At 39.9% G+C, this 55,810-nt stretch carries 50 protein-coding genes and 1 pseudogene; 38 read left to right on the top strand and 13 right to left on the bottom strand.

Annotated features, from left to right (window positions below; genetic code table 11):
- Window positions 1-33 precede the first annotated feature (33 nt).
- Window positions 34-768 (top strand): annotated as a pseudogene (locus tag DO88_RS14190) (transposase); the annotation flags it as partial.
- A 260-nt stretch (window positions 769-1,028) separates the two neighbouring features.
- On the opposite strand, the gene DO88_RS14195 reads toward DO88_RS14190, so the two are convergent.
- The 3 genes from DO88_RS14195 to DO88_RS14205 form a co-directional block, all read right to left on the bottom strand.
- Window positions 1,029-2,189 carry a tryptophan 7-halogenase gene (locus DO88_RS14195; protein ID WP_008138739.1) on the bottom strand — a complete coding sequence of 387 codons (1,161 nt, stop codon included), beginning with the start codon at window positions 2,187-2,189 and terminating at the stop codon, window positions 1,029-1,031.
- Window positions 2,190-2,196: 7 nt separating this feature from the next.
- Window positions 2,197-5,199, bottom strand: a complete 3,003-nt coding sequence (locus DO88_RS14200; protein ID WP_033031780.1) for a LodA/GoxA family CTQ-dependent oxidase — start codon at window positions 5,197-5,199, stop codon at window positions 2,197-2,199.
- A gap of 570 nt (window positions 5,200-5,769) precedes the next feature.
- Complete coding sequence (locus DO88_RS14205; RefSeq protein WP_033038291.1) at window positions 5,770-7,812, bottom strand: glycoside hydrolase family 97 protein; 2,043 nt, start codon at window positions 7,810-7,812, stop codon at window positions 5,770-5,772.
- 161 nt (window positions 7,813-7,973) lie between these two features.
- Between DO88_RS14205 and DO88_RS14210 the strand changes: the two genes are divergently transcribed.
- The 3 genes from DO88_RS14210 to DO88_RS14220 all read left to right on the top strand — a co-directional run bounded on the left by DO88_RS14210 (window position 7,974) and on the right by DO88_RS14220 (window position 11,485).
- Window positions 7,974-8,600 (top strand): methylamine utilization protein, encoded by a 627-nt coding sequence (locus DO88_RS14210; RefSeq protein ID WP_008138744.1) that lies wholly within the window; start codon window positions 7,974-7,976, stop codon window positions 8,598-8,600.
- Window positions 8,590-9,822: a hypothetical protein gene (locus DO88_RS14215; protein WP_033038290.1), complete on the top strand. Its 1,233-nt coding sequence runs from the start codon at window positions 8,590-8,592 to the stop codon at window positions 9,820-9,822. The genes DO88_RS14210 and DO88_RS14215 overlap by 11 nt, the downstream gene beginning before the upstream one ends.
- Before the next feature lie 64 nt (window positions 9,823-9,886).
- Complete coding sequence (locus tag DO88_RS14220; protein ID WP_033038289.1) at window positions 9,887-11,485, top strand: methyl-accepting chemotaxis protein; 1,599 nt, start codon at window positions 9,887-9,889, stop codon at window positions 11,483-11,485.
- A gap of 74 nt (window positions 11,486-11,559) precedes the next feature.
- On the opposite strand, the gene speE is transcribed toward DO88_RS14220, so the two are convergent.
- The gene (speE, locus tag DO88_RS14225) at window positions 11,560-12,423 is read right to left on the bottom strand and encodes a polyamine aminopropyltransferase (protein WP_024608074.1); all 864 of its coding nucleotides are present in this window, start codon (window positions 12,421-12,423) and stop codon (window positions 11,560-11,562) included.
- A gap of 198 nt (window positions 12,424-12,621) precedes the next feature.
- Here speE and speA point away from each other — a divergent pair, with 198 nt between their 5' ends.
- The 4 genes from speA (at window position 12,622) to DO88_RS14245 (ending at window position 17,643) form a co-directional block, all read left to right on the top strand.
- Window positions 12,622-14,502 (top strand): biosynthetic arginine decarboxylase, encoded by a 1,881-nt coding sequence (gene speA, locus DO88_RS14230; protein WP_033031794.1) that lies wholly within the window; start codon window positions 12,622-12,624, stop codon window positions 14,500-14,502.
- Between the two features lie 61 nt (window positions 14,503-14,563).
- Complete coding sequence (locus DO88_RS14235; RefSeq protein ID WP_007376435.1) at window positions 14,564-15,436, top strand: acyltransferase; 873 nt, start codon at window positions 14,564-14,566, stop codon at window positions 15,434-15,436.
- 30 nt (window positions 15,437-15,466) lie between these two features.
- Window positions 15,467-16,387: an acetyltransferase gene (locus DO88_RS14240; RefSeq protein ID WP_007376436.1), complete on the top strand. Its 921-nt coding sequence runs from the start codon at window positions 15,467-15,469 to the stop codon at window positions 16,385-16,387.
- Window positions 16,384-17,643, top strand: a complete 1,260-nt coding sequence (locus DO88_RS14245) for a mechanosensitive ion channel family protein (protein WP_007376437.1) — start codon at window positions 16,384-16,386, stop codon at window positions 17,641-17,643. Before DO88_RS14240 ends, DO88_RS14245 begins: the two co-directional genes overlap by 4 nt.
- Here the strand turns inward: DO88_RS14245 and chrA are convergent.
- Window positions 17,600-18,754 (bottom strand): chromate efflux transporter, encoded by a 1,155-nt coding sequence (gene chrA / locus DO88_RS14250; protein ID WP_033038292.1) that lies wholly within the window; start codon window positions 18,752-18,754, stop codon window positions 17,600-17,602. The genes DO88_RS14245 and chrA overlap by 44 nt on opposite strands.
- Window positions 18,755-18,943: 189 nt before the next feature.
- Between chrA and DO88_RS14255 the strand changes: the two genes are divergently transcribed.
- Window positions 18,944-19,576 (top strand): OmpA family protein, encoded by a 633-nt coding sequence (locus DO88_RS14255; protein WP_033038287.1) that lies wholly within the window; start codon window positions 18,944-18,946, stop codon window positions 19,574-19,576.
- A 134-nt stretch (window positions 19,577-19,710) separates the two neighbouring features.
- Here the strand turns inward: DO88_RS14255 and DO88_RS14260 are convergent, their stop codons facing one another.
- Both DO88_RS14260 and DO88_RS14265 read right to left on the bottom strand, forming a co-directional pair.
- Window positions 19,711-21,663: a discoidin domain-containing protein gene (locus DO88_RS14260; RefSeq protein ID WP_033038285.1), complete on the bottom strand. Its 1,953-nt coding sequence runs from the start codon at window positions 21,661-21,663 to the stop codon at window positions 19,711-19,713.
- A gap of 171 nt (window positions 21,664-21,834) precedes the next feature.
- Window positions 21,835-23,613, bottom strand: coding sequence for an ABC transporter transmembrane domain-containing protein (locus DO88_RS14265; protein ID WP_033038283.1), 1,779 nt, complete (start codon window positions 23,611-23,613; stop codon window positions 21,835-21,837).
- A gap of 88 nt (window positions 23,614-23,701) precedes the next feature.
- On the opposite strand from DO88_RS14265, the gene DO88_RS14270 reads away from it, so the two are divergent.
- The 4 genes from DO88_RS14270 (at window position 23,702) to DO88_RS14285 (ending at window position 32,366) form a co-directional block, all read left to right on the top strand.
- Complete coding sequence (locus DO88_RS14270) at window positions 23,702-24,109, top strand: DUF3224 domain-containing protein (protein ID WP_033038281.1); 408 nt, start codon at window positions 23,702-23,704, stop codon at window positions 24,107-24,109.
- 262 nt (window positions 24,110-24,371) lie between these two features.
- Window positions 24,372-24,989, top strand: a complete 618-nt coding sequence (locus DO88_RS14275) for a LysE family translocator (protein ID WP_033038279.1) — start codon at window positions 24,372-24,374, stop codon at window positions 24,987-24,989.
- Between the two features lie 171 nt (window positions 24,990-25,160).
- Window positions 25,161-28,037 (top strand): TonB-dependent receptor, encoded by a 2,877-nt coding sequence (locus DO88_RS14280; RefSeq protein ID WP_033038276.1) that lies wholly within the window; start codon window positions 25,161-25,163, stop codon window positions 28,035-28,037.
- Window positions 28,038-28,061: 24 nt separating this feature from the next.
- Complete coding sequence (locus DO88_RS14285; protein WP_033038274.1) at window positions 28,062-32,366, top strand: alpha-1,6-glucosidase domain-containing protein; 4,305 nt, start codon at window positions 28,062-28,064, stop codon at window positions 32,364-32,366.
- Window positions 32,367-32,413: 47 nt separating this feature from the next.
- On the opposite strand, the gene DO88_RS14290 is transcribed toward DO88_RS14285, so the two are convergent.
- Window positions 32,414-33,169 (bottom strand): MipA/OmpV family protein, encoded by a 756-nt coding sequence (locus DO88_RS14290; protein ID WP_007376447.1) that lies wholly within the window; start codon window positions 33,167-33,169, stop codon window positions 32,414-32,416.
- A gap of 288 nt (window positions 33,170-33,457) precedes the next feature.
- On the opposite strand from DO88_RS14290, the gene DO88_RS14295 reads away from it, so the two are divergent.
- Window positions 33,458-34,003 (top strand): PH domain-containing protein, encoded by a 546-nt coding sequence (locus DO88_RS14295; protein ID WP_033016345.1) that lies wholly within the window; start codon window positions 33,458-33,460, stop codon window positions 34,001-34,003.
- A gap of 42 nt (window positions 34,004-34,045) precedes the next feature.
- Window positions 34,046-34,441, top strand: a complete 396-nt coding sequence (locus DO88_RS14300; protein WP_033038273.1) for a DUF1801 domain-containing protein — start codon at window positions 34,046-34,048, stop codon at window positions 34,439-34,441.
- Window positions 34,442-34,462: 21 nt separating this feature from the next.
- Here the strand turns inward: DO88_RS14300 and DO88_RS14305 are convergent, their stop codons facing one another.
- Window positions 34,463-34,807: a rhodanese-like domain-containing protein gene (locus DO88_RS14305; protein ID WP_007376450.1), complete on the bottom strand. Its 345-nt coding sequence runs from the start codon at window positions 34,805-34,807 to the stop codon at window positions 34,463-34,465.
- Entirely contained in the window at window positions 34,807-34,995 is a 189-nt protein-coding gene (locus DO88_RS14310; RefSeq protein ID WP_033023357.1) for a YgaP family membrane protein, read from the bottom strand. Before DO88_RS14310 ends, DO88_RS14305 begins: the two co-directional genes overlap by 1 nt.
- 104 nt (window positions 34,996-35,099) lie before the next feature.
- Here DO88_RS14310 and DO88_RS14315 point away from each other — a divergent pair, with 104 nt between their 5' ends.
- Entirely contained in the window at window positions 35,100-35,408 is a 309-nt protein-coding gene (locus DO88_RS14315; RefSeq protein WP_033038271.1) for an ArsR/SmtB family transcription factor, read from the top strand.
- On the opposite strand, the gene DO88_RS14320 is transcribed toward DO88_RS14315, so the two are convergent.
- On the bottom strand, window positions 35,401-36,078 hold the full coding sequence (locus tag DO88_RS14320) for a nitroreductase family protein (RefSeq protein WP_033030949.1): 678 nt from the start codon (window positions 36,076-36,078) through the stop codon (window positions 35,401-35,403). The genes DO88_RS14315 and DO88_RS14320 overlap by 8 nt on opposite strands.
- Before the next feature lie 187 nt (window positions 36,079-36,265).
- On the opposite strand from DO88_RS14320, the gene DO88_RS14325 reads away from it, so the two are divergent.
- From DO88_RS14325 to DO88_RS14340, 4 genes are all read left to right on the top strand, one after another.
- Window positions 36,266-37,144, top strand: a complete 879-nt coding sequence (locus DO88_RS14325) for an ABC transporter ATP-binding protein (protein WP_033038269.1) — start codon at window positions 36,266-36,268, stop codon at window positions 37,142-37,144.
- An 11-nt stretch (window positions 37,145-37,155) separates the two neighbouring features.
- Complete coding sequence (locus DO88_RS14330; RefSeq protein ID WP_033038267.1) at window positions 37,156-40,731, top strand: ABC transporter permease/M1 family aminopeptidase; 3,576 nt, start codon at window positions 37,156-37,158, stop codon at window positions 40,729-40,731.
- A 261-nt stretch (window positions 40,732-40,992) separates the two neighbouring features.
- On the top strand, window positions 40,993-41,304 hold the full coding sequence (locus tag DO88_RS14335; protein WP_008138786.1) for a Bor family protein: 312 nt from the start codon (window positions 40,993-40,995) through the stop codon (window positions 41,302-41,304).
- Entirely contained in the window at window positions 41,301-41,624 is a 324-nt protein-coding gene (locus DO88_RS14340; protein WP_008138787.1) for a Bor/Iss family lipoprotein, read from the top strand. Before DO88_RS14335 ends, DO88_RS14340 begins: the two co-directional genes overlap by 4 nt.
- Window positions 41,625-41,685: 61 nt before the next feature.
- On the opposite strand, the gene DO88_RS14345 is transcribed toward DO88_RS14340, so the two are convergent.
- Entirely contained in the window at window positions 41,686-42,372 is a 687-nt protein-coding gene (locus DO88_RS14345) for a TorF family putative porin (RefSeq protein WP_033023360.1), read from the bottom strand.
- Window positions 42,373-42,650: 278 nt separating this feature from the next.
- On the bottom strand, window positions 42,651-43,814 hold the full coding sequence (locus DO88_RS14350) for a hypothetical protein (RefSeq protein WP_033023362.1): 1,164 nt from the start codon (window positions 43,812-43,814) through the stop codon (window positions 42,651-42,653).
- A gap of 433 nt (window positions 43,815-44,247) precedes the next feature.
- On the opposite strand from DO88_RS14350, the gene DO88_RS14355 reads away from it, so the two are divergent.
- The 18 genes from DO88_RS14355 (at window position 44,248) to rplQ (ending at window position 54,967) form a co-directional block, all read left to right on the top strand.
- The gene (locus tag DO88_RS14355) at window positions 44,248-46,218 is read left to right on the top strand and encodes an AsmA family protein (protein WP_033038265.1); all 1,971 of its coding nucleotides are present in this window, start codon (window positions 44,248-44,250) and stop codon (window positions 46,216-46,218) included.
- 272 nt (window positions 46,219-46,490) lie between these two features.
- A complete protein-coding gene (gene rplN / locus DO88_RS14360; protein WP_002959498.1) occupies window positions 46,491-46,859 on the top strand; it encodes a 50S ribosomal protein L14 in 369 nt (122 codons plus the stop codon).
- Between the two features lie 10 nt (window positions 46,860-46,869).
- Window positions 46,870-47,184 (top strand): 50S ribosomal protein L24, encoded by a 315-nt coding sequence (rplX, locus tag DO88_RS14365; protein WP_002959496.1) that lies wholly within the window; start codon window positions 46,870-46,872, stop codon window positions 47,182-47,184.
- Between the two features lie 16 nt (window positions 47,185-47,200).
- A complete protein-coding gene (rplE, locus tag DO88_RS14370; RefSeq protein ID WP_024610257.1) occupies window positions 47,201-47,740 on the top strand; it encodes a 50S ribosomal protein L5 in 540 nt (179 codons plus the stop codon).
- A gap of 10 nt (window positions 47,741-47,750) precedes the next feature.
- On the top strand, window positions 47,751-48,056 hold the full coding sequence (rpsN, locus tag DO88_RS14375) for a 30S ribosomal protein S14 (protein ID WP_033016334.1): 306 nt from the start codon (window positions 47,751-47,753) through the stop codon (window positions 48,054-48,056).
- Window positions 48,057-48,077: 21 nt separating this feature from the next.
- Window positions 48,078-48,470, top strand: a complete 393-nt coding sequence (gene rpsH / locus DO88_RS14380; RefSeq protein ID WP_007376462.1) for a 30S ribosomal protein S8 — start codon at window positions 48,078-48,080, stop codon at window positions 48,468-48,470.
- Between the two features lie 13 nt (window positions 48,471-48,483).
- Window positions 48,484-49,017 carry a 50S ribosomal protein L6 gene (rplF, locus tag DO88_RS14385; RefSeq protein ID WP_007376463.1) on the top strand — a complete coding sequence of 178 codons (534 nt, stop codon included), beginning with the start codon at window positions 48,484-48,486 and terminating at the stop codon, window positions 49,015-49,017.
- Between the two features lie 9 nt (window positions 49,018-49,026).
- Entirely contained in the window at window positions 49,027-49,377 is a 351-nt protein-coding gene (rplR, locus tag DO88_RS14390) for a 50S ribosomal protein L18 (RefSeq protein WP_002959486.1), read from the top strand.
- Window positions 49,378-49,386: 9 nt separating this feature from the next.
- Entirely contained in the window at window positions 49,387-49,893 is a 507-nt protein-coding gene (gene rpsE, locus DO88_RS14395; protein ID WP_002959485.1) for a 30S ribosomal protein S5, read from the top strand.
- A gap of 2 nt (window positions 49,894-49,895) precedes the next feature.
- Window positions 49,896-50,078 (top strand): 50S ribosomal protein L30, encoded by a 183-nt coding sequence (gene rpmD / locus DO88_RS14400; protein WP_002959482.1) that lies wholly within the window; start codon window positions 49,896-49,898, stop codon window positions 50,076-50,078.
- A gap of 4 nt (window positions 50,079-50,082) precedes the next feature.
- Entirely contained in the window at window positions 50,083-50,517 is a 435-nt protein-coding gene (gene rplO / locus DO88_RS14405; protein WP_002959480.1) for a 50S ribosomal protein L15, read from the top strand.
- Window positions 50,518-50,527: 10 nt separating this feature from the next.
- On the top strand, window positions 50,528-51,856 hold the full coding sequence (gene secY / locus DO88_RS14410; RefSeq protein ID WP_007376464.1) for a preprotein translocase subunit SecY: 1,329 nt from the start codon (window positions 50,528-50,530) through the stop codon (window positions 51,854-51,856).
- 22 nt (window positions 51,857-51,878) lie between these two features.
- A complete protein-coding gene (rpmJ, locus tag DO88_RS14415; RefSeq protein WP_002959476.1) occupies window positions 51,879-51,992 on the top strand; it encodes a 50S ribosomal protein L36 in 114 nt (37 codons plus the stop codon).
- A gap of 125 nt (window positions 51,993-52,117) precedes the next feature.
- Window positions 52,118-52,474: a 30S ribosomal protein S13 gene (rpsM, locus tag DO88_RS14420; RefSeq protein ID WP_002959473.1), complete on the top strand. Its 357-nt coding sequence runs from the start codon at window positions 52,118-52,120 to the stop codon at window positions 52,472-52,474.
- 12 nt (window positions 52,475-52,486) lie between these two features.
- A complete protein-coding gene (gene rpsK / locus DO88_RS14425; RefSeq protein ID WP_002959471.1) occupies window positions 52,487-52,873 on the top strand; it encodes a 30S ribosomal protein S11 in 387 nt (128 codons plus the stop codon).
- Between the two features lie 21 nt (window positions 52,874-52,894).
- Window positions 52,895-53,515 (top strand): 30S ribosomal protein S4, encoded by a 621-nt coding sequence (rpsD, locus tag DO88_RS14430; protein WP_002959461.1) that lies wholly within the window; start codon window positions 52,895-52,897, stop codon window positions 53,513-53,515.
- Between the two features lie 24 nt (window positions 53,516-53,539).
- Window positions 53,540-54,526, top strand: coding sequence for a DNA-directed RNA polymerase subunit alpha (locus DO88_RS14435; RefSeq protein WP_002959452.1), 987 nt, complete (start codon window positions 53,540-53,542; stop codon window positions 54,524-54,526).
- Between the two features lie 39 nt (window positions 54,527-54,565).
- A complete protein-coding gene (gene rplQ, locus DO88_RS14440; protein WP_033038263.1) occupies window positions 54,566-54,967 on the top strand; it encodes a 50S ribosomal protein L17 in 402 nt (133 codons plus the stop codon).
- The last annotated feature ends 843 nt before the right edge of the window (window positions 54,968-55,810 follow it).

The following is a 55,810-nucleotide window of genomic DNA, read 5'->3' as shown; positions in this document are numbered from 1 at the left end:
ATGGTCAGTGGTGCACTTGCATAATGAATTCGGGAAAAAGCGAATAGGTTAAATGATAAAGCGATTATTATTCGCTGGCATAAACTCTGTAAAGGCACATTGCTAACGCAAAAATATGTACAAGGTGAAAAGCTAAGTAAAGTTGAACTCATCTTTTTCAATCAAACGGTTAAACAATACCGAGAGCGCTTATCAAGTATCAGTTGGTTTATGCGGTTATTAAATGAAGACATTGCGCGCAGAGCAAATAAAGAAGATAACTGCACAGGCCGCTTTTGGGAGGGGCGCTTTACGTCTCAAGCATTATTAGATGAAGCAGCACTTGCGGCCTGCATGGCCTATGTAGATTTAAACCCAATTAGAGCGAAAATGGCTAACACCCTAGAGGAATCAGACCATACCAGTGTCCAACAACGTCTAACATATGCAAAAGAAGGCAAACAACCAAAACAGCTCCTTCGCTTTGCAGGCATGCCAAGTCAAACAATGCCAAAAGGGCTCCCGTTTGAGCTTAAATCGTACCTAGAACTTGTTGAGCTAACAGGGCGAATAATGCGAGAAGACAAACGCGGGCATATTGATAATATGAACCTTCCCTTGCTCGAAAGAGTGAATATATCCCCCGAAAACTGGTTAAAACTCACCACGCAATTTACGCGCGTATTTCGTGGTGCAGTAGGCAGGCCAAGTTCACAAGCAAATTACTGTAAAAACTTAAACAGAAAGCGGCGGGCGAATATCAGTAATTGCGAAAAGTTACTGGCATAAAACGTAAGCTACTCAGTAAAACTGTTCAGTAATAAATCACAACTGCACCATGCAGCTATTTTCATGCGACGAATTTAATTTTAAGCGTTCTAATTTGTTTTTTACGGATGAAATGCAAGTAACCGAGCAGTGAAAGATAAATTTTTAACAAAAAAATCAAATTTAATTACGGTAGTCGAGGCCATCTTAGGGTAATCACCCCTAGCTAAAGTAGCTTTAGTCATGAAAGATCAACACTCTAGCGTAAAAAATAATCATGGTTATGCTTTATATTGATGTCTGCGTTGCCAAAAAGGCATTTTAGACCAGCGCTGTTCTTGGTTATAAAAGAAATGTTGATGGTGTAAATAATGACGCCATATTTGCTCTATTTGCTGTTGGTAAGTTTTATTAAAGTGCTGTTGTATATCATTGTCGATAATGTTTAGTATATTTGATTTTTTAAGCAGTAATGCGAGTTGCATCGCATTTGCCATTGCGTTAAAAATTCCTTGTGATGACAAGGGATCAAAGCTTATAGCTGCATCACCTAATGCGGCCCATTGTTGACCTGAAAAGTTGTTCAAACGTGTTGAGTTAGCACTTACAATGCCCTGTAAATTTAGCGTTTTTTGATTGTCGTTTAGTAATTTTGCGAGTGATGAGTGTTGTTGAGCATACTTAATAAAGTATGCTGGATCGCGATGCAGCCCCTTAGGCATTAGGTCTGAATCAGTTTGGAAGGCTAAAACACGCCGCTGGTTTGGAAGTGGAGCACTGTACCACCAACCATTATTAGTTGAGTGAATATTGCCCAGTTTATTTTCGCTATTGTCATCTAAAGTTGCCCAACATGATATGAGGCGATCACTTTGCTGGCGATCGGTATACTTTTTGGCAAAATGTGCTTGGCGACCAGTTGCATCAATAACGAATGGACATACTATGCTTACTTCCTGATCTTCATTTAAGTCTGAATTTATAAGTGTAATATGCCAAGAGTTTTCTTTGTATTGACTGTTAATTAATTTAGCGGGCCAAATGCATTCTACGCCTCGCTGTTGGGCTTTTTCACGTAAAAACAACTCAAACCTTTTTCGGTCTAGTCGCCAGCCGAAACCATCAGGGTTATTGAGGTTATCTGCAATGTGCAGGGCTTCTTGACCCCAACTTATTTGCATTCCGGCATTAGGCAAATGATGAGGAAGTGCAATATCCGTTTCTAATCGGCTTTCAAATTCAGTTAGTAAGTTGAGTTGTTTTAAAATTCGTCTTGCTGCGGGTGCTAAGCACTCTCCAATACGTTCTTCAGGAGATGCTGATTTATCGATAAGCGTCACCTTATAAGAATCGCACAAAGCAAGCGCGGCAATACATCCAGCCACGCCAGCACCAATGATCACAACACTGTTTTTTGCGTCCTCATTTTTAATCATTGGCATAGCGATTTCAACGTCCTTTGATGCGATGAAAACGGTTGGCTTTTTCGGTCACGCCTAAATCTACTTTGCTTCGATTATGAGTCAAATCTACAGAGAGAGTAACGTTACTATGTTGTATTGCTTTACTGGCTAAGTTAACTAAACCTTCGCCTGCTTTATTATGAGGTAGCATGCCTACCTGCATAGTGTTGGGGAATTGTTCGTCGTTAATAGCACCAGTATGTGTTTGTACAATAGCAAGTTCTGCAAAGTGCTCAACCATACTATTTATTTGGTTGGTATAGGTTGCAGGGTTACCATGTAGGGGCAAGTCATCAAGCCAATCTGTTCTATATGCAAACGCTTGCTGGCGGGTACTATCAGATAATGATGTATCAAGAACCTGTTGATAGCGTCGTTGATTCATTATTTGATTGGGAACACGAGCTGGCCAAAATGTGGGTAAAAATGGGTCATACTCAGAGCTATAACCATCGCGACAACTGGCCGTGTCAGTTTGCCATGGAATAGCCATCCAACGTGTGATCCCTCCTGCTACTTGGCCACCAAACAAAGGGCCTTTTGCTAAAGTATAAATATCATGATTCATAATAGGCCCATAATAACAATGATCACTTTGTGTATCAGGTAATGCATGTTTTAGTCGAAATGGAGACATATACATTCCGGCCGTTCGCATTGGCCAAGTCATCTCACAGCCTGGATGAAATGCATCAGCAAGGCAAAACTCCATTGCACCACGCGTTAGCTGTTCAGGCTGTTCGGCAACAGGGTAGTCATCTATAGTTGGTGGCTGAGTTGGCACAGGGCAGCGTGATTGTGGTTTGTAATCATTAATGAAATCACCTTTTACCCACTGGTCTAAAAATGACAATTGTAAATTAGACAAAGTCGCATGCTGGCGTACTGAGCCTGTTGGAGGGATGCTAATAGCGTCACCATATAACCAAGGCCATAGTTGAGGTGCTTGTGCACCTGATACATCAGTTCGACGAAAGTTATTAGATAAAGTCCGGCGGAGCTCTTGATATGCAGGTGATGGGTCACTAAGTTTTGCCAACCATTCTGGGGTCGTATAATCAAATTGACCACCCCAGCCGAATGCACCAGCAAAGCCGCTATTAACCCACTGTAAATTGGTCATCCTAGAAAATATAGGTTGAATATCCTCTGTGAATGATGGGCGTTGTGGCCGTGCTAGCATGCTACTATTAACAGCAACATCGCGCATTAAATCCCACATAGTACGAACTGATTTTTGCATAGGCGCATAATCAGGCGGCGCACAAATGACCCAAGCTGGTTCAACTCTTAATGCAACACCATTATGAACAACCTCGGCAGTAATTGGGCCATCGGATATATCGTCATACCAACCTTCGTTGTTGGCGAAAGTTACCGCAATATCGCCTTTTAAATTACGGGCAACACCATGTCCTCCTAACATTATTAATCGACCGTGGTTATCGCTGCGCATCTCGCCTAAGTAGACATCTTCGTCCATAAACTTACCAATAAAGTTATGTTCGTTTTTGCTATTTACGTTTTTACCACTTAGCTTGCGCTGACCACCATTAATATGAAGTTTATCTCGGTCTGCTACATTATTATTACGCAGTAGCGAAGGTGGAGCGTCTGCGGCTTCAGGAATATCTAAAGCAATTTGAAACTCGTACCAAGATGATTTTTGATTGGCGAGTTGGGCGTGCCATGTGATATCTGCATTATCTAGTGTAAGCTCTTTTATAGCCTTACCTGCAGCGTTAAAACCATAAATTCTAAACTCTGCAGCTTGGCGTTTAAGTGCACCGCTTTTATCGCGATACGCATATTCGTCACTATTGGGAACTGGTTGAGGTTGCTGCGGACCAATAAAATAATCGTCCTTGCTGTTGCCAACGCGCATTACGCCAATAGGAGGGTAGATTCCGGCATAAACAATACATTCAGAATCCGCTTCTTGTGCTTGTTCTGGATTGAAGTTAGTTAATTTAGTTGGCTCTTGTAGCTGTTGTCCGTTAGCTGTGTGACGTGCTTTTGCACTGGCTGCATAGGCTGACTTTCGTGCAAGTGCGATACTGCCAAGTGGTTCATGGGCGGCTAAAGTACGCCAAATATTAAATGCCAAGTTACTACCAAGTTCGGCTTGGCCAATTGCTGTAATATTTTGTTGTGCTAGATGTAGACGAGCAATGCACACATAAGGACTTTGTTGAGTGCTCCATACTGCTTGAGCGTCATCGAGTGGCATTGTTTCTGGATTTGTACGTAGTTGTACCTCAAATCGGAATTTGGCACTTCCTTCTCGTAATCGTCGCTGTAAATCTAAAGCAAGGTAATTGTTATCAACGCATGGCGCGCCGACTTCACTCTCTTCGGGAACTAAGCGATATTTAACAATTTGTTGATCACCTAGCTTGAATGGCAAAATAGCCCAATATTTGGCACTTAAGCAGCTCGATTCAACTTTTTGCATGTCGTTTAGGATGTTAGCAACGTCACTATTTTTAGGGTCATTTAGGTAAGCATCATAATCTTTATCAATCACACCTGCTGTTGTAAATTGGCACATCTGTTGCGCATTTTTAGTGAAAAAACGATCCATATTTTGAAAAATAAAATCAGCGGTATTGCTTTCACCAATTAATTTATCTCCATTGACCGCAAACAACTTCATTGCTAAACCAAGTGTGCTGTGTAAATCGGGGGAGGAGGGAGTGGTATCACTCGAAAAACGTATGGCGCATTCATATTCACTTTTAGAAAAAATACCAATTTTGAATTGCGGGTCTATGTCTGGATTAATTTTAAACTTACCGTATGCGATGCCATGTTGCTTTCTAAAAACGGCACGTTGCGCAGGTTGTTGACCTTTATCAATACGTGGTACTTGGCCGAGGCCAACAAACATCTCAGTTAAGCGTCTACAGGCTTGTTCAACACTTTCATTATCTGACCAACAAGGTATGTTGTTAGCTGATGGTTTTGTTGGATTTTCTTTTTTAGCCATTGTAAGTATTCCTTTTAAGCTATTGAGATATAAATTGGTTTTGAGCAAATATTGTATTTTTATTAATTTCAGCTGCGTGATTTTTACGAAAAAAAGAATAAAACTACCGTTGTTATTTGTTTTCAATATTGCATTCGGAATGCTGTGAGATTGGCAATCGAGATTGCAAGAAATAGGTATTAAATGCCTAAGCTGTATGAGTAACCACTTTTTATGTTTTTATTCGTTTTAGGTACAACTTAGAATTATTGTTATTCACATACTAATTTTTTATGTGGAATTATTGATAAAGGTAGATGATGCAGCTAAAGAAATCTATTACAGAGTATTACAGCAAATAGCATATCTAAAAAAGAATAGGTGAGGCTGACAAAGGGTTATTTAAAAAGTGTGTGTTTGGTTTGTAGGCAAGGCTGTGCCTAATGTATATGGTTATCCCTCATAAATACCAAGTAAGTGCACGCTGCTATTTAAGTTACAAGTTTCGCACCGCGATTAAATAGCACCTGGGTTGAATTTCAATCTTGAAAAGCCAATAGCCCAGGTTACTTGGTATATTTTTTGTGTTATTTAAAGTGCTTTAAAGCGAATTGCTGTACCACCACTTGTTGCTAGTTTTAAAGTAAGCTTATCGTTTGCAGTTACAATACGTTTCTCGATAGTTAAATCGTATGGGTTATTTTTCCACTCGGCATTTTCACCGTCTTTATAAATTTGTGCTTCAAATTTTTTGCCTTGCTCTAAAAAATCGAGTTTTACTTTAATTGTACGGGCTTTTTCATCGGTAACGGCACCCAAGTACCAATCGTTTCCTGAGTATTTACCACTTTTACGCTCTTTGCGGGCAAATACAATAAAGTCGCCTACTTCGCCATCTAGCGCAATACTTTGCTGCCAATCGGTGGGAACATCTTGGATAAATTGAAATGCGTCGGGCTTCGCTAAGTAATTTTTAGGTAAGTCGGCCGCCATTTGAATTGGGCTATACAAAACAACATAAAGCGCCAGCTGTTTTGCAAGTGTAGTTTGTGGGCGATTTGTGTCATCACCTAAGCCATTAAAGCTCATATCAAAAATACCAGGTGTAAAGTCCATTGGGCCTGCAAGCATGCGGGTAAAGGCAAGCATTGGTATGTGTTCAGGTGGGTTAGGCGGGGAGCCCCATGCGTTAAACTCTTGTCCACGTGCGCCTTCACGCGCAATCCAGTTGGGGTAGGTACGGCGCAGACCCGTATCTTTAATCGGCTCGTGGGTATTTATACTAATTTTATGCTTTGCGGCAAGTTTTATGTTGTAAAGATACTCGTTAACCATAAACTGACCGTCGTGCCATTCATGACGAGCTATGCCGTTTTCATCTATGCGTTTAATATTCCCGCCATCAGCTACGTAACCTGTTTTTACCTGGCTTACGTTTAATTTTTCGTAAAGAGCAAAGGCGTCTTCCATTTGATCACGATAGTTGCTCACATTACCTGACGTTTCGTGATGACCAATGAGCTGAACGCCTTTCTCTTTGCCATATTGTGCAAGTGTTGCAATATCAAAATCGTCATAAGGTTTTGTAAAATTAAATACATCGCCATTAAAATACCAATCACCATCCCAGCCAATATTCCAGCCTTCAACTAATACGCCATCAAAACCGTGTTGTGCTGCAAAATCCATATAGTATTTAGTTGTTTTTGTGGTTGCTCCGTGTTTTTCGCCGCTCCCCCACGTTTGTGTTTCTATGTGCATTCCCCACCAAATACCGACGTATTTACCAGGTTTAATCCACGATACATCGTCGAGCTTATTTGGCTCGTTTAAATTTAAAATAATATCCGAATTAACTAAATCAACAGCATGTTCGCCCATTTGGATTGTACGCCACGGGGTATTGAATGCGCCTTGTTTTTTAACTGCAATACCGTCTGACCAAGGTGTTAAATCTGCCTGAAATGTACCAGGGCGACGCTGATTAAGCACCATGGCGGCGTAATCAACAAGTGCAGCTTCGTGAATACTTAAATGTATGCCATCTTTATTTTTAAAGGTAAATGGAGTGTGCACTAAAGCTGCGTCATTAAGCGGGGTGGTGTTATAAACATACTCATAACGGTTCCAACCACGAGCAGGGATCCACCATGCTGTTGTATTGCTACTGTCGGCTATTGCAAACTCGGTAAGCTCTTTGGTTATTTCTGTTTTTTCGAAACCTATTTGTTCAGGCACTTCGTACCTAAAGCCAATACCATTATTAAAGGCTCTAAATTTTACGGTGAAAGTACCACCTTGAGGCTGTGATTTATTAAATGTTACGGCAACTTCATTATGCTTATCAGTCACTGTTTGGCGCTCACCCCAAGGCAGCTGCCATTGAGTATTAACGGTTTGTTTTTGGGTTTTTGCTATTTTAAAGCCTTCGCTAAAAGGTGCTTGTTGTTTAAATTCAAACCCTAGAGCGGAGCTTGTTATTACTGGTCTGTTTTTAAAATCAATAGAATATGTTGGAGTATTTAGTTCGTCTGATATAGTTATTTTTATATTGCCATTAGGAGATTGCAACGTCGCTGTTTGAGCAAAACAACTGCTCGAAAAAGCTAAAAGTAAAAGTGTTGATGTTCTCATTATGAGATCCTTGGTATGCCAGTATGAATTAACCAGCATAAAGGCAGTTATTAAGGAATACGAACTTCTACATACGTATTCAATGTTATAAAAAATAGAAAGAAATAAGTAATCTAACCGGTCTATAATATAAATAAGTTGAAAATAAGAATGGTAAGCGAATGATTAAGTATTTAATTTTTATAATATCAATGGTTTTAAGTTGGCAAGCAGCGGCAATTCAAATAACAATTAAAAATACAAAAGATGAACCAATGGCGAATGCCGTCGTGTGGCTAACTGCAAAAAACACTTCAGAAGTAATCATTGCACCGGATGCGCCTTATGCAATGAGTCAAAAAAACAGAGAGTTTACACCACGCATTTTAGTTGTACCGCAAAACGCTAAAGTGGAGTTTCCAAATGCAGATTCTATTATGCATCATGTGTATTCGTTTTCTAAGGCTAAAACATTCGAATTAAAGCTATATAAAGAACAACCTAAAGCGCCCTTGGTGTTTGAGCAAACCGGTGTTGTAGAGCTTGGGTGTAATATTCATGATTGGATGTTGGGTTATATCGTTGTGGTTGATAGCACTATTTTTGCTATTACCGATATAACAGGAAAGGTTGATTTAGCAGCACCTTTAGGAGAATACACTCTCAATGTATGGCATTCAGGATTTGGTGATATTAGTAATGTTGAATCAGAGAGTGTAACTGTAAATTCAGCCCCACTCACTTATAAAATAAAGCAAACTATAACCGAACAAATTGATTTTGCCACGGACGAATTCGATGATTACTAATAACTTACTAAAGCTGACACTGCTGTGTTGTATTGTATTTTTTAGTGGTGCGTTAAGTGCACAGGTAAAAGGCTTAATACAAGTTAGAGCAGTGCAAGGTGATGATACGCTTAGTTTTCAAGAGGGCGGTATTGGATTGTATCGGCACGATGCTAAAAGCGATGAGCTTATTTTATCACAAGGTATTTTAGATTTTAATGTTGATTTAGCATCTAGTTGGTCGGCTCATGGTGTACTGAATATAAATCAAGACCCTGATGTGGCTTTAGGTTTAACGCAAGCTTACATAAAGTACCAACCGTTATCTAACAGTAACTATAAATGGCATGTACGTGTAGGTGGCTTTTATCCATTAATGTCTTTAGAAAACCCAGATATTGGCTGGACTTCGCCATATAATTATACAAATTCAGCAATTAATAGTTGGATTGGTGAAGAACTACGTACTGTCGGAGTTGAGGTTACTATAAAGCGACCTGCAAAGCGTTTTAATAGTGCACATGGCTTTAGCGTTATAGGAGCTACATTTAAAGGAAATGATCCCGCAGGTACATTGCTCGCATGGCGTGGTTTTGCATTACATGACAGGCAAACAACATTTAACGAAGGCGTCAGGTTTGCACCTATAGCAGCATTAAATGAATCCCAATTACGTTGGCAAGCTAACCAAGTATTACCGTTTGAAGAGGTGGATGGTCGCTTTGGTTATTATGTGGGTATGCACTGGGATTACTTAAAACAATCACAATTTCGAATTTATTATTATGATAACAATGGCGATCCGACCAAGCTTAATATTAGCTCAGGACAATATGCGTGGGATACTCGGTTTACCAGCGCCGCATGGCTCTATAAGTTAAATAAAAAAACACGCCTCATTGCGCAAGTGTTAAGTGGTAAAACTGAAATGGGATATAATGCGTTAATAGAAAATACATACTATAGTCATTATTTAATGATGAGTCATAAAGAAGGTAAGCACAGAGTATCGTTGCGTTATGATTATTTTAAAGTTACAGATAACGATACCACTGTATTTGACCCTAATGGCAGTCATGGTGAAGGTATAACTGCAACATGGCGTTATCAGTTGAGTGAAAAGTTACAAATAGGTGTTGAAGGAGCTACTCTTAAAAGTGTAGTTGAAAATAGAGCTGCAATTGGTTTTAAACAGTCTATTTCACAACAGCAAGTAATGCTTAACATGCAATGGAAATTATAAATTTAATGCATGTGTTGCCTTTTTAAAACTTAGTTATAGTGTGTAATCCCGTCAGGAGTGATAAATGAATTTGCATAGTATTCGCGTTAAAGTTTCTTTTCCTATAGTGATTTTAGGAATTGCAGTATTGTCGTTAATTATTGGCTACACCCATTTAATTAATCTACAAAAAAATGCATTGGATGTGCAATCTGAAAAATTTATTAAGGCAACTTCACTCGCATTAAATGCGGATCGTGACTTATATCAAGCTAAGGTCGCAGAGCTAAATCTTGTTACGCATACTAATAATATTGAAAAATATAAGGCAGAACACAAAGAAAATGCAGCGCAAGTAATACAAAAATTAAAGCAGTATTTGGATCTTCTCACGGATTATCCTGAAATTAAAAATGAATTTAGAAGTTTTGATGCTACTTTTAATGCTTGGCTTAATGCCTCGAACGCTCATATGACTGATAAGAGTGAGGCGAAGCAGTTTGAATCGGAACAGACATTTGCTGATTTAAGAGTAAGGCTTGACCGCGCTGGAGAGTTAGCTGAAAAAACTTCCGAACAAGAAATTAATAAATTATCCGAAAAAATAGAGTCGACTAAGTTGATGATGTTAGTTTTCGTTATAATTATTTTATTAATAGCCGTTTGGTTTAGCTACATAATACCTAAACAGTTAACGCAACAAATTAATTATGTTACAGAACGTATTAATGATATTGCATCGGGGGATGGTGATTTAACGGGGCGTATACAAGTAACATCTCAAGATGAGTTTGCAGATCTTGCTACTAGTTTTAATGGCTTTTTAGATAATTTACAGCAGCTCATTCGCGATATTTTAGAGCAATCAAAAGAACTAAATACGCTAGGTGCAGAGCTAAGTAAGGTTGCGAATCAAAATAACAGTGTAAACCAAGCTTTAGGTCAGGCTTCTGAGTCTATAGTCAGTGCTGTACATGAAATGAGTGTAGCAAGTAGAGAAGTTGCAGGAGTTGCTCAACAATCTTCGAGTGAGGCTGATAACTCTTTAAATTTGGCGCAACAAGGTTTAACTGCCGTTGCTAATTCGAGCGCTCGTATTGTTTCTCTTTCACAAAATATGGATCAGGCGATGGCGCGCTCAACTGAACTACAACAAAGTTCAGATAACATAGCCAAAGTATTAGAGGTTATTCGTGCTATTGCGGAGCAAACCAATCTATTAGCATTAAACGCGGCAATTGAAGCAGCACGTGCTGGCGAATATGGCCGAGGGTTTGCTGTTGTTGCTGATGAAGTCAGAACGCTTGCAACACGTACACAGGTCAGCACTAACGACATCCAACAAATGATTGAGCACTTTGCGACAAGTGTTGAGCAATCTATAAAAGCAATTGATGAAGGAAAGCAGTTTGCTGATGATGCTGTGGGGTCATTTACTCAAACTAATGATGTACTTAATGCAATGCAAAGCTCGTCAACTAAAGTGAACGATATGGCAATGCAAACAGCGCAGGCTACAGAAGAGCAAACTACGGTCGCCGACGAAATAAGTCAAAATTTATCATCACTAAATGATCAAACTGTTGAAGGTGTTGCACTTGCACGAACAACTGAAGATGTATCTAAAAAAATGGAACAATTAACCGATGAGTTAAATCGTTTAGTGCATCGTTTTAAAGTTTAAACAGTGAGCTATTAAAACAATCAGGGGCCTATTAGGGCCCCTTTTTAATGCAATTTATATCTAAGTGAATGGGACTATTTTTTATCGAATGCGCGTTTCATGTAGTTAGGTGTAGCGAGTGCACCATGGTGAATACCGTTGTTATAGTACTCGCTGTGCTGTGCAATATTTGCAGCAGCGTCTTCTCTGAAACCGTCAAATGCTTGTGATTTACGCGCAAGTGTTACTGACCATAAACCGCTTGGGTAAATTGGTTGTGGGAATGGCAGTGTTTGTAAATCCTTAAAGCCTACGCTTAGCATTGCTTCGCGCATTTCAACTAACAATGGCATATGCATAAGTGGCGATTCACTTTGTTGTACTAAAATACCACCTGGGCGCAGTGCATCTAAACAGCTTGTGTAAAACGCATGGTTAAATAAACCCTCACCTGGACCTACCGGATCTGTGCCATCAACAATCACTACGTCGATAGATTCGCCAGCGGCTTCGCGCATGTATTTAATACCGTCGTCAAACATAACAGTTGCACGGGCGTCGTTATTAGATTCACAAAGCTCTGGGAAGTATTTTAACGACATTTGCGTTACTACTTCGTCGATATCTATTTGCGTTACAGTTTCTACGCCTGGGTGTTTTAATACTTCGCGTAAAGTACCGCAGTCGCCGCCGCCAATAATAACGACGTTTTTAGGGTTTGGATGCGCTAAAAGTGCAGGGTGGCTGATCATCTCATGATAAAAGAAGTTTTCGCGGGTTGTTACCATAGTACACCCGTCGATGATCATTAAATTACCAAAGTCTGTGGTTTCAAACATTTCTACCTTTTGAAAAGGAGACTGTTTTTCATCTAACTTTTTATTAATACGTAATGAAAATGCGCTGCCATCGCGGTCGCTAATTTCAGTAAACCACTTACTTTGATCTAAATTTGCCATAGTTACTATTACACTTTTTAGGTTGAGTATGAAAAAGGGGCAATTCTGCCAGTGCTTGGCGTTTTGCTCAATGACATTTTAACTGATTTGACGAATAAAGTTAGTTAGGAGTGAGTGAAAGTTCAATTTTTGTTAGCCTAGTGGATAGTGACGTATTAAAATGCGCCTTTATACCTAATTGACTAAAGAAGAGTTGCCATGACCTGGGGTTTAGAAACAGCACGCGCCACTTATAACGTTGCTCATTGGAGTGATGGTTATTTTGATATTAACGCACAAGGCGAACTGGTGGCTTACCCAGATGGCGACCAAGCAAAACCGGCCATTTCTTTAACGCAATTAACTGAGCAGTTTAAGCAACAAGGGTTAACGTTGCCGGTTTTAGTACGCTTTACCGATATTTTACAAAATCGTGTAGACACACTTACTAACGCGTTTACGCAAGCGCGAGCAAATCGTGAATATAACGGTAAATACACCTGTGTTTATCCAATTAAAGTAAATCAGCAGCGTTCTGTAGTAAGTAAACTATTAGCGCACCCAAGCGGACTTGTTGGCCTAGAAGCAGGCTCAAAGCCAGAACTTATGGCTATTTTGGGCGTAGCAAAAGAGCCAATTACTATTGTGTGTAACGGCTATAAAGACAGTGAGTTTTTACGTTTAGCGTGTATTGGTCAAGCAATGGGCCACAGCGTAAAGATTGTGGTAGAAAAGCTTTCAGAACTGACCACACTACTTGAAGAAATAGACAACCTAGGCATTGAACCTGCTATTGGTATTCGTATTCGCCTAAACTCAGTAGGCAAAGGCAAGTGGCAAAACACCGGTGGCGAAAAAGGCAAGTTTGGTTTAACGGCAGGCCAAGTACTAAGTGCTGTTGAAGTGCTTAAAAAGCATAATAAGCTGCACTTAATGCAAATGGTGCATTTTCATATTGGTTCTCAAATTGCCAACATTCGTGATATTCACCGTGCTTTGCGTGAATGCGCACGCCACTTTGCTGAGCTTACGCAATTAAACGTACCGTTAAATACCGTTGATGTGGGCGGCGGCTTAGGCGTTGATTACGAGGGCTCTGGCTCACGCAGTGCGTGTTCAATGAACTACACAGTAGAAGAGTACGCACGTAATGTAGTGAATGCATTTGCAGACGTGTGCGACCAACATAACCTTACCCATCCGGCTATTATCACCGAATCGGGACGTGCTTTAACGGCTCACCATGCGGTATTAATTACCGATGTAATAGACGTAGAAAAAGCGCCAAATCATTTAAATCCAGAGCCACCGCTTGAAAATAGCGCATTAGTGCTTGATGAAATGTGGCAGTGTTTACAGCGTTTAAACCCGCGTATGGCATTAGAGATTTATCACGACGCTATGCACTTATTTAGCGAAGCGCACGATCAGTACGTGCATGGCTTAGTAAGCATGCTAGAGTGGGCAAAAATAGAGCAGCTTTATTTTACTATTTTACATCGTGTACGTGCATCGCTTAGTAATAACGCGCGCGCGCACCGTGAAGTGCTCGACGATTTAAACGAAAAGTTGGCCGATAAACTCTTTGTTAACTTTTCATTATTTCAGTCATTGCCAGATGTATGGGGTATTCAGCAGTTGTTTCCGGTTATGCCAATCGAAAATTTAACTCAACCATTGACTCAGCGCGCGATTATTCAAGATATTACCTGTGACTCTGATGGGCAAATCCGTGAATACGTTGAAGGTGCTGGTATCGAAACTAGCTTACCCATTCCAGAATATAAACATGGCGAGCAATACCATATTGCGATGTTTATGGTGGGCGCATATCAAGAGATTTTAGGTGATTTACATAACCTATTTGGTGATACCGATTCGGTGCATGTAGAGCTTAACGACGAAGGTTATGTGTTAACCAATGCCATAAAAGGTGATAGCGTTAAGGATGTATTAAAGTTTGTTGACTATGATAGCGCTATTTTAGCTGACAACTTTGCGTACCAAGTTAATAAACTTGATGTATCGACGCAGTGTAAACAAGGTTATTTAGCTGAGCTTAATGCAGGCCTTGAAGGTTATACCTATTTTGAAGATTAATTTGTAAGCAACTGAAAGCGTAGTATTAGTTGCTGCGCCATGTTTAAAGGAAGTAGAAGTAATGTCAGTTATTCGCGGTGTACTTAGTATTATTTTGTACGCAATAAACACACTCTTTTGGTTTGTGCCTATTTTTATTTGTGGGCTTATAAAGCTTATCCCTATTAAGCCACTGCAAAAATTAATGAGCTGGGTTGCTAAACAATGTGCAACTATTTGGGTCACTTTTAATAGCTTAAATCAAATGTTATTTACGCCAACAAAACTTAACGTAACTGGCCTTGAAGAACTAAAACTAAAAGATTGGTACCTAGTAATAGCAAACCACCAAAGCTGGGTCGATATTTTAGTATTACAGCGCGTGTTTAATCGTAAAATTCCATTTTTAAACTTCTTTTTAAAAAAGGAGCTTATTTATGTGCCCATTTTAGGCTTGTGTTGGTGGGCGCTTGATTTCCCGTTTATGACGCGCACGAGTAAAAGCCAATTAAAAAAGAATCCAAAGCTGCGTGGTAAAGATTTAGAAACTACGCGTAAAGCCTGCGAAAAATTCAAAGAGATGCCAGTAAGTGTGGTTAACTTTGTTGAAGGCACTCGTTTTACTACGCAAAAGCATGCGCGCCAAAATAGCCCGTTCCCACATTTATTAAAACCAAAAGCGGGCGGTATTGCTTTTGTAATGCAAGCAATGGGCGAGCAAATTACTAAAGTGGTTAACGTCACAATTCATTACCCCGATGGGATCCCTACTTTTATGGATTTTGCTGGTGGTAAGGTAAAAAATATCAACGTACACGTGGAAGTAAGGCCGGTAAGCGAAGAGCTTATTGGTGACTACACCGGTGATTCTGAATTTAGAATTCGCTTTCAAAGTGAGTTAAATCGTTTATGGGAAAATAAAGAGCAAACATTGCAATCGCTCGAAAAACCATAAAGAAAAGGTAAAAAATATGAGCTTACAGTTATGCTAAAAAAGTGGTTACCAAATTGGCTTAACGGCTTAATTGTAGGCTGCGTGTTGTTTTCTAATGTCATACTTTTTGGCTCGCTGGTATTAATGCTGGGTCTTATTAAGTTATTGCTTCCTCTACCTATTGTTAATTCTATATTGCACAGCGCTTATCGTGGTTGGTGTAACGGCAATCGTTTAGGGCTTTGGTTAGGTTGCCCTAATATTGTGGTTGATATAAGTGGCGACTTAAACTCAAAACGTTGGTATTTACTTATTTGTAATCACGCGAGTTGGTTAGATATAACCGTACTTAGCTCATTACATGCTTTGCCTGCCCCTAAGTTCTTTTTAAAAGATGAATTAAAATACGTTCCTTTTATTGGCACTGGTGCGTGGGCTATGGGTATGCCGTTTATGAAACGGGTAAGCAAAGCGCAGCTTGCTAAAAACCCTAAACTCAAAGGGCTTGATGTAGAGCGAACTAAACATAGCTGTCGTAATTTCCGTCATCATCCTACTACCATCATTAATTTTGTTGAAGGTACACGCTATACGCCAGCCAAACATAATCTGCAACAAAGTCCTTTTAAGCATTTATTAAAACCTAAAGCGGGCGGCATTGCTTTTGCGCTTGAAGTATTAGCCGATCAATTTGATGCCATGCTTAATACAAGTTTAGTATATAGCGGCAAAACAGATCATGTTTGCCGTAACTTGTTGAAAGGTGAGTTAGATTCTATTTATGTTTCAATAAACGTAATGCCCATTAATGACAATATGCAGGGCAGCTATCAAAGCGATGACGTATTTAAAGTTAATTTTCAACATTATGTGAATGAGCTATGGGTTGCCAAAGATCAGCAGCTTGCCGATATTTATGCTCAACAAGATTTACCTGAACCACAAATCAGTAAGGAAATTGAAACACTATGACCAACACCCACCTGCAGGAGTTAATTACTCCTTGGTTTGATAAAGTGCCCGATGCAGATTTCCTGAGCTCAATTACAGCTACTGCGATTGGCGTATGTTCTCTATTAGTACTGTATTTATTTACGCGTCGTTTAATGTTGCCAGGCATTCAAAAAATAGTAACTAAGCTTTCTCCCGAGCGGATTGGTGCACTTTCTCCAATGTTAACCAAGCTCAACAAACGTATTGCAGGGTTGCTTTGTTGTGTTTTATTTTTAGCGACCTTCGACAGTGTTTATCCGGTTAACGAATTGGCCGCCGAAATATTAAAAACGGTGGGGCAGGCTTTATTAATTATCTACGTCGGCTTTATTATAAGCAGCATAGTGAGTATTGCTGGCGCTATTTATAACCAACTTGAATTTGCTCGTGAAGTACCTATTCAGGGCTTAATTCAGGTTGTTAAACTAATCACCTTTATTGTGTGTGCAATTTTAATTGTGAGCATTTTTCTTGAGAAGTCACCCACTTATATTCTCTCTGGTTTTGGTGCTATTGCTGCGGTTACATTATTAGTATTTAAAGACACCATATTAGGCTTTGTAGCGAGCATTCAAATAGCTGCAAATCGTTTAGTAACGTATGGTGATTGGATCCAAGTAGAAAACTACGGCGCCGATGGCGAAGTGATTGATTTGGGTTTAAACACAGTAAAAGTACGTAACTGGGATAACACCATAACAACTATTCCAACTTATATGTTGGTGGCGGGCTCGTTTAAAAACTGGCGCGGGATGCAAGAGTCGGGCGGTAGGCGTATTAAACGTTCACTTAATATAGATATGCACAGTATTTGTTTAGTAAGTGATGAGTTTAGAAAGCAAATTGATGCGGCTATTCCGCTACATGACTATATCCGAGTAACGACACTACCTGCGCAAGTTTCTAATTTAGGGCTGTTTCGTCGCTATGCCGAAGGCTATTTAAAGCAGCACAGTAAAATTAATACGTCGCTTACGTTAATGGTACGGGAGCTGCAACCATTAAACCATGGTTTGCCTATTGAGTTTTATTGCTTTAGTGAAGATAAGCGCTGGATTTCGTACGAGCATTTACAAGCCGAAATAATGGATCATTTACTTGCGGTATTACCCGTGTTTGGGCTTAGAGCGTATCAAAGTGTAAGTGGACAATTAAGCCCACCTAACGAGCAACAAACAGATAAGCCAACATTTAGAGTGATGGCAAATAGTGTTGTAAAAGACCCACAGCAATAAATAAAGCTAAGAGCCACCAAATAGGTGGCTTTTTAAATCGCAGCCATGCAAATGTAATTATTACTAACGCAACTTGCCAAAAGTTATGCACAGCCGATGTCCAAATTGGCGAATACAATGCGGCCGCTAAAAAACCGACTACCGCGGCATTAAGCGCCGCTATTGAGCTTGCAAAACGTGGCTTACTTGCCAAATTAATCCAACTCTTCTGAAACGCCAGTATAAGTAAAAAACCAGGCATAAATATAAGCAGTGTAGCTATAAGGCCACCCACTAGAGGTTGCTCAGTAGTAAGTTGTGCGCCTAAGTAAGTAGCAATAGTAAACATAGGCCCGGGCACTGCCTGCGCGCTCGCGTAAGCACTTAAAAACTGATCACCACTCAATGCTGGTACGCCAGCTTGAAGTACCGGCAGTACTACGTGTCCGCCGCCAAACACCATTGCACCCGCTTGGTAAAAAGGGGTAAACAAAGCAAACTCATGCCCTAGTGGAATAAAGCTAACACCAAGTAAGAGCGCAAATAACCCCAGTGCAATCCAATTAATATTACTTTTTGTACTGCTAACATCTTTTGCTACTGTGCCAAGTTTTAATAAAGGCCATATAGCACCTATTGTGGCAGCGGTGATTAAAATTGCTATTTGAGTTCCCATCATTGGAAATAACACCAAAGCAAGTGTACTCATTACCGCAAGTAACTTAAGCGCAGCACTTGTACAAAAGCTTTTAGCCATACTAAGTGTTGCATCAGCGACTATAACAACGGCAAATAACTTTAGGCCTGCAATAATAGCAAAGTAAACAGCATCAAACTGATGGGCACTAACCGCAAGCAGCACCATTATTAAAAACGAAGGCAGAGTAAAGCCTAAAAAAGCAGCTATACCACCAAGTACCCCAGCCCGCTCAACACCAATCGCAAAACTAACTTGGCTAGAGCCAGGCCCTGGCAGTGCTTGGCTTAAACTAATAAGCTGCGCGTAACGGGCACTAGTTAGCCAATTTAATGTATCTACAAAGTGGCGCTTAAAGTAACCCAAATGCGCAGCTGGGCCGCCAAAGCTCATGCACCCTAGTAAAAAAAATTGTCTAAAAATAGCAATTAACATTGCGCTCATATCCTTTGTGAAATTCATTAAATTGTCACAAGGGAGTATGACATTTTTATTAAAATGGCACATTAGTTTGAGGTCTGTTTAACAATCAAGCAAGATGCGCTGCTTTTAACACTCTCTTCATAGTTTGTTCATACGTGTATTTGCATACTCCTGCTAAATTCTTATTGAATAGGTAACATCATGACTTTAACAAAATCACTTTTAAGCGCAACTGTATTAGCTGTATTGCTTTCTGGTTGTGAAATGAATAACGCAGGTAAAGGCGCAGCAATTGGCGCTGCTGCAGGTGGCGTATTAGGTAAAGCTACGAGTAACCATAAAGATAAACGCTTTTTTATTGGTGCAGCAATTGGGGCACTTGCGGGCGCAGCTGTTGGCGACTACATGGATAAACAAGAAGAAGCATTTCGTGATGAGCTAGCGGGTTCGGGCGTTGAAGTTGTGCGTGAAGGCGACAACTTACGTTTGGTTATGCCATCAAATATTACCTTTGCGACGGATCAATCGTATATTTCATCAGGTTTTAACGACACGTTAAATGCGATTGCTAACGTTATGAATAAGTACGAAAAAACCTACCTTAGTGTTGAAGGGCATACTGATAGCACAGGTAAAGATAGCTACAACATGAACTTGTCGCGCGAGCGTGCACAAAGTGTAAAAGACTACTTAGTGAATCAACAAATTATGGCTGCACGAGTTAGCACTAAAGGCTATGGCGAAACTCGTCCAATTGCGACTAATGAAAGTGCAAATGGTCGTGCTCAAAACCGCCGCGTAGAAATTCAAATCGTACCAAATACCGAAGGTTAACTGCAGTTTTATTGTGGGGTGCATACACATGTTTGCAACGAAACTGAACTTAGTTTCACTGCAAGCATGTGAACTTCACAAAATTAAGGAGTGTACCTTAGGCATTACGATTACTTCTGCAGATCATTGTTTGCTTATTTGACATAGTAAAATAAAGAATCTTGTTCTGCACCACTATATTGACTGTTAAAATATGGCCAAATATCAAACTTTATACTGTTTTGGTAAAGTGCTGCGCCGATGCTAGTGTAGTTATCACCTCGGCTAGTTGATTCTATACTTAAGCTGACAAATGAGTAATCAAGGCCAGATAAACTACAGCCAGAAGTTTCATCTTGCCATATTACAGCAGTATCAAAAGCGAGAGGAGGATGACTTAAATCTGTAACTTCGTTTGGTGATACACAATTAGCATTATCAAGCTTGCTCTTACTTAGCTTAGAAACATTCCCATATTCATCAATAAACATCATACCAGTTGTCATACTGCTTTTTATTGCATGCCAATGAGTATTTGAAATCACACCTAATTCATTAGCTGTTAGTGGCGAGGCTATTGCAATATCGTCCAATCCGTCTTTATGATGAGCTATTAAAGTCCAACCACCGCCGAGGTGGTCCATTTCACATTGAGCATAAAATGGTGTAATTCCATTATCACCATCAGGATCGATTTCATAAATACCAGATTGAGCTTGAGGGTTTTCTTGTTTTATAGTTTCACATGTCACAGCGTTACTTAATGGAGGTTCTGGTTCCGGCTGTTCTGTAGTGCTTGTAGCTACAAAGCCACCATAATACTCTAATTCACCTATTGCTCTGTAGCTGTGGCCGTGAGTAGTATTTATTTTGAGCCTAATATATCTCCCAATAGCTGGTGTTGAAAGTTCAATAATATTGTCAAGGGTTTTTGGTATATTAAAAGATTCGTGATCTAGAAAGTTTATGTTGTCATCGGAAACTTGAAGGGTAACATCTTTAACTCCCATACCTGGATCAGATGCGCCGCTATACAACATAACTCTAAATGATGTGATATAAGCGCGATTTTTAAATGCCACTTGTAACCAATGTTCCTGAACTATAGTTGAAAGCCAAATTCCGCGTTTTATTTTTGGTAAAATGGTGTCTGTATTCACTTTGATTGAGGAGTTGTAACCATCAAATGCGCCTGATGGACTATCTAGAGCATAGCTGTGGCTAGCCGAATATGAAGTTTCAGTCAAATCATTAGTACCAATTAAAGCAATATTGCCAAACTGGCCAGTAGTTTCACCTGGAATAAATTTAATTGTGCTCGATGAGTCAACTCGTAAAGATATTGTGTCTTTACCATAGTTAGTATTATCTTGCCCAAATAACTTATTTTTAAGGGTTAAAAGACTAACAACTTCAAGAAGGTGATTAGTTTCTGTGTCTTTGGATTGTTCTTCTTGTAAAAATAAATTGCCATTTCTTGTTTGAAAGCCAAACTCATTAATAGCTTCTTGTACTAAATTATATCCTAGTCCCTCATCAGTGTTTCCAGCATTTGAGTCTTTGTATATTGCAAGATAGGCTATTTCCTCTTCAAAATGTGCAGTACTTGACTCTTGCTTGTTAAGACTAACCCCGAAAGTTTGCCTAGATACACTTGAGGCTCTTAAGGCATATGCATCTGAATTATTTTGAGTTTGGCCGCTTAGGAACACTCCAGGAATATGAAAAAAACTCTCATTAAAAAAGATGTGGGAGGAATTTGTTTTCAATGAAAATTTTCCTGCCTCCCAAATACTTCCATCTTCAAGGTGATGACGCCCTTTTTCAATTACAAGAAAAGACACAAATTCTTCGCCATGAATTCCATCCAAATATGGCCATTCTTTGAATTGAACATCAAAGCTATTTGTAGTGACATTTGATATTGAAATTACACCGGGCTCTATATCATTGTAAGTCGGTACAGAAGCAAATATTAAAGGATCATTATAACCATTTATAGGGATTGTTATCCGCTCGTTCGAAATGGTCACATTTTCAATTAAAGTAAACGCTTTAGATTGTGGTAAAAATAATATTAATAATAAGGAAAATATAAATTTTAACATAAAACTTTATTTTATTTTGTAAGGTTATAATAGTATTAACCATTTTTGTTAGTAAATAAATGAAAAGTTTCAGATACTACAACTACATCCTTACTTGTTGCCACTTTTTTTTTGCAAGCGCCTAGTGATGAGTTGTCAGCTTATCTTTCAAAACTCGCCTTCTGTAGCCTGTTAATCTCGATTAAACTGCAATTCACATAATTTTTGATAAAGCGGATTACTCGCTAGCAATTGTTGGTGAGTCCCTGTTGCGATTATCTCTCCTTGTTCCATCACTACAATCATATCTGCATGTTTTACTGTGGCGAGGCGATGAGCAATGATCAAGGTGGTTCTGTTTTGCATTAAGTGCTCCAGCGCGGCTTGCACATGATGCTCACTTTGTGCATCAAGGGCGCTGGTTGCTTCATCAAGCAGTAGTATTTCAGGATCTTTTAAGATTGCTCGCGCAAGCACAATGCGTTGCTTTTGCCCGCCAGATAAACGCACTCCTTGCTCACCTAAAAAGCTTTCATAACCATTAGGTAGTTGCGCAATAAACTCATCGGCATGAGCGTGTTTGGCTGCGGCATATACTTGTTCATCGGTTGCATCTGGGTTGCCATAACGAATGTTATGCATCACATCAGAGCTAAACAATATCGGGTTTTGTGCCACCATGCCCATGCTGTTTCGTAGCATATTCAGTGATAGATCTTTTATATCAATGCCATGGAATTTTATAGCGCCAGTGGCAGGGTCGTAAAAACGTTGTAGTAATTCAAATAACGTGGTTTTACCAGCACCAGAAGGGCCTACAATCGCCACGGTTTGCCCTTGTTGAATACTGAGTGATACATTTTTAAGTGCACTAACATCAGGGCGAGACGGGTAGTTAAAGGTAACACTACTGAGCTCTATGGCGGCTAAATCAGTATTGTTGTGTAACTGGTCATCAAGATGTTGTACTGGGTTAACTATTTCGCTTTTTACCGCGAGTAATTCAAGTAGTCTTGCTGCAGCACCCGCCGCGCGTTGCAGCTCGCCATAGACCTCGGCCACCGTTGCTACCGACATTGCCACCATAATGGCATAAAACACAAATGCACCTAACTCACCACCACTCATAGTCCCTGCCAGTACATCACTACCACCGACCCACAGCATCACACTAATGGCGCTAAAGGTTAAAAATATCACCGCTGCAATTAAAAATGAACGTTGTTTAATACGGCTTTTCGCAACCTTAAAGGCTTTTTCGGTTTCAACGGCAAATGCGGCTTGCTCACGTTGTTCATGACTATAACTTTGCACTACTTTAATATTTTGAATGATCTCTCCTGCATAAGTGCTGATATCGGCAATCGCATCTTGGCTGGAGCTGGCAAGTTTGCGTACTTTACGGCCAAACACCATCATTGGCACTAACACCAGCGGCACACAGGCAACTACCACTAAAGTGAGCTTTAAATTAGTGAATAACAACATGGCTAAACCACCTACCAACATCAGTGCGCTGCGCAGTGCCATGGAAAATGACGAGCCAATGATTGACTGCAATAAAGTGGTGTCGGTTGTTAAGCGCGACATTAATTCGCCACTGCGGTTTTCTTCAAAGTAACTAGGGTGCAGCGTTACAATACGATTAAACACGGCTTTTCGAATATCGTTACTTACTCGTTCGCCAATCCACGACATTAAATAAAAACGGCTAAAAGTGCCTACTGCTAATAAGCTGATTAAACCAATAAGTACTAATACGGCCTGCTGTAATTGGGCCTTTGATCCTGCAATAAAGCCATGATCAATAACAAATTTAACACCTTGCCCTAATGACAAGTTAACGCCTGCGGTAACTAATAACGCAGCTAGGGCGGCTACTACCATCCATTTGTACGGTTTAATAAACGCAAAAACAGGTAATAAACTGCTAAACGCAGCTTTTTCGGCTATAGATGTTTCTTTTGACATAGTGGATTCTTTTTGAAGGTTAAGGTATAGATATGGCATCATCGAATTAAAAATCAATAGTATTAAATATCATCAATAAGGATTCGTTATGACTACAAATATAATAAACGGTGAATTTACAGTCACTTTAGCGCCCATTGAAGGTTATGCCAAAGGGCAGCAAGGCATTAACTTAGGACGCATGTCGATAGATAAAACATTTAAAGGTAGCTTAAATGCCACCAGCCAAGGCGAAATGCTTAGCGCCATGACGCCTACGCAAGGCAGTGCCGGTTATGTTGCCATAGAGCAAGTGTTAGGTGAGCTTGACGGCAAAAAAGGCAGTTTTGTATTACAGCATTTTGGCACTATGGATAAAGGCCAAGACAGCCTAATTTTAAATGTAATTCCCGATTCAGGCACTGGCGAACTTGAAGGCTTAAGCGGCAGTATGAAAATTCGTATAGAGCAAGGTATTCATTACTATGACTTTGAATACACTTTCGATAGTAAATAACCTCAATTCTGGATAATAAATCTATCTTGAGCAGCTATTTTCAGCGCTAACTGCGTTGAATTTACTTGCAATAGGCCCGCTATTGACGCGTAAATTCGCCTTGTTTTCACTGAAAATCTCTGGCTAGAGAAAATAAATTTAAATATCATTATGATTCAATACGTTAGTAAATCTCTTAACCAGAGTTCAGGTTAAATAAAAAAGCATAGGTAAGTACGTATGCGGATTAGCTATTGAAAACCATAAGTTATAAGGAACATAAATGGCTTTATCTGTTTGGTTGAGTTTAGCATTGGTATGCATGATGGGCGCGATGTCGCCAGGGCCAAGCCTTGCGGTGGTGTTAAAGCACACGCTTAGTGGTGGCATGAAAAACGGTATACTTGCCGTGCTCAGTCATGGTATTGGCGTTGGGCTTTATGCTGCTGCCTCATTACTTGGCTTAGGAGCATTAATGGCTCAATTTCCAACACTATACCAAATATTGGTGTATTTAGGCGCTGCGTATTTAGCCTATTTAGGTTTAAAAGTACTGCTAGCAAAACCAAGTAATAACGAGCTGCAAGTACAAAAGAGTGAAGTAAGTGCGAGTAAAGCGCTACAAGATGGATTCGCGATTGCTTTTTTAAATCCTAAACTCGCGATTTTCTTTTTAGCGTTGTTCTCACAATTTATAGATCCGCAAAACCTCACTTTAAGCATTGGTATTATTATGTGCTTAACCGTGTTTGTAATTGATACTGGTTGGTATTTATTAGTTGCAGTGCTAACTGAGGTGTCTAAAAATCGTTTTGGTTTTACTAAGCAAAACCCGTGGTTAGACAAAATACTGGGTGTTGTGTTTATTGCCCTAGCCATAAGGGTGGTAATTGGTTTGTAGTTTTATAATTGGTTGTTGCTGAATTATTTGTACAAAATAGCTACAGCCAAAGCCCTCTATGATGCATACGTATTCATCACAATTTGATTACCTTTTAGTTACACTTTGTTGGTTATGTTTTAACTGCACTGACTGACATAACGAATAACAATAACTAAAAGGTACGCACACATGAAAAAATTCAAATTAAGCGCGCTAATGCTGGCATTATTTGCTGCAAATAGCGCAATAGCGAATGAAAGCCAAACTAAGGACGAAAGTAAACCTGAAAAAGTTCAAGCAGACTTAGAAGTAATTGAAGTGAGCGGCTTTAGCCGCAGCTTAATACAGTCTTTGAATCAAAAGCGCTTTAGCGATACGGTATCGGAGCAAATATCAGCGGATGACTTAGGTGCTTTACCTGATATATCAATGGCTGATGCACTGACGCGTTTACCTGGTATATCGGCGGTAAGAACCGGCGGCCAAGCTGCACAAATTAACATCCGTGGGCTTTCGGGCGGCTTTGTTTTTTCGACATTAAATGGTCGCGAGCAAGTATCGACCAGTGGTAGTCGTAGTATTGAGTTTGACCAATACCCTTCTGAACTTATTAGTTCTGCTGCGGTATATAAATCACCCAAAGCATCCTTAATTGAAGGCGGTGTAGCGGGCACTGTTGAACTTGAAACAGCGAGCCCATTAAATAATTCACAACAGCATAAATTTGTAGCCAATGTGCGAGGCATGTATAACGACCGTGCGTCAGAGGTATTTGATGCAACGGAGTTTGGCGACCGGATTAGTTTTTCATATCAAGGTAAATACCTCGATGACACACTTGGCGTAGCACTTGGTTATGCGCGATTATTTCAGCCAAGCGTCGCAACTCAGTTTATTGGCCTTGCTTACAATGATACTAAAGATGTTGATGGGCTCGCTAACGACACTAATGGGCCAACGCAAAATCCAGCAAACGAATACATAAGTGAAGGCTTTGAACTACAGCACTCAGGTGGAGAAGAAACTCGAAATGGTTATTTAGCCGCAATAGAGTGGGCACCTGTTGATAACTTTAGACTTAAAGGGGATGCGTTTTTATCTCGATTTGATAAAAAGTCATTTGCTCGTGGTTTTAGGGTGAAGTTAGGTGGCCCTTCTGCAGCATATGCAAATCCTCAGCTTGATGGAAATACAGTTATTGGCGCTGCCGTAAATCGAACTTCACAAAGCTATACTCGCGTTGAAATAGTAAATGATGATAACCAAGACTTTGACGAAGTAGATAGCTTTGGTGTTAACGCTGATTGGCAAGTGAATGATCGTTTAAGCGTTAATGCAGACGTGTCATTATCACGCGCTAAAAGTAACTTTAGAAATGGTTTGTTATGGAGCTTAGTAGCTGAAGATGCCAACGCAGAGGCCCCTGTGTTTGATACGAACGTTGCGATTAACTATCAATTAAATGGCCTAAGTTTACCCGATGTTGGCTTTAATCAAGCCGCTGCATTTAGCGATATAAACCGCGTTATGGTTAGTAAATACGGTATTTACCCGGATCAAACCGAAGATGAAGTAACCGCATTTAGGCTCGACTTTAAATACGAATTAGAAAACGATATATTTAGCTCTGTTGAGTTTGGTGCACGCTATTCTGATAGAGAATATAGCCGTAAGCGTTCGGTATTTGAATACGGAAATGATGGCGCATTTTCATCAACACAGCCTCCAATGCGTTTAACAGACGAGATGACCTCAATTGTTGATTGGCAAGGTGAGTTTAGTTATTTTCCCTCTTATTTAGCCATTGATTTAGACAAAGCGCTAAACGCATGGTTTCCAGATGGTACACCACAACCAGTGCAAACATGGGGTAATGCAGACGGTGTTGATGACGCCCAAGGATATACTAGTAATTACTCCTGGACATTATTGCAAAGTGGTTCAGTGTTTGAAGATGTATTGGCCGCTTACGTGATGGTGAATATAAATACTGAAGTTGCTGGTTTAGCGTTGTTAGGTAACGTGGGTGTACGTCGAATTGAGACAGACCAGTCGGCAACCGTACTTGAAAACATAAATGGTGATGCCCGCTTGGGAGCACAAAATATTGTCGACGAAAACGGGATTATTAACGACCTTTATGCACCCAATGTACTAGGGACAAAGTACACCGATTATTTACCATCACTTAATTTAAACCTGCAATTGAATGACAATTCTCAATTGCGGTTTGCTGCCGCTAAAGTGATGTCGCGAGCACCAATAAACCGCCTTGCCGGTGATGCCAGTGCTAACGTAAGTGATGATGGGGTCATTAATGGTTCGAGCAATAACAACCCATTTTTAAAGCCATTTTATGCTGACCAATATGACTTATCTTACGAATATTATTTTGAAGAGAGTAACGGGTCTGTAGCCGCAGCCCTATTTTATAAAAACATAGACTCGTTTGTTGAAACCTTATCAATCGAAAACTTCGACTTTAAAGGCAATGGTTTTAACGTACCTGATTTTATTGAAGACCCAATAAGTGGTGAACAAGTTGCCACAACCAATGGGATTTACACCACCGCCGTTAACAATGGCAAGGGCGGTTATATTAGAGGGTTAGAGTTAGCTTATACCCATGTATTTACGTTTTTACCCGAGCCATTTAATGGGTTAGGGATCAACGGTAGTTACTCTTACACCGAGAGCGAAATCTCGTCTATTACCAGTTTAGGAGGCGATACCGTATCGCAATCTTTACCTGGGCTTTCAAATAATGTAGTTAACGCGACTTTGTTTTATTCAAATAACAACTTCGAAACACGTTTAAATGCACGTTATCGTGATGAATTTGTATCTGAGCAAGTCGCTATCAACGAACAAGTTGTTAATTTTGACTCTGAAACGGTGATAGATTTTCAAACGTCATACAAACTTACTGATTCCCTCACAATGCTTTTGCAAGTTAATAACCTGACAGACGAACCGACCCAAAGCTACTTTGGCACAAAGCAACGCACCGGTACGACTCAGTACTTTGGTCGTCAGCTTTATCTTGGTTTTACTTATAGTCATTAATTTAGCAAGTTGGAGCGTTTAAAAATGAAAAAAATTAAAAAATATAGTTACTTCTTAGTCGCCTTAAACTTAATGCTATTAGTTGGATGTGGCAGTGGTGATGATGTGAAATCGGGGCAAGTGTTACTCACTTGTAATGTACCTCAAGTACCAAACGAAACTGGCACACAGTGTGTCGATCCTGAGTCGATTGAATGCGCAGCGCCAACGGTTCCCGACGAAAAAAATGAAAGCTGTATTGTTGGCGCTGATCCAACGTTACCTGATCCTGTTGTATTTCCTGGCGATAATGAGGCAATTTTATTTTATAACCGCGTAACAGACGCTAACTATGAAGGTTACCGATTGCATTCGTGGAATAACGATGTGTGCGATGCTTTTGCACCGCCTTTTGATACGAGCGATTGGGAAAACGGCCATGTGCATGATGGGATAGATCCGAATTATGGTGCTTATTGGATTATAAAGCTCAAAGCCGATTACAACGAGTGCGCTAATTTTATTATTCATATAGGCACAGAAGGTGATGGTAAGGCATTTGGTGATGTTGATTTAACAATGCCATTAATGCAAGACGACGAAAAATTTCAGCGTATGAACTTTACTTTACATGGTGAGCCGTCTGTTTTTGAGTTTCCTATTTTAAATTTAGGTGAGCGTCCGGTTGCTATTGCAGGGGCTTCTGCACATTGGATAGATTTAAATACAGTATTATACAAACCGAGTAATGAACTGAGTCAAATCATTAAATTATATAGCTCTGCAAGCGCAGATTTAAAGGTTGATGAAGAGACTGGATTAAATGGTCAAAGCATTGAGTTGATACAAACCAACTTAACCGATGAGCAAGCACTAAAAGTACCGCACTTGAGTGATTGGACCGCTTATCAAGGTAACTGGGATGCAGAGGCCGCTAAGCAATTAATTAAACAACAACTGCTAGTGGCGGGTTTTGATGTTGATGGCAAACTTCTTGAAGCAAGTTACGTTCAAACAGCAAAAGCACTAGATGCGCTTTATACGCAAAATGAAAATGATGCTAACGAGGCGCTACTAGGCGTTAATTACAATAACAATGCAATTGATGTATCAGTATGGGCACCTACGGCCAATAATATGATACTTAATGTGTTTGATGCCGATAAAGCACAAGTGCATAGCAGTGCAATGCTATTTGATAGTAATACTGGCATTTGGTCTATCAGCTTAGATACTAAATACGATCGCCATTACTACCGTTTTGCGTTTGATGTATATCACCCAATCACTAAAGCGATTGAAAGTTTATGGAGTACAGACCCCTATTCACTCAATGTATCAAGCAATGGTTTGTATTCGCAGCTAATCAACCTAAATGACGATGACACCAAACCACAGGGCTGGGATGAACGCAGTATACCGACCGTTACCAATCCAGAAGATGCGATTATTTATGAAGGGCATGTACGTGACTTTAGTGTGCGCGATACCAGTGTTAGTGCACCAAATCGCGGTAAATACCTTGCATTTACAGAGCGCGAAAGCGTGCCAATGCAGCATCTTAAGCAGTTGGCTGATAAGGGTTTAACTCACTTTCATTTACTACCAGTGACAGACATTGGCACTATTGAAGAAAATGCCGCAGAGCGAGTTGAAATAACCGATACGTTAGGTAAGTTATGTGAACGTATAAATGATGAAGCAGACGCTTGTAAAACAGAAGACAAGAACAGCACTATTGTCCAGTTGCTGCAAAGTTATTTACCAGGCTCTGACGATGCCCAAGCACTTGCCAGTGCTATGCGTGACCTAGATGGTTTTAACTGGGGTTACGATCCGCATCATTTTATTGCCCCTGAAGGGTCTTATGCCTCAACGGCTGAGGGTATTGCTCGCGTAGTTGAAACGCGCGCTATGGTGCAGTCGTTACACGAAATTGGATTAAGAGTCGTGCTGGATGTTGTTTATAACCATACAACAGCATCAGGTATTTGGGATAAGTCGGTATTTGATAAATTAGTACCCGGCTATTATCACAGGTACAACGAAGTGAGTGGTGGCATTGAGCAATCAACATGTTGTGAAAACACCGCCACTGAGCATGTCATGATGGATAAGTTTGTCACTGATTCATTAGTGATTTTAGCCCGTGACTTTGGTTATGATAGTTTTCGCTTTGATGTGATGGGGCATATGCCTAAGTCATCTATTTTAGCAGCGCGTGAAGCGGTTCAAGCAATCGATGCAGATAACTATTTTTATGGCGAAGGTTGGGACTTTGGTGAAGTAGCTAATAACCGTTTATTTACGCAAGCAAAACAAGCCGATATGGCGGGTTCAGAGGTGGGTACCTTTAACGACCGTATCCGCGAGGCTATTCGAGGTGGAGCATTGTTTAGCAATAACCCAACCGATGGCAATTTAGCTGAGCAAGATACATTGCGTTTATCGCTTGCTGGGAATTTACAAAATTATATTCTAAAAGACTTTAAAGGTAATTCAGCCAAGGGCAATAGCTTTACGTGGAATACTCAGCCAACAGCATATGCACTTGACCCTGCCGATAGCATTAACTACGTCTCTAAACATGACAACGAAACGCTATGGGATCAATTACAATATAAACATGCTGCTAGTATGAATATTGAAGAGCGTGTACGTGCTCACAATATGGCGCTCGCTATGCCGCTTGTAAGCCAAGGCATACCATTTATGCAACTGGGCGCTGATTTACTGCGTTCAAAGTCAATGGATCGTGATAGTTACAATGCCGGAGATTGGTTTAATGCAGTTGATTTAACTAAGCAAAATAATAATTGGAATATTGGCTTACCTAATGCTGAGAAAAACCAAGAGAAATGGTCTGAAATAATGCCTATTTCGGGTAACCCTCAAGCTGCTGCACAACCGCAAAATATTGCTTATGCTGGTGGTGTTTTTCAAGAGTTTTTAGCTATTCGCAGTGCTAGCCCATTATTTAGATTAACCACAGAGCAAGATGTAATAGAACGTGTTGGTTTTCATAATGTGGGCAAAAACCAGCAACATGGCTTAATTGTTATGAGTATTGATGATGGCGAAGGATTAACCGACATTGATGCAAACAACGATGCGCTCGTTGTGGTTATTAATAGCACCGAGCAGTTGCTTACTCATAGCATACCAACGGCGAATGGCTTTGAGTTACACAGTATACTTAAAGATAGTGTTGATCCAATGATGGCTGCAGCTTCTTTTACTCAAGGAGATGGTGAAGGTAGCTTTAACGTACCAGCATACACAATGGCGGTATTTGTTAAGCCGCAAGACGATGGCCAAGGTGTAGGGTTAAGTGCTAATGCAACGGTAGGCGCCCCCGATGTAGTACCTTTTGCAAGTACTGCCGTTTATGTGCGCGGCTCGTTAAATGATTGGGGTACTCGTGATGTACTTGAATATGTTGGTAATGGAGAGTACCGCTTAGCTGTTACGCTTAGTGCGGGTGACTATGAATTTAAAATAGCCTCAGAAGATTGGTCTACTGTCGATTTTGGTGCGCTATCAGATGCCGATAAAGAAGTAATTGAAAGTCAAAGTGAGCCCCTAACAGCTAGTGGGTCTAACATGACTTTTACTGCCGCTATTGATGCCACTTATGTGTTTGTATTTGATGCTAGCGATAAGGAGAGCCCAACACTTAAAATTTATAACGAAGAGCCATTTGTTGGTAATGCCATTTTTGTGCGAGGTACATTAAATAATTGGGGAGTCACAGACGAACTGATTTACAAAGGAAAGGGTATTTATACTTTTACTAATACTCTCGCTGCAGGGAGTTACGAATTTAAAGTTGCCTCTGAAGACTGGAGTTCGGTTGATTATGGCTCTGCTGATAGCGATATTAGTGCAACTATAGGCAAAGCTAAACTATTAGCACTTGGTGGCGCAAATATGACTATAGATATTGCTAATGATGGCGAATATCAATTTGTATTGGATGCGAGCGATTTAAGCGCCGTTACATTAATCATTTTAAATGCGGAAATGTTTGCTGATACGCAAGTATTTATTCGAGGCAATTTAAATGAATGGAGTACGGATAACCCACTTATTTATCAGGGTAATGCTACTTATACAACGTCATTAGCTTTAGAAGCGGGTGATTATGAGTTTAAAGTGGCTTCTGAGGATTGGAGTACCGTTGATTACGGTGGTGTAGGTGAATCCCCAATTGTAAATATAGGTGAACTGACTTTACTGGAAGCGGTGGGTACTAATATAGCTTTGAGCGTTGCTGAGCAGGGTAATTATACATTTAGCGTTATTGGCCCTGATAGAAATAATATAAAGGTAATAATTAATCAACAATAGCATTTAGAGGCCGAGCATTACTATATGCTCGGCTTCTATGTTTTAAATTAGAACTGATAGCTAACCGACATCATGGCAGTTGAGATACTCGACGTATCTATAATTGGCGAGTCTTCAATATCAGAGTCTAGTTGTGTGTAGTTAATCATAGCACTCACATTCCATTTTTTATTAAGCTGGTAGCTGAGTAGCATACCGGCATTATAATTCACTGTAGAGCCTAATTCGTATGCATCAAAAGTGTTTGATTCGCCCTTTGTAACACCGTAATAATAATTTGATACTTTGCTACTGCTTAGCTCAACTCCAAATGAAGGTATTAACATAATTTGTTTAGAAAGTTTGAATGGGTAGCTATAGCGAGCTTTTAATTTTGCGCCATCGCCATGGCCCAATATATCGTGTGACGCACTGGCACTTAAACTACCATACCCTGTGGTATAACTTACTTTAGAACCTGCATAGAGAGATATTTTGCGATCGTCGAGTGCTTTAATCTCGGCGAGATCAGAATCAGACGAATCAAAAAATTGACCGGGTTCCAGTATTACTGACCAATTAAACCCCTTATTTTCAACTAATTTGTAATCGAGTGCAAAGCCTCTAAAGGTTAATTTTTCACCTTCATAGTTGATCATAGGTAAGAGCAATGTTCTATTATCTGTGCCCGCATAGGGAGATTCAGTTGAAATAAGCCCAGCACCAACCGACCACGGAGATTTATCTTGCGCTTGAGCCATTAGGCTTGATAAGGCTAATGTGCTAAGTAACAGTTGCAAACTCTTTTTCACATAAATATTCATGATTACCTTCGCTATTAATGTAGTTATAAGATTTGTTATTGGTTTGACGCAGTGAGTGTAACGGTTATAAGTATTTTGAGTTGTAAGTTAGTGTGTGAAATTTTAAATATATGTAAGCAGCTGAAGTAAAGTGTTTAGTGGTTTTTTGGATTGCAATTTTTTATATGTATTACGAAATATAAGTAACATATTTTTAGAATAACTTTATATTTTTATATTTGATGAAATTGCATTCAATTTTGTAATGGAGTACTTTGAATTTTTATGGTGATTAGAAATAATATGATTATGGCTGAAATTATTTTAAAAAGTGCATCATTCGATTTCAAAGTAAAACAATACTGGATGGTTACTGCATCACTCATTAGTTTTTTAGCATTGGTTACTATTCCACTCATCCCTTTGATTTTATTTATAGTGTGGTTGGCGGCTGGGCGAATATTAGCTGCGATGTCTGCTGAACTATTACCACAAAAGCTAGTAGTTAAACGTGGGGTATTATTTAAAGAGGAAAAGTCGATACCGCTTGAAAAAATAACTGATGTTGGGTTGAGCCAAGGCCCGTTAATGCGGCTCTTTGGGTTATATCGTTTAAGTTTTGAAACGGCAGGGCAATCAGGACACGGCGCTTTAGTATCTTTGCTCGGTGTAGTTAATGCGAGTGAGTTTAGAGAGGCGATACTTGAACAAAAAGATGTATTGGCTAATCAAGGTAAAACGTCGCAGCAGTCGACAGAGCAAAGTGAGAAAGAGCTACTAAGAGCGCTGACTTATAGTGTAAAAAATATAGAACAAATGCTACTTGTTTTACTTGATGAAAAACAACAAAAGTAATTTATCTTTAAGTATAGGTAGAGCGCTTACAAGGATATTTTTATGAATATGGATATAAAAAATATATTTAATAATTATCCTGAGATAGCAAAAAGTAAGCTTATAAAATTACGAGAGTTAATTTATACCGTAGCACAAGAGCAAAACTTAGGAGCTGTTGAAGAGTCTTTAAAGTGGGGAGAGCCAAGTTATAACGTAATAAATGGCAGCCCCATTCGCATAGGCTTTAAGGGCTCATCGTGTTATTTGTTTTTTCATTGCCAATCAAAGCTAGTCAGCACATTTAGAGAGTTGTATTCCCACAGTCTCACTTTTGAAGGTAACCGGGCAATTGTATTAAATAGTGAAAAGCCATTACCAGAACACCCAGTTAAAGAGTGTATTAAATTAGCACTGACTTATCACAAAGTTAAACGCCTACCTTTGTTAGGCGCATAATTATAAGTACTTAGTTGATGCTTAAAATACGCTACAAATTTGATTTGCATCACAGGTAATAACGCTAACGTTTTCATAACCAACACGCGTTAACGCTTCTGCTCCCAATGTTGCGCGAGCACCACTTGCACAGTGTAAGTATATTGGCCGTGCAGCATCTTTTTCTATTTCCATTAATTTCATTTCGAGTAACCCACGCGGAATGTTTATTGCTCCTATAGCGGCTTTTGTAGCGTGCTCTGCGGGTTCTCGCACATCAATAAGTAGGCCTTTATTTTGTTCGAGCTCTATTTTTGCTTGCGCTGCGTCAATACGCCGCTGGTTAGGTGTGATAACTTTTAGTAAGTCAGGAATTGAAGTAAGCATTAGTCTGTGAATCCTCTTTTGCGTAAAAAAGACATTAATGGGCACCACTTTGTGAAAGCTGACTGCACTAAGTTAATACCTATGAATAATGTTAGAAACTGGAAATTACTATGTACAAAATAGCTTAAAAGTACTGATATTGTTACTGCACTACCGCCGATTAAAAGTATCGCATCGCTTATTTTCATTATAATCTCAATTTTATATTAGTAATACCTAATGTTAATTTATATTAGAGTTATCTAATGTAAAAGTCTATACTTAAAAGCATATTTATAAATGATGTGATTAAATGAATATTGAACAACTCGCTGTGAATGCAGAACAAGCCGAACAGTTTTTAAAATTAATGGCTAATAAAAATCGTTTAATGATTTTATGCAGTTTGCTACAAGGTGAGCAAAGTGTTGGTGAATTAAATAAAAATGTGCCCTTGGCTCAATCTGCACTATCTCAACATTTAGCCAGTTTACGCAAGGCGGATATGGTTATGACCCGCCGAGATGGACACACTATTTATTACTCATTGACCGACCCAAAAGTTGAGTCGATCATTACTTTGCTATATGAGTGGTTTTGCCAAGCAGAAAACACTAAATAAAAGTAGCTATTTCATCAATAGATTTTTTATCCAGTGCATGAGCAGGTATTGTTGCATCATCACTTGGGTAACCTGCAATAAGTAGCATGTATGGGCGTTCGTTATCCCTATCGCGGCCACATATGTCGGTTAAAAAACTCATTGGCTTTGGAGTATGAGTAAGGGTTGCCAAACCACTGCGATGCAAAGCCTGAATTAAAAAGCCGGTAGCTAGACCAACCGATTCGTGTACGTAGTAATTAGTATTTTTATCATCGGTGCTTACGCCCCCCTTTTTTTGACTAAATACAGCTATAAGCCAAGGTGCATGCTCTAAATAAGGCTTATTGGCGTCGGTACCTAACGGTTTTAGCGCATCTAACCACTCTTCACCTGCTCTGCCTTCGTAAAAAGAACGCTCTAGTTTTTCGGCGGCATCCCTTATTTGTTTTTTTACATCACTGCTGTTTATAGCCACAAAATGCCAAGGCTGATGATTCGCTCCACTTGGTGCTGTGCCCGCTGCTTTTATACATGCTTCAATAATATTTTTTGGTACTGGGCGATCGCTAAAGCTGCGAATGCTATGGCGGCGTTGGCTAGTGGTTAAAAACTCGTTAGCGCGATTTAGCATTTCGTCGTGTGGGTATTCTATAAAGTCGTTTAATGGCTGGCTTTGGTGATCTTGCATGGCTTTTCGCTTCTTATATAAAGTATATGTGGTTTTTATACCGAGTGAATACAGTACAGGCAAGTGTTATGAGTTTAAATTATGTTTATTTGTTGTTACAAATTTGACCAGCAAGTAGCTTATGTTCCTATTTTTCTTGTGGTATAAAACATTATAAAAATAATTACTTATATTCAAGGAAGTAAAAATGCTATCAATAACAGGGTTATCAAAAACCTACGATAACGGCGTACATGCACTACAAGGTGTTGATTTAAATATCCCTAAAGGGATGTTTGGTTTACTGGGTCCTAATGGTGCGGGTAAATCTTCATTAATGCGAACGATCGCTACACTGCAATCAGCCGATAGTGGCAGCGTTGTATTTGATGGTATTGATGTGTTAACACACCCTAAAAGCTTGCGTGAGCGTTTAGGTTATTTACCGCAAGATTTTGGTGTTTATCAGCGTGTTAGTGCTTATGATTTACTTGATCATATGGCTATTTTAAAAGGTTTAAGTAATAAGGCTGAACGTAAAGAGGCCGTTGAAGGGTTGTTAGCGCAAACTAATTTATATGATCATCGAAAAAATGCGGTGAGTGGTTTCTCGGGCGGTATGCGCCAACGTTTTGGTATTGCACAAGCTTTATTAGGCGACCCTGATTTACTCATTGTAGATGAGCCAACAGCAGGTCTAGATCCTGAAGAGCGCAATCGCTTTCATAACTTATTGGTCGGTTTAGGCGAAAGTAAAGTGGTGATTTTATCAACGCATATAGTTGAAGATGTGTCTGAGCTTTGCCCAAATATGGCCGTGTTAGCAAGTGGCCAAATTTTACTTGAAGGCAACCCAATTGAGTTGACTGACACGCTGCAGGGAAAAATTTGGCACAAAGCAATGAGTCAAGCCGAGGCTTTGGAACTCGAACAATCATTACCGGTAATAGCGAAGCGTTTGTTTGCAGGCAAAACATTACTCAGTGTGTTTGCTGACGATGCGCCAGAAGGGTTTGAGTCTAAGCCTGCTGATTTAGAAGACGTCTATTTTTCAACATTGCACCAACACCGCAATAAAGCAGCATAAGGATACTGATTATGTTGTTTAAAATGATGCAATTTGAGCTGCGCTATTTTATGCGTCAGCCCTCTTTCTATATCACGTCACTTATTTTGTTTTTTCTTACTTTTATGGCATCGGTTTCTGACTCGGTGCAAATAGGGGGAAGCAGCAATGTAAATATAAATTCTCCTTACGCAATTTTGCAAGTTATTGCGATTATGTCGGTGTTTGCTATTTTTTTAGTGGTCAACTTTGTTGGAAGCTCAGCTATTCGTGATGACGTGAGTAAACTCAATGAATTAGTTTTGAGCAAGCCACTGAACATAGTTCAGTATAAAGCTGGGAGATTCATCGGGGCTTATTTAGTCACGCTATTAGTGTTTTCAAGCACTATGTTGGGTGTGTGGGTTGGCAGTGGTTTTGGTAGCTTAATGGGTTGGTTAGACAGTGAAATGATAGGTGAAAACCAACTAAGTTATTATTTAGTGCCTTTCTTTTATATTGCAGCTCCTTCTTTGTTTGTTGTCTCATCGCTCATTAATGCTGTGGCAATGCGCTTTCGTAGCATGGTAACGCTCTATCTAGTTGCTGTTGCCCTACTTATTAGCTATTTGGTTGGATCTAATATTTTCTCTGATATCCAATATCGTGAAATCTCAGCTTACCTGGATATGTTTGGTATGTCGGCAATGAGAATGCAGATGGAATACTGGACAATAGCAGAGCGTAATGTAATGGAAATTACGTTAACTGATCAGTTATTACATAATAGGTTAATTTGGGTCGGTGTTGCCTTACTAGCATTGGCAATTGCAGCACTCAATACATCTCATCATTTGGCTCAAAAGCAAAAAGTGAAAGGCAAGGCGAGTAAAAATAATAATACTAATTTTGCAGCTGCACTTAAGTTTAATATAACGGCAAAAGCGACGGGAAATAATGCGTGGTCGCAATTTTTAACGCGTACTGTTTTTGAAGTCAAACAAGTTATAAAAAGCTATTCGTTTGGTATTTTACTTATTTTATCTTTAGCGACATTAATTCCAGCGTTGGTAGGCTCAATGGGTCCATACGGAACTGATGTTTGGCCAGTCACATTTAGAATGGTTGAGCTTATTCAAGGTAGCTTTGGCATATTGATGATGATAGTACTTGTTTACTATTGTGGTGAACTTGTATGGCATGATCGTGAATCTAGAATGGCCGACATTATCGATGCGTACCCTGTTGCGAATTGGGTGTTCTGGGGCTCTAAATATGTAGCGCTGAGTGCTGTTTTATTATTGTTATGCGCATTTGGCTCCGTGGTGACATTGTTTTATCAAATGATGATGGGCATGGCGAACTTTGATATTGCACAATATGTAATTAGACTCGGTTATTTATTTGTACTCGGGCTTATCTTTCAAGGTGGTTTTGCCTTTTTACTACAAGTAATTAGCCCAAATAAATACGTAGGTATGGGATTATATGTGCTGTATTTTATCGCTACTTTGGTGATGAGTAACTATGGTTTTGAGCATAATATGTTTGTAATAGGTCGGACACCAGAGGCGCCTTATTCAGATATTAATGGTTATGGCCACTTTTTAACTGCGGTGCATTGGTATAATTTATACTGGCTAGGTTTTAGTATGATCATTGCTGCACTTAGCTATGCGCTTTGGCCTCGTGGAGCTGGGCAAAATTTAAAAGCACGCGTTCAGTTGTTAGGCTATCAGCTAGGCAATTCAGGTAAAGCGGTTATTGTATGTGGTGCCCTTATTTTTGGTGGTGTAGGAAGTTTTATTTACTACAACACAACGGTTCTCAATCAATTTATAACCAGTGAACAGTATGAAGACTTACTAGAGCAGTATGAGCGTGAGTTCGGTCAGTTTGTAGATGCGGCTTTACCTATTCCAACGGATGTTGTTGTTACTGCTGATATCTACCCTCAAGAACGTCGTATTACAGCTACCGTGATAATGCAGATAGAGAATAAATCGCAACAACCGATTACGCGAGTATTAGTAAATAAGCCTGATAATACTCATAAATGGAGTGTTGAGGTGGATGGCGCGCAACTTGGGGAGTTAAACGAGCAGTATCGTCATGCTTGGTTAGATTTTACTAAACCCATGCAACCAAACGAAAGCCGCGAAATTACAATGAGCGTAGAGCGTTATACCGAAGGGTTTGAAGATAGAGGAAGCGATGAGCGACTTGTGTATAACGGTACTTTTATTGACAACACGGCACTGTTCCCGAGTTTTGGTTATTCCTTTGGTAAGCAAATACAAGATAAAAGTGAGCGTCGTCAAAGGGGTTTGCCAGAGTTAAAACGCGGCAATAAAATTGAAGAAACGCAGTATCATAATCAACCTTTGTTTGCAGATAACTATGTAAGTTTTGCTGCCACAATTTCCACTGATGAGTCGCAAATTGCGATGGTTCCAGGTTACTTGCAATCACAAAGTACTAAAAATGGCCGAACCACGTTTGTATACGAAATGGATGCACCTATGTTGCACTTTTACACTTTACTCTCAATGGAGCTTGAGGTGAAAAAAGAGCAGCATCATGGCGTAAACATTGAAGTGTACCATCATAAAGATCATGCTTGGAATGTAGATGCAATGATTCAGTCGACTAAAGATTCTTTAGATTACTTCTCTAAAGAGTTTGGTCCTTATCAGCATAAGCAAATGCGTATTATTGAGTTTCCTCGCTATCGTAGTTTTGCGCAAAGTTTTGCTAATACAGTACCGTATTCTGAAAATATGGGGTTTATTACAGATACACGTGACCCAGATAATATTAATTTTCCTTACTATGTAACATCGCATGAATTGGCGCACCAGTGGTGGGCGCACCAAGTGATTGGCGCGAATGTCGAAGGCTCTAATATTTTATCTGAAATGCTATCGCAATATGCAGCTATCATGGTGATGAAAGAAAAGTATGGTGAAAACAACCTTCGTAAATTCTTAAAGTATGAACTTGATCGTTACTTATTAGGACGCACGACAGAGCTTTATGAGGAACGTACACTTGCACGCGCCGCAGGGCAGCAGTATATCCACTATAACAAAGGTGCCGTGGTAATGATGGCCATACATGATTTGTTAGGTGAGCAGCGCGTAAATGCCGCTTTGCGAGCGTTTTTGCGAGATTACCAATATGCGCAAGAGTTTTACCCAACCACGTTAGACTTTATTGCCTATCTAAAGCGAGGAGCGAGTGAGCAAGAACAAGCATTCATTGAAGATCAATTTAATGCCATTACGTTGTATGATTTAAAAATCAGTGATGTTGATGTGCAAGAGGCTGAATCTGCTGATGGGGAACATATCATTACATTGACTATTGCTGCAGCGAAAAAACATGCCGATGGCGAAGGTAGTGAAGAAGATGTACCGCTAGCGCAAATGATAGATGTTGCTTTATTTAGCGCAGATCCGAATGAGATACATAGTGAAAGTGCTGTGATCTATATGCAAAAGCACGAGATAAAAACGGGTGTAAATACCATTATACTAAAGGTAACTGAATTACCTAAATTTGCAGGTGTGGATCCTTTTATTAAGTTAATTGACAAGAAAAGTGGCGATAATATTAAAGCACTGTAGCTTTTAAGTGCAGTATAAAAAATGCCAGTTGTTTTACTGACTGGCATTTTTATAGCTATTGAAAGAGATTATTGATAGCTAACAGTAAAGTTATTTTTACTATATCTAAACTCATTTAGTAAGTAGCCCTCATCCTAAACTTTGTAGAAAATTGTATAAATTTTTGTATCAATCGCTACATTTTCCCCACACCTTCTTACTAACTTAACTTTAGTTTTTTTGTACACTGCTGTCATTAAGAGTAAACAACAAGGGATAAGAATGAAGCAGCTAATGATAAGCGTTTTAATACTAAGTCTAACCGCTTGCTCTGCGGTGACAATTCAGCCACAGCAAGCAGCCAAAATAACAAGCAAAGCGAGTTATGAAGATAGTCGACCGTTCTTTTTATGGGGATTGGTTGGAGAAGAGCGCGTTGATGTGAAAAAAGTATGTGTAGATAAATCAGTGACTCAAATGCAGTCACAACAAACGTTTAGTGATGGAGCACTTAGTTTAATTACACTTGGTATATATGCACCTCACACTATTAAAGTATGGTGCGAAGATGAAATAGTAGGAGAGGCATTATGAGTATTAAGTTACTTATAACAAGTTGTATGCTGATTATATTAACGGGATGTACGAACATTTACTTTGATAATGGTGTACAAGACAACGTGAGCAATAAAACTCAAGAGAGTTCACAATGGCATCATAATTTTGCTCTTGCATTATATGAAGGATCTAAACCGTTAGATTTAAGTACTCATTGCCCACAAGGTGAATGGCAAAGTGTCCATACGTATAAATCGTTTACTAATGGTTTGGCTGAGGTGGCTGTTAATCAAATTGCTCCGGCTTGGTACCCTAAAACAGTTGAAGTGAGTTGTACTAAGGTGCCATTCAAGTAATATTATAAACGAGAAAAGGGCCAAAAGGCCCTTCGTGTTGCAGCAAGTAACACATTCTTTTTTATAAGTTAAAGTCTACAGAGTAAGCTACGTAGGCTTTAATATCTGAATCATCTATATCTGTATCAGACAAACCAAAAGTAAAACCGTCTTTTGAAATAGATATACCGTAATCTAAGATATTGTCGTCACCAATAAAATCACCAGAGTAATGACCTAAATGTAGTGCCATTTCAGTACCGTTACTACCGACAGCAAAGCCATAATCAGCAGTTAGGTAAAGTGAGTCGCCAAAGTCTGTACCGTCACCACTTGCAGCTGATGTTGCAAGTACAGAAGCGCCAAACGTGAAGCCTTCAACACTAATACTACCGTAAATTTCAGAGAAATCTGCGTCAGCTTCAGAAGCTGCGTCTGGGTAAGCGTAATAAATATAACCAACATCGTAACTAACACTTTCGTTAATGTCGCCACCGAAGCCTGCGTATAAGTCAAGCTCGTAGGTCATTTCGTCAGCCCAAGATGCATTTGAAGCCCAAGTACCGGCATAAAAACCAGACTCATTAGCGTAGTCAATACCACCGGATATTGCCGCATCACCACCCGTTTGCTCTTGGCCGCGCCATAAGTAATTTGATGTTGCTGCCGCATTTGCTGTTACTTCAGCTTGAACTGATGTTGAGATTACCGATGTTGCAGCCATTAATGCGATGGTGCTAATCGCAATTGTTTTTTTTAGTTTGAGCATGTCCATTTCCCGTTATATGATTTTTGCATGCCAAGGTTTTATTATGTATTGCTTTAACCTTTTAACTGGATGCATTTTTATTGTTTAACTGGGGAGATGGTGCACTGTGTGTGCCAGCTTGGTTTTATTTATTTTAAAATGTATTTTTATATTTTAAAAATAATGACTTACAAAGGAGTAGTGTTTTTTTATTGAGGTAATTTTAATAAGTGTTCGCACGCTGCTGGTGCATAAATTAACCTAACCGCACCATTAAAGTACAGCTAGGTTAGATTTATTTAGCCGAAAATAGTACGCATTAGACTAATTGTTTCGTTAACGCCTCGACCTTTTTGTACTTCATTAATGATCGAGTCACGTTTGCTACGAATATGCTCAGGAATATCGTCAGCAGCAAGAGCACGGTCTACTAAAATTTCTGCAGACTCTTTGCCTCTACGTTGAGTTTTACCTGTCGTTGTTGTACTACGCTTAGGCTTGCTAAGTAACTTGATGTAGTTTGAACTGTCAGGTGTTTTAGTGTCTGCATAATAAAAGAAACATGGGATCAGTGCTTTAATAGCAACTAACTGTTCCTCTAGTTCGTTACTTGCATTAGCCATTTTATACCACGACATAGCTTGAATACCTTTAACGATATCTTGCCAGTAACGCTCAAAATCACTATTTTTAAGTTTTGGAACTCCAAGAGCGCCACATAATGCATCTAATCGATTATTTGTAATCGGAGTAAATAAATCAGGGCGGCGCATTGCTAGCAAGCGAGTTGCAGGGGCTAGCGTTGGTTTTTCATTGTTGTCGGTAAACACTTTTGAGTAAGCAGCAACAAATTGCTGGTATTCATATTGAGTGATATCACCTTCAAGTGGGATGTTTGCTAGAGCTGCATCAAAATCACCTGGTAAATCGCTAAGCATTTGATGAAAGCTTTTTGCACTCTTAGTTGAGGCAAACCATTCAACATCAAAGTTGTATGTGCTTGGATCAAGTGACGCCATATGTTTGCCGCTAAACGCAAGTAAATCTTCAGGAATCATATCTTTAAGAGATTGTTCACGAATGCTTTTAATGTAGTCTACTAAGCGAAGCTGTTCATCAAGAGCAATAACGTCTTTGTGTTGTTCTACAAATACACTTACAACAGGCCACGGAGCAATACGTAAAGTTTTAACCTGTAAAAAGCTGATAGCTGAAATAAGCTGATCGTGTAGCTTCTTAAGTATAGGTAATTGTTGCGGCTCTAGTAAATCGTAGTTCATACGATCTCTACTTGCATTTAATAGTTCGTAACACCAAGGTAAAAAATCATCAGGGTGGTTTTCTACTTTCACGGCCATAAGGTTAAGGCTTAACTCTGAAGATTGCTTCAGAATGTTCTGATAGATTTGATTTTCTTGTTCGCCTAGCGTCATTTTTGACGGTGAAATTAGCAGTTTTTTCATGCCTTGTAGAATCTCCGGATTAGATATATATTTTTTTGCTGGTCTATTTTAGCGCAATTACATCAATAACAACAGCGCTGTCCTCAATGCTTAATAGTGACAGGGGATAAATATCTATACTTTTCAATGTATCAAGATTAAATTATAGGTAAATATTAGTTATTTTGATTTGAGGTTTTTGTGAGATATTGTCATTAAATTTACAATGTTTAATTTCAAGAGCATTAAATTGAATTATTTAGTTAATGCTTTTTTATAGCATTAACCATTTCATTAGTACTCTACTATATGTTTTTTATGCTGAAATTTTCAGCACGGATTCATATCATGCCAAATAAGTTAAACTAAATAGCATTTTTACAACTTCAGCAATGATTTTAAAGCTAACACTCGCTATGATAAGAACATTATTTGCACGTTTGAAAGGACGATCATGAAAACCTTACTTAAAATTGTAGGTGTAATACTTTTATTATGTATAGCACTAATTGTTGCCGCACCGTTTTTAATTCCTACTGATACTATTTTTAATAAAGTGTCGCAGCAGGTAGAACAAACAACTGGGCGCACTCTTACTATTAAAGGTGATAAAACACTTAGCGTATTCCCTGCATTAAAGTTAGAACTTAACGACGTGCATTTTGCAAATATGGGATCAGGTTCGCGCGCCGACATGGCGAGTATGAAACAGCTTGCTGTACATATACCTTGGTTTTCATTATTTGGTGGTGAGTTTAAATTAGATAAGTTTGTTATAAACGAACCCAATATCCTATTAGAAACCGACAAAAATGGTAAAGCTAATTGGCAGTTGTTTGATGCAGTTGCAGAGCAACCTAAAGAGCAAAGCCAATCAGGTGAAGCAATAAAGCTTCCAGATAACTTTGATATTGAGCTAGGTGAGGTTGCTATTTATGGCGGTACATTTACTTATCTAGATGGTCAAACAGGTACTAAGCAACAAATTAGTGATTTAGAACTCGCTATTTTACTTCCATCACTTCGTAAAACATTAGAAGTAAAAGGGGGTATTACTTATATGCAGGAGCGTTTTGAGCTTGATATAAAATTAGATACTCCAGCTAAAGCAATTGAAGGTGCTACTTTTAATGTTAAACAAACCTTAGATTCTCGTTTAGTTGATTTAACGTTCGAAGGGAGCATCGCTAAGCAAGGCCAAGATATTAAAGGTCAGTTAGCACTAAGCGGTGAGTCTGTTAAAAGTATTGCGAAATGGCAAGGTGTAGAGTTAGACGCTAAAGACAATGCTTTTAATGCATTTAGTGTAAACGGTAAAATGCACCTAGCAGGTGAGAAATTTAATTTAGAAGATTTAGCTGCGACGTTAGACGCATTGGAAATAAAAGGTAAGAGCGAGCTTAACCTAGGTAAGCGTTTAGCTGTAAATGCTGATATTGATTTAGGTATGCTTGATTTAAACCCGTACCTACCTGAAGCAGTAGCAAAACAGGAAGAGCCAGTAGAGCAAGAAGATAAGCCTGCAGAGCCAATAGTATGGGATGACACTAAAATTGATTTAAGTGCATTAAATTCACTAGATGCGAATGTAGTAATTCGTTCAAGTGGATTAAAAGCTAATGATATTAAGTTGGGCGCAAATCAATTTACTGTTGCTTTAAAAAATAGCGTTGCAAAACTAAGCCTAGATAGCTTTTCTGCTTATGAAGGGTCAGGTAAAGGCGTTATCAATGTAAACGCACAGCAAGTGCCTTATAAAATATCAACTAACTTTGACTTAGCTGGTATAGATGCACAGCCTTTATTAGCGGATGCGGCAGGTTTTGACAAGCTAATGGGTAAGGGGTCTTTAAATTGGAACCTAAGCACAACTGGCCAAAGTCAAAAGTCGTTTATTGGTGCGCTTAACGGAAAACTTGGGTTTGAGTTTGCTGATGGCGCTGTAAAAGGCGCGAATATAGCTGAAATGGTACGTAAAGGTAAGGAGCTTATTTCAGGAAACTTTGGTGCAGCATCTGAAGGGTTAGATACTGGGTTTGAAGAATCAGAGCAAACAGATTTCTCTGCACTAACGGGAAGCTTCAACTTTACTAATGGTGTTGGCAAAAATACCGACCTATCACTTATCAGCCCACTTATTAGAATATCAGGTGAAGGCGATGTTGATTTACCCCAAACAACGGTTAACTACCGTTTAGTTACAGGCATAGTTGGATCGACTGAAGGACAGGGAACGACTGATGACAGTACAGGCTTTAAAATACCACTGCGCATAAAAGGCCCTTTCCACGATGTAGGTATAAAGCTTGACGTTGGCAGTGCGCTCAAAGATGAAGCTAAACAAAAGGTCGATGAGGCAAAAGAAAAGGCAAAAGAAAAAGCAAAAGATAAGATTAAAGATAAATTAAAAGGTTTCTTTGGTTAATTTATTGCGCTCTAAACAAACAAGGCACATTACAGGTGCCTTGTTTGTTTTGTAACCACCTGTAAAATAGCTACATAGCCGGAATTGCTCAGCTTTAATTTCCCATCACTCCAAATTAATTAAAAAATAACCTATCGCTACCCCCTCAATGCTGGTACAATTGCCCGCCCTTAAGAGACAACTCGTTTGTTTTTGAGTGGGATTTAATCGAAATGTCTTGATTTTAAACAAATTTAAGACACGTTGTAATTACTACACCGGAGGTCATTAACATGATCCAAATGCAAACTCAGCTGGAAGTTGCTGATAACAGCGGCGCTCGCAAAGTGCAGTGTATAAAAGTCCTTGGTGGTTCACACCGTCGCTACGCAGCGATTGGCGACATCATTAAAGTTTCTGTTAAAGAAGCTATTCCTCGCGGTAAAGTGAAGAAAGGTGATGTTAAAAACGCGGTAGTTGTGCGTACCAGAAAAGGTGTTCGCCGTCCAGATGGTTCTCTGATCCGTTTTGACAGCAACGCTGCTGTTATCTTAAATGATAACTTACAGCCAATTGGTACACGTATTTTCGGCCCTGTGACTCGCGAACTTCGTAATGATAAGTTCATGAAAATCGTTTCACTAGCCCCAGAAGTACTGTAAGGAGCCAATCATGGCAGCAAAAATACGTCGTGATGACGAAGTAATCGTACTAGCAGGTAAAGACAAAGGTAAGCGCGGAAAAGTGCTTTCAGTTGTTACTGAATCTGGTCGAATCTTTGTCGAAGGCATAAACTTGATCAAGAAACACCAAAAGCCGGTTCCACAATTGAACCAAGCTGGCGGTATTGTTGAGAAAGAAGCATCTATGGATGCATCAAACGTTGCGATCTTCAACTCGGAAACGAGTAAAGCTGATCGTGTAGGTTTCAAGATTGAAGATGGTAAGAAATTACGTATCTTTAAATCTACTGGTAAAACTATCTAATAGTTGGAGTAGAATGATGGCGAAACTGCATGAAGTATATAAAGACAAAGTAGTAGCTGAACTTCAAGAGAAGTTTGGTTTCAGCTCTGTCATGCAAGTCCCTCAGATCGAAAAGATCACATTGAATATGGGCGTGGGCGAAGCCCTAGCTGACAAGAAGATTTTAGATCACGCAGTAGCTGATCTTGCAGCAATCTCTGGTCAGAAACCTCTAATCACTAAAGCACGCAAATCTGTTGCTGGCTTCAAAGTGCGTGAAGGTTACCCAATTGGTTGTAAAGTAACCCTACGCGGCGAGCGTATGTGGGACTTTTTTGAGCGTTTGGTATCAATCGCTATCCCACGTATTCGTGACTTCCGTGGCGTAAGTGCTAAGTCTTTTGATGGACGTGGTAACTACAGCATGGGCGTACGTGAACAAATCATCTTCCCAGAAATCGATTACGATAAAGTAGACCGTGTACGCGGTATGGATATTACTATCACTACTTCTGCGAAATCTGATGAGGAAGGCCGTGCGTTGTTAGAAGCGTTTAACTTCCCATTTAAGAAATAAGGGTAGGGTTATGGCAAAGAATTCTATGAAAGCGCGCGAAGCTAAGCGCACAAAACTAGTTGCTCAATTCGCTGAAAAGCGTACAGCACTAAAAGCTATCATCACAGATGTTAACACATCTGAAGATGATCGTTGGGACGCGGTTCTTAAGCTACAAGCTTTACCTCGTGATTCTAGCCCTGTACGTCAACGTAATCGTTGTAACATTACGGGCCGCCCACATGGTTACCTTCGCAAATTCGGCATGAGCCGTATTAAAGTTCGCGAAGCAGCTATGCGCGGTGAAATTCCTGGCCTTAAAAAGGCTAGCTGGTAATAGAATCATGGGAGTAAGACTATGAGCTTGCAAGATCCTATCGCGGATTTGTTTACACGTATCCGTAATGGTCAATCAGCGAAGAAAGTATCTGTAACGATGCCAACTTCAAAGCTGAAAGTAGCATTAGCTAAAGTACTAAAAGACGAAGGTTACATCGTAGATTTCGCTGTTAACAGTGAAGCGAAACCTGAGCTTTCTATCGAGTTAAAGTACTTCGAAGGCAAAGCTGTAATTGAAAATATCCAGCGTGTAAGTCGCCCTGGTTTACGTATCTATAAGAAACGTGACCAATTACCTAAGGTAATGGGTGGTCTTGGTATCGCTATCGTATCAACTTCTAAAGGCCTAATGACAGACCGCACAGCACGTAGTGCTGGTGTTGGTGGTGAAATCATTGGTTTTGTAGCTTAATCGGAGGGGAACTATGTCTCGCATAGCAAAGGCACCAATTACTGTTCCTGCCGGTGTAGAAGTTACATTAAAAGGCCAGGAAATCACAGTTAAAGGCAAAAACGGTGAACTAACTCGTACTATCAACAACGCTGTTGAAGTACAAGTTAATGACAACGTTATTACAACTTTACCTCGTGATGGCGTAGCTAATGCATGGGCTCAAGCAGGTACTGCTCGTGCTCTAATCAACAACATGGTTGTTGGTACGCATGAAGGTTACGAGAAGAAACTTCAGTTAGTAGGCGTTGGTTACCGTGCAGCAGCTAAGGGTAAAGTTTTAGACTTAACACTTGGTTTCTCACACCCAGTTAATTTCGCAGTTCCTGAAGGAATTACGATTGAAACTCCAAGCCAAACAGAAGTTCTAGTTAAGGGCGTAGATAAGCAGTTAGTTGGTCAAACAGCTGCTAACATTCGTGCATACCGTAAACCTGAGCCTTATAAAGGTAAGGGTGTTCGTTATTCAGATGAGAATGTACGCCGTAAAGAGGCTAAGAAGAAGTAAGGTAAGACGATGGATAAAAAAACAGCTCGTCTACGTCGTGCTAAACGCACTCGTAGAAATTATATTGAACAAGGCACAACGCGTCTTGTTATCCACCGCACGCCACGTCACATATATGCTCAAGTAGTAAATGCTGAGGGTAATGTACTGGCTGCTGCTTCTACTGTTGAAAAGGCTATTAGCGAAACAGTTAAAGGCACCGGTAACGTTGAAGCTGCGCAAGCAGTTGGCAAAGCGGTTGCTGAACGTGCGGCTGACAAAGGCATCGAAAAGATTGCTTTTGATCGCAGTGGCTTTAAATATCACGGCCGTGTGAAGGCGCTAGCTGATGCTGCGCGTGAAGCCGGTTTGCAATTCTAGGAGTAGACAATGGCTAACGTAGAAGCAAAGCAACAACAGCCTGATCTAGCTGAAAAGCTAATCGCGGTAAACCGTGTGTCTAAAGTAGTTAAAGGTGGTCGTATCTTTAGCTTTACTGCACTAACTGTAGTTGGTGACGGCGCAGGTAAAGTAGGTTTTGGTTATGGTAAAGCACGTGAAGTTCCAGCTGCTATTCAAAAAGCAATGGAAAAGGCACGTCGCAACATGATTAACGTAGACCTAAATGGCAATACATTACAGCATCCTGTTAAGGGACGTCATGCTGGCTCACTAGTGTTCATGAAACCAGCCTCTGAAGGTACTGGTATCATCGCAGGTGGTGCTATGCGTGCAGTACTAGAAGTTACTGGTGTGCAGAACGTACTTTCTAAATGTTACGGTTCTACTAACCCGATCAACGTGGTACGTGCAACGATTTCGGCTCTTGAGAATATGAATTCTCCACAGTCTATCGCTGCAAAACGTGGCCTTCGCGTAGACGAAATTCTGGGGTAACCATGGCAAATCAAACTGTAAAAGTAACACAAGTAAAAAGCTCTATCGGTCGTTTACCGAAACATAAAGCTACATTACGCGGTCTTGGTTTACGTCGTATCAACCACACTGTTGAGTTAGAAGACACAGCATGTGTACGTGGTATGATAAACAAGGTTTCTTACATGGTTAAGGTAGAGGGTTAATTCGATGCATTTGAATACACTTTCACCTGCTGCAGGTTCAAAAACTGCTCCAAAACGTGTTGGTCGTGGTATCGGTTCTGGTCTAGGTAAGACTGGTGGTCGTGGTCACAAAGGTCAAAAGTCACGTTCTGGCGGTAAAGTACGCGTTGGTTTTGAAGGCGGTCAAATGCCTATGCAACGTCGTCTACCAAAATTTGGTTTCACTTCTCGCAAATCTTTAGTATCTGCAGAAATAAACCTTTTTGAAATCGCTAAAGTAGAAGGCGATGTGGTAGACCTAAGCGCGTTACAAGCAGCTGGTCTAGTTAAAAAGAACGTTCTTTTCGTTAAAGTTGTTAAATCTGGCGAAGTTTCACGCGCTGTTACCGTTAAAGGCCTTAAAGCCTCTAAAGGTGCTCGCGAAGCAATTGAAGCTGCCGGAGGCAAGGTAGAAGACTAAGGAAGTACTAATGGCTAAACCAGGTCAAGATACACAAAGTGCACAAAGTGGACTTTCGGAATTGAAGCGCCGATTACTCTTCGTATTGGGTGCTATCATAATTTACCGTCTAGGTTCATTTGTGCCGATCCCTGGGATTGACGCCGCTGTACTTGCCGATTTCTTCGAGCAACAAAAGGGCACCATTGTTGAAATGTTCAACATGTTCAGTGGTGGTGCACTTGAGCGAGCTTCAGTGTTAGCACTGGGTATTATGCCGTATATTTCGGCTTCGATTATTACGCAACTATTAACGCATATGTATCCTCCGTTTATAGAGCTTAAGAAAGAAGGTGAACAAGGGCGTAAAAAAATTAGCCAGTACACACGCTATGGCACGCTTGTGCTAGCTACTATTCAATCAATCGGTATTGCTACTAGCTTACCGGGCATGATGGAGGGGTTAGTAGTTAACCCTGGTATGGGTTTCTATTTCACCGCAGTGGTGAGTTTAGTAACTGGTACTATGTTCCTTATGTGGTTGGGTGAACAGATAACAGAACGTGGTATCGGCAACGGTATTTCTGTTCTAATATTTGTTGGTATTGTAGCTAACTTGCCGTCTGCTATTGGTTCGACAGTCGAAATGGCGCGCCAAGGTGATTTGAATGTTTTTGTACTGTTGATGGTTGCGGTAATCGTATTCGCTGTTACTTATCTTGTAGTGTTTTTTGAACGTGGACAACGTCGTATTGTTGTTAACTACGCAAAGCGCCAACAAGGTCGTCAAGTATTTGCTGCTCAAAGCACGCATTTACCACTAAAAGTAAATATGGCGGGTGTTATTCCACCAATCTTCGCTAGCAGTATAATTCTGTTCCCTGGTACAATTGCAAGCTGGTTCGGCCAAGGTGAAGGTCCGGTCGCTGATGTATTACAAGCTGTTGCTACTACGCTGACTCCAGGTCAACCGTTGTACTCACTTGTTTTAGCTGCGGCTATTATCTTCTTCTGCTTTTTCTATACAGCGTTGGTGTTTAACCCGCGTGAAACTGCAGACAACCTTAAGAAATCTGGCGCATTTATCCCAGGTATTCGACCAGGTGAGCAGACATCTAAATACATTGATAAAGTGATGACACGCCTGACATTGGCAGGTGCTTTGTATATAACCTTTATCTGTCTGGTGCCTGAATTCATGACTATGGCATGGCAAACGCCATTCTATTTCGGCGGTACATCAATTTTGATTATCGTTGTTGTAATCATGGACTTTATGGCACAAGTACAGACTCACCTGATGTCTCATCAGTATGATTCTGTGCTGAAAAAAGCGAACCTTAAAGGCTACGGTCGATAAGGTCAGTTTACGGAGTTGAGCAATGAAAGTACGTGCTTCCGTTAAGAAAATATGCCGTAACTGTAAAGTTATTAAACGTGCTGGTGTAGTACGCGTAATTTGCAGTGAGCCTAAGCATAAGCAAAGGCAAGGCTAAGTAAACAGTCGTGCAGGCTGAGTTTTCTCGGCCTGTGTTTTTAGTAGTAATTTGGTCTTCGTTTGAGTATCCTTACGGGCTTTTCAAACTTATGATTACCAAATTCGAATATAGGAGATGTGTTAGTGGCCCGTATTGCTGGCATTAACGTCCCTGATCATAAACATGCAGTTATTGGTTTAACAGCTATTTATGGCATAGGTAAGACTCGCTCTAAGGCTATCTTAGAAGCGACTGGTATCGCCGAAACCACAAAAATCGGTGAACTTTCAGACGAAATTCTTGACGTACTGCGTGATGCAGTTGGCAAGTACACTGTTGAAGGTGATCTTCGTCGTGAAGTTACTTTAAATATCAAGCGCCTAATGGACCTTGGTTGTTATCGTGGCCTACGTCACCGTCGCTCTTTACCACTACGTGGTCAAAGAACTAAGACTAACGCGCGCACCCGTAAGGGTCCTCGTAAGCCTATTAAGCGATAAGGGGATAGTATTATGGCTAAGACACCAATTCGTCGTAAAAAGGTTAAAAAACAAGTTGCTGATGGTATGGCTCATGTTCATGCGTCTTTCAACAACACTATTGTAACGATTACCGACCGTCAAGGTAATGCATTATCATGGGCTACTGCCGGTGGTTCAGGTTTCCGTGGTTCACGTAAATCTACACCATTTGCTGCTCAGGTTGCTGCAGAGCGTGCAGGTACTGCTGCTCAAGAATACGGTTTAAAGAATCTAGAAGTTTTCATCAAAGGTCCAGGTCCAGGTCGTGAATCTGCTGTACGTGCTTTGAATGCTGCTGGTTACCGTATTACCAACATTACTGACGTGACGCCAATACCACATAATGGTTGTCGTCCACCGAAGAAACGTCGCGTTTAACAATAGGTTAGGAGAAATAACATGGCAAGATATTTGGGCCCTAAGCTCAAGCTGAGTCGTCGTGAAGGTACTGACCTGTTCCTTAAGAGCGGCGTAAGAGCTATCGACTCTAAGTGTAAACTTGAGACTGCACCTGGTCAGCACGGCGCTCGTAAAGGTCGCTTATCTGATTACGGTTTACAATTACGTGAAAAGCAAAAAGTACGTCGTATCTACGGTGTATTAGAAAAGCAATTCCGTAACTACTACAAAGAAGCTGCTCGCCTTAAAGGCAACACAGGTGAAAACTTGTTACAGCTTTTAGAGCAACGTTTAGACAATGTTGTATATCGCATGGGTTTTGCTAGCACACGTGCAGAAGCACGTCAGTTAGTAAGCCATAAAGCGATTTTAGTTAATGGTCGTGTTGTGAACATTCCTTCATACGTAATTACACCAGAAGATACTGTTGTAATCCGTGAGAAGTCTAAGACACAAGCACGTATCATCGCTGCTCTAGAGTTGGCTGAGCAACGTGAAAAGCCGACTTGGGTTGAAGTTGACGGTAAGAAATTGGAAGGCAGCTTTAAGCGTCTACCTGAGCGTTCAGACCTGTCTGCGGACATTAATGAACAACTAATCGTCGAACTTTACTCTAAGTAAAGTTAAGAGTTAAGAGAGGATAAAATGCAGGGTTCTGTTACAGAATTTCTAAAACCAAGGTTAGTCGACATCGACGCTATCAACCCAACGCGTTCTAAAATAGTTTTAGAACCATTAGAGCGAGGCTTTGGCCATACTCTGGGTAATGCTTTACGCCGTATATTACTTTCATCTATGCCTGGATGTGCAGTAACTGAAGTTGAAATCGACGGTGTATTACATGAGTACAGCGCGAAAGAAGGCGTTCAAGAAGACATCATTGAAATACTATTAAACCTTAAAGGTTTAGCAGTAACGTTAGAAGGCAAAGATGAAGTTTTTCTGACCCTGACTAAATCTGGTGTAGGCCCTGTTACTGCGGCTGATATTCAGCACGATGGCGATGTAACAATTGCTAATCCAGATCACGTTATTTGTAATTTAACTACAAATAACAGCGAGATCAGCATGCGTATTCGTGTTGAACGTGGTCGTGGTTATGTGCCGGCATCTAGTCGTTTATCCTCTGATGACGATGAGCGTCCAATTGGTAGATTGTTGCTTGATGCATCATTTAGCCCAGTTGAACGTATTGCGTACTCGGTTGAATCAGCTCGAGTTGAGCAACGTACAGATTTAGACAAATTAATCATTGATATGGAAACAAACGGCACTTTAGATCCAGAAGAAGCGATCCGCCGTGCGTCTACTATCTTAGCTGAGCAATTAGATGCATTCGTAGATTTACGCGATGTAACTGAGCCAGAAGAGAAAGAAGAGAAGCCAGAATTCGATCCTATTCTACTTCGTCCAGTTGATGATCTTGAACTAACAGTACGCTCAGCAAATTGTTTGAAAGCCGAGCAAATTCAATATATTGGTGATTTAGTTCAGCGCACTGAAGTTGAGCTTCTTAAAACGCCTAATCTAGGTAAGAAGTCTCTAACTGAAATTAAAGACGTGCTAGCTTCACGTGGTCTTTCTCTGGGCATGCGCCTAGAAAATTGGCCGCCTGCAAGTTTAGCTGAATAATCTAAATCACTATATTAGTTTAGTTAGAAGGATAGGGTCATGCGCCATCGTAAGAGTGGTCGTCAATTAAACCGTAACAGTAGCCATCGTAAAGCGATGTTTAGCAATATGGCAGGTTCTTTGGTGAAACATGAAATCATCAAAACTACTTTGCCTAAAGCGAAAGAGTTACGTCGTGTAATTGAACCTTTAATCACACTGGCTAAGACTGACAGTGTAGCAAATCGCCGTTTAGCGTTTGCTCGCACGCGTGATAATGAAGTTGTTGGTAAATTATTCAGTGAAATCGGTCCGCGTAATGCAGATCGTCCAGGTGGTTACACTCGTATTCTTAAGTGTGGCTTCCGTACTGGTGATAATGCACCAATGGCTTATATTGAACTAGTTGGTCGCCCAGCGACTAACGAAGCAGTTCAAGAAGACGCACAGTCTGCAGAGTAAGTCTTAAAGAAACCTAAAAGCCGAGCAATGCTCGGCTTTTTCTTGCCTAAAATTTATTAAGTCCCCTCCAACAGAATATTTCTTCCTAAAGTTCCTATTTTATAAGCTTATATGGATTCATTTAAAACTTTTATCAGCGATATCTTTTCATCAAGAGTGGTTTATTAACTATCCTAATGACTTTTTTAAACTCAAGACGGCTAATTGAATTGGCTTCATAATAAATAAATGAGCAAAAACTAAATTTAGCTGATATTTAACATCTTACACTTTCTATTGAGCCTCAACGCCCACAGACTTAAATAGTTCCATTTTTTAAACCGAACTAAATTCACGTAGAGCATAGCAAGTCAATTCAAGAATGCTCTTTGTATTTGCCTTATCTAATTGTTACTCCTTATAAAGAAGCAATTTGAACTTTGTGTAGCGGTATAGATCATTTATTAATGAATAGGATTCGAATGGATCCCATTTCGAAAGGGTGACTATGGCTTTTAATACTCGTTTTTACATTAACTAGCTATATAAACTAGTAAAGACACACTGTTTAGTGTTGTTTTTGACCGTTTAGCTCAAATTGTCAGCGAACAGCACATTATTTCAAGTTTTCTTCAAAAAAGGGTTGATCTGTTTTCGGATCTCCCTATAATGCGACCCCACTGAGACGGGAAACGCCAACGCATAGCGGGGCACGAACAACTCAGGGTGTTAAGTAAAACTTAAATTGAATTTTTTAGAAAGTTTAAATTTAAGTGTTGACAAAAAAATAGGAAAGCGTAATATGCGCAGCCCTAGCGAGATAAAGTTCAACTTTATAATCGCAACGTTCTTTAACAATATAAA

The organism is Pseudoalteromonas sp. S3431 (assembly GCF_000690035.1).
Lineage (GTDB): Bacteria > Pseudomonadota > Gammaproteobacteria > Enterobacterales > Alteromonadaceae > Pseudoalteromonas > Pseudoalteromonas fuliginea.
This window is presented reverse-complemented; position numbering and strand designations above follow the sequence as displayed.

Bases quoted from the DNA above. Each gene is read 5' to 3' on its own strand.
- rpmD (WP_002959482.1), top strand. From the start codon at position 49,896: ATGGCAAATCAAACTGTAAAAGTAACACAAGTAAAAAGCTCTATCGGT.
- rplQ (WP_033038263.1), top strand. From the start codon at position 54,566: ATGCGCCATCGTAAGAGTGGTCGTCAATTAAACCGTAACAGTAGCCAT.
- rpsN (WP_033016334.1), top strand. From the start codon at position 47,751: ATGGCAAAGAATTCTATGAAAGCGCGCGAAGCTAAGCGCACAAAACTA.
- rplX (WP_002959496.1), top strand. From the start codon at position 46,870: ATGGCAGCAAAAATACGTCGTGATGACGAAGTAATCGTACTAGCAGGT.
- speE (WP_024608074.1), bottom strand. From the start codon at position 12,423: ATGGCAAATTTAGATCAAAGTAAGTGGTTTACTGAAATTAGCGACCGC.
- DO88_RS14435 (WP_002959452.1), top strand. From the start codon at position 53,540: ATGCAGGGTTCTGTTACAGAATTTCTAAAACCAAGGTTAGTCGACATC.
- chrA (WP_033038292.1), bottom strand. From the start codon at position 18,754: ATGTTAATTGCTATTTTTAGACAATTTTTTTTACTAGGGTGCATGAGC.
- DO88_RS14320 (WP_033030949.1), bottom strand. From the start codon at position 36,078: ATGCAAGATCACCAAAGCCAGCCATTAAACGACTTTATAGAATACCCA.
- DO88_RS14270 (WP_033038281.1), top strand. From the start codon at position 23,702: ATGACTACAAATATAATAAACGGTGAATTTACAGTCACTTTAGCGCCC.
- DO88_RS14295 (WP_033016345.1), top strand. From the start codon at position 33,458: ATGGCTGAAATTATTTTAAAAAGTGCATCATTCGATTTCAAAGTAAAA.
- speA (WP_033031794.1), top strand. From the start codon at position 12,622: ATGACCTGGGGTTTAGAAACAGCACGCGCCACTTATAACGTTGCTCAT.
- DO88_RS14275 (WP_033038279.1), top strand. From the start codon at position 24,372: ATGGCTTTATCTGTTTGGTTGAGTTTAGCATTGGTATGCATGATGGGC.
- DO88_RS14345 (WP_033023360.1), bottom strand. From the start codon at position 42,372: ATGCTCAAACTAAAAAAAACAATTGCGATTAGCACCATCGCATTAATG.
- DO88_RS14330 (WP_033038267.1), top strand. From the start codon at position 37,156: ATGTTGTTTAAAATGATGCAATTTGAGCTGCGCTATTTTATGCGTCAG.
- DO88_RS14290 (WP_007376447.1), bottom strand. From the start codon at position 33,169: ATGAATATTTATGTGAAAAAGAGTTTGCAACTGTTACTTAGCACATTA.
- DO88_RS14210 (WP_008138744.1), top strand. From the start codon at position 7,974: ATGATTAAGTATTTAATTTTTATAATATCAATGGTTTTAAGTTGGCAA.
- secY (WP_007376464.1), top strand. From the start codon at position 50,528: ATGGCTAAACCAGGTCAAGATACACAAAGTGCACAAAGTGGACTTTCG.
- rplR (WP_002959486.1), top strand. From the start codon at position 49,027: ATGGATAAAAAAACAGCTCGTCTACGTCGTGCTAAACGCACTCGTAGA.
- DO88_RS14310 (WP_033023357.1), bottom strand. From the start codon at position 34,995: ATGAAAATAAGCGATGCGATACTTTTAATCGGCGGTAGTGCAGTAACA.
- DO88_RS14315 (WP_033038271.1), top strand. From the start codon at position 35,100: ATGAATATTGAACAACTCGCTGTGAATGCAGAACAAGCCGAACAGTTT.
- DO88_RS14350 (WP_033023362.1), bottom strand. From the start codon at position 43,814: ATGAAAAAACTGCTAATTTCACCGTCAAAAATGACGCTAGGCGAACAA.
- DO88_RS14255 (WP_033038287.1), top strand. From the start codon at position 18,944: ATGACTTTAACAAAATCACTTTTAAGCGCAACTGTATTAGCTGTATTG.
- rplE (WP_024610257.1), top strand. From the start codon at position 47,201: ATGGCGAAACTGCATGAAGTATATAAAGACAAAGTAGTAGCTGAACTT.
- DO88_RS14335 (WP_008138786.1), top strand. From the start codon at position 40,993: ATGAAGCAGCTAATGATAAGCGTTTTAATACTAAGTCTAACCGCTTGC.
- DO88_RS14355 (WP_033038265.1), top strand. From the start codon at position 44,248: ATGAAAACCTTACTTAAAATTGTAGGTGTAATACTTTTATTATGTATA.
- DO88_RS14340 (WP_008138787.1), top strand. From the start codon at position 41,301: ATGAGTATTAAGTTACTTATAACAAGTTGTATGCTGATTATATTAACG.
- rplN (WP_002959498.1), top strand. From the start codon at position 46,491: ATGATCCAAATGCAAACTCAGCTGGAAGTTGCTGATAACAGCGGCGCT.
- DO88_RS14200 (WP_033031780.1), bottom strand. From the start codon at position 5,199: ATGGCTAAAAAAGAAAATCCAACAAAACCATCAGCTAACAACATACCT.
- DO88_RS14245 (WP_007376437.1), top strand. From the start codon at position 16,384: ATGACCAACACCCACCTGCAGGAGTTAATTACTCCTTGGTTTGATAAA.
- DO88_RS14260 (WP_033038285.1), bottom strand. From the start codon at position 21,663: ATGTTAAAATTTATATTTTCCTTATTATTAATATTATTTTTACCACAA.
- DO88_RS14265 (WP_033038283.1), bottom strand. From the start codon at position 23,613: ATGTCAAAAGAAACATCTATAGCCGAAAAAGCTGCGTTTAGCAGTTTA.
- rplO (WP_002959480.1), top strand. From the start codon at position 50,083: ATGCATTTGAATACACTTTCACCTGCTGCAGGTTCAAAAACTGCTCCA.
- DO88_RS14300 (WP_033038273.1), top strand. From the start codon at position 34,046: ATGAATATGGATATAAAAAATATATTTAATAATTATCCTGAGATAGCA.
- rpmJ (WP_002959476.1), top strand. From the start codon at position 51,879: ATGAAAGTACGTGCTTCCGTTAAGAAAATATGCCGTAACTGTAAAGTT.
- DO88_RS14325 (WP_033038269.1), top strand. From the start codon at position 36,266: ATGCTATCAATAACAGGGTTATCAAAAACCTACGATAACGGCGTACAT.
- DO88_RS14235 (WP_007376435.1), top strand. From the start codon at position 14,564: ATGTCAGTTATTCGCGGTGTACTTAGTATTATTTTGTACGCAATAAAC.
- DO88_RS14195 (WP_008138739.1), bottom strand. From the start codon at position 2,189: ATGCCAATGATTAAAAATGAGGACGCAAAAAACAGTGTTGTGATCATT.
- rpsK (WP_002959471.1), top strand. From the start codon at position 52,487: ATGGCTAAGACACCAATTCGTCGTAAAAAGGTTAAAAAACAAGTTGCT.
- DO88_RS14215 (WP_033038290.1), top strand. From the start codon at position 8,590: ATGATTACTAATAACTTACTAAAGCTGACACTGCTGTGTTGTATTGTA.
- rpsH (WP_007376462.1), top strand. From the start codon at position 48,078: ATGAGCTTGCAAGATCCTATCGCGGATTTGTTTACACGTATCCGTAAT.
- DO88_RS14280 (WP_033038276.1), top strand. From the start codon at position 25,161: ATGAAAAAATTCAAATTAAGCGCGCTAATGCTGGCATTATTTGCTGCA.
- DO88_RS14240 (WP_007376436.1), top strand. From the start codon at position 15,467: ATGCTAAAAAAGTGGTTACCAAATTGGCTTAACGGCTTAATTGTAGGC.
- DO88_RS14305 (WP_007376450.1), bottom strand. From the start codon at position 34,807: ATGCTTACTTCAATTCCTGACTTACTAAAAGTTATCACACCTAACCAG.
- DO88_RS14220 (WP_033038289.1), top strand. From the start codon at position 9,887: ATGAATTTGCATAGTATTCGCGTTAAAGTTTCTTTTCCTATAGTGATT.
- DO88_RS14205 (WP_033038291.1), bottom strand. From the start codon at position 7,812: ATGAGAACATCAACACTTTTACTTTTAGCTTTTTCGAGCAGTTGTTTT.
- DO88_RS14285 (WP_033038274.1), top strand. From the start codon at position 28,062: ATGAAAAAAATTAAAAAATATAGTTACTTCTTAGTCGCCTTAAACTTA.
- rplF (WP_007376463.1), top strand. From the start codon at position 48,484: ATGTCTCGCATAGCAAAGGCACCAATTACTGTTCCTGCCGGTGTAGAA.
- rpsD (WP_002959461.1), top strand. From the start codon at position 52,895: ATGGCAAGATATTTGGGCCCTAAGCTCAAGCTGAGTCGTCGTGAAGGT.
- rpsE (WP_002959485.1), top strand. From the start codon at position 49,387: ATGGCTAACGTAGAAGCAAAGCAACAACAGCCTGATCTAGCTGAAAAG.